Origin of the sequence: Paenibacillus sp. FSL H7-0442 (genome assembly GCF_038593105.1) — a bacterium.
GTDB lineage: Bacteria > Bacillota > Bacilli > Paenibacillales > Paenibacillaceae > Paenibacillus > Paenibacillus polymyxa_D.
Window position 1 is genome coordinate 1385858 of record NZ_CP151963.1, and the last position, 57671, is coordinate 1443528.

Sequence of the window (57671 nt, forward strand, 5' to 3'; positions counted from 1 at the left end):
CCGCTTTACCGTACAGGTAGAGGCAGAGAAGCGTAACAACAGCCACGTAGGTCCGCTGTATGTCTCGCTGCTACTGCCGGGACAATTGCTCACACAGGTGCCTATGGAGCCAAGGGATTTGCGAGTGGACGTGCTGTTTACTCTGGATGGACGCTTAGATTGTGATTATGCAAAATTGACAAATGATGAATGAAGTAAAGTTGGGTATGTGAAAGGAGCTGTGAGGGAGTCGTGGATTCCTTTACTCATTTTAACGAACAGGGACGTGCTCGTATGGTAGATATTTCGGGTAAAACGTCTACGGTTCGTACAGCAGTTGCCGTGACTCAGATTACGATGAATCCGGCTACATTGACGGCTGTAAAAGAAGGAAGAATCGGCAAGGGTGATGTTCTTGCTGTGGCCCAGGTCGCAGGGATTCAAGGCGCGAAAAAAACGTCAGACTGGATACCGATGTGTCATCCACTGGCTCTGACAGGCGTGAACATTACTTTTTCCGATAATGGACATGATGTGCTTCATATTGAAGTTGAAGTGAAGACCGAAGGTAAGACAGGTGTAGAAATGGAAGCTTTGACAGCGGCTTCAGCCGCAGCGTTAACCGTGTATGATATGTGCAAGGCGCTGCAAAAAGATATGATCATCGGCCCTACCATGCTGCAATCCAAAACAGGTGGCAAGCATGGGGATTTTCAACGGGAGGACCACCGGGAACCTTGACATAGATAAACATTGTCGCCGAGAGGGTACTGTGATGTGATGCAGGATGCAGCGTGGCTGTTTCTGATTTTCAGAAGAGAAAGTATTCTTTCATGATAGGAGAAGGGTGATCTTATGGTGTGGAAAACGGCGATCCTAACAGCCAGTGATAAAGGGGCAAGGGGAGAGCGTGAGGATACAAGCGCACAGGTCATCCGGGAACTCATCGAAGAAGAACTGGGCGGAGAGATTGTGGAATACCGGATCGTTCCCGATGAACCGGATGAAATTATTGCAGCTTTAATCGAAATGACCGATTATTTTCATGCAGACCTGGTACTAACTACGGGCGGGACTGAGCTGGCCATTCGTGATGTGACACCCGAGGCGACTCGGCGGGTCGTGGAACGGGAAGTGCCGGGTATGGCAGAGGCCATGAGAATGATCGTGATGCAGAAAAATCCAGCGGCTATGCTATTCCGTGGAATCGTGGGAATACGCGGACGAACACTGATCGTCAATTTGCCAGGAACGCCCAAAGGCGTGCATGAAAATTTGGCGGCGATAATGGACCAGCTTCCAGAAGCGTTGCTTATGGTGACAGGTCAGTTCCGGTAGAAGGCAGCACATCGTGTGTGGTATGATACCTATAAGAATTTATAAGGCCGTAAAACGGACAAAGATTCTTATTTTGTTCGTCAACATAAGGAGGATTACTACACATGCCCAATATTGGAGCACCGGGTTATATTTTGTTAATTATTCTGGCGCTGCTGCTATTTGGTCCGAACAAGCTGCCTGAGCTGGGTCGAGCTGTAGGGCGTACATTCCGTGAGTTTAAAAACGGGGCACGCGATATTTTATCAGAAGATGAACGGACTGAGCGTAAAGACAGCAAAGATAGTGTGGTCAAAGCATCACAAACGACGTCTTCAGAAGTTCAACCTCAGCCTCAGTCTGAGGATAAACGCTTGTCATAGATTTAGTGATCGATTCTTGATCTTGTACTAAACAAAAGCCTCTTCTTCAGTGAAGGGCTTTATTTTTTAGGAGGCGCTGCTGCGTTCCGTTCAGAAAGGAGGAGTGGATTTGACCCCATCAGAGCATGAAATGCCGTTAATGGAACATCTGGGTGAGCTTCGCCGCAGAATAATTTATGTGCTAATTGTATTTGTATTGGCACTGGCTGGTGGTCTGTTCGCGGCGGGTTCTGTCTATGACTGGCTTATTCGCTCCGGTTCGGCGCAAGCTTTTCAGTTAAACGCGTTTTCCTTTTGGGACGGGATTGGTATCTACATGAAGATTGCCATGATCATCGGGATTGCGGTGGCGCTACCGTTTGCATGCTACCAACTGTGGAAATTTGTCAGCCCGGGATTAAGGCCGCAAGAACGAAGTGCGACTTTGCGGTATGTGCCTTATGTGCTGCTTTTATTCATCATTGGGACAGCTTTTGCTTATTTCATTATTTTCCCGATGGCGATTCAGTTTACATCGTCTGTCACCAAAAGTATGGGATTACAGGAAACGTACGGGATCGCACAATATTTCACCTTTATGTTTAATATTGTACTGCCTGTAGCGCTACTGTTTGAGCTCCCCCTGCTTATCATGTTTCTGACGGGGATTCATGTTTTAACACCAATGCGGCTTCGCAAATGGCGGAAGATTTCTTATTTTCTGCTGGTGTTTGTCGCGGTTGTCATTACCCCGCCGGATTTTATTTCCGATTTTTTGGTGGCGATTCCGTTGCTGGTGTTATATGAAGTGAGCGTGTACTTGTCTTCGGTCGTGTACCGCAAGCAACTGCGTGCACAGGAGGAACGTGAGGCTCAATTGCGTGTAGCTTCAGAATAATAAGGCAGGACTTGAATGGCTCAGTAAATAATTTATTCGGGTCGCGCTTCATGGCAACTTGCAGATGATGAATAGCATTTGTATATCATGACTATGTACAGAGCATGAACAGTAGCGGCTTAGTCCCCTGAAAAATAACCATTAGCCTTGAGTTAACGGTTATTTTTCAGATAGATGGATATAATCGGGAAGGGCTGTCCATAAAAATTCCCATAAAAAATACATTAGGGACTTGAAATTCAATCCCAAGTTGAGTATCATAAAGTTGGTTGTTAGCACTGACGACTGTCGAGTGCTAATACATACAACATAACAACCAAATTACAGGATAAAACACTTAATAAGGAGGCTATTTTTTCATGATCAAACCTTTGGGTGAACGCGTATTGGTGGAAGCAATTGAGCAAGAGACAACGACTTCCTTCGGGATCGTACTTCCTGACTCTGCCAAGGAAAAGCCGCAAGAAGGCAAAATTATCGCGGTTGGCGCAGGCGCATTGAAAGACGGTGCCCGTATTCCTCTGGAAGTAAAAGAAGGCGACCGTGTCATTTTCTCTAAATACGCTGGAACGGAAATCAAATATGAAGGTAAAGAATATTTGATTATGAAAGAAAGCGATATTCACGCGATCATCGGTTAACCGGAACCCGGACAAGACCTGAATATAGGAATTGAAACAAATCATTCATAATCCATAGGGAGGTTTATCACAAATGGCTAAAGATATTAAATTCAGTGAAGACGCTCGTCGCTCTATGCTGCGCGGGGTTGACGCATTGGCTAACGCTGTTAAAGTAACACTCGGACCGAAAGGCCGTAACGTTGTACTGGAGAAAAAATTCGGTAGCCCGCTCATCACTAATGACGGTGTAACGATTGCAAAAGAAATCGAGCTGGAAGACGCGTTCGAAAACATGGGCGCTCAACTGGTTAAAGAAGTAGCGACCAAAACGAACGATGTAGCTGGTGATGGTACGACTACTGCTACTGTTTTGGCTCAAGCCCTCATCACAGAAGGCCTGAAAAACGTAACTGCTGGCGCAAGCCCAATCGGTATCCGTAAAGGGATCGACAAAGCGGTTAAAGCGGCTGTTGCTGAACTGCAAGCCATCTCCAAACCAATCGAAAGCAAACAATCCATTGCTCAAGTAGCTGGTATTTCCGCTGCTGATGACGAAGTAGGCGAACTGATCGCTGAAGCTATGGAAAAAGTGGGCAAAGACGGTGTAATCACGGTTGAAGAATCCCGCGGGTTTGCAACAGAGCTGGAAGTGGTTGAAGGTATGCAATTTGACCGTGGCTACATTTCCCCGTACATGATTACAGATACGGACAAAATGGAAGCTGTACTGGACAATCCGTATATCCTGATCACAGACAAAAAAATCACAAACACACAAGAAATCCTGCCATTGCTTGAAAAAATCGTACAACAAGGCAAGCCACTCGTTCTGATCGCTGAAGACATCGAAGGCGAAGCGCTGGCTATGCTCGTTGTTAACAAACTGCGTGGTACATTCAACGCTGTAGCTGTTAAAGCTCCAGGCTTTGGTGACCGTCGTAAAGCAATGTTGCAAGATATCGCTGCCCTGACAGGCGGTCAAGTGATCACGGAAGAACTGGGTCTGGACCTGAAAACAGCTTCCGTAGACCAACTGGGTACAGCACGTCAAGTGCGTATCACAAAAGAAAATACGATTGTGGTTGACGGTGCTGGAAACAAAGCCGACATCGACGCTCGTGTTAGCCAAATCCGTACGCAACTGGAAGAAACCACTTCCGAGTTCGACAAAGAGAAACTGCAAGAGCGTCTGGCTAAATTGTCCGGCGGCGTAGCAGTCATCAAAGTCGGTGCGGCTACTGAAACAGAATTGAAAGAACGCAAACTGCGCATCGAAGATGCTCTGAACGCAACCCGTGCTGCGGTTGAAGAAGGTATCGTATCCGGTGGTGGTGTAGCGCTCCTGAACGTATACAAAGCAGTTGCAGCTGTTGAACTGCAAGGCGACGAGCAAACAGGCGTGAACATCGTGTTGCGCGCTCTGGAAGCTCCAATCCGTACCATTGCTGCTAACGCAGGTGAAGAAGGCTCTGTAATCGTTGAGCGTCTGAAACGCGAAGAAGTTGGCGTAGGCTTTAACGCAGCTACTGGCGACTGGGTAAACATGATCGACGCTGGTATCGTGGACCCTGCGAAAGTAACTCGTTATGCATTGCAAAACGCTGCTTCCGTAGCAGCAATGTTCCTGACTACCGAAGCGGTTATCGCTGACAAGCCAGAACCAGAAAAGGCTGCAATGCCTGACATGGGCGGCATGGGTGGAATGGGCGGCATGATGTAATTAGGGCCTCAAAACCCTGTAATACCGCTATTTAAAGGGCTCCCGAGAGGGAGCCCTTTTCTATAAAATCACATAAAAATCACATTCTCTGCAACGAGTCAGATTTGAAGGATGTCTGAGAAGTGATTTTTAATCTTCGCATTGGCATTTTTCTTCATTTTCTCCGTAACGTGCGTATAGACTTTCAATGTCGTTTTTGCGTCATCATGACCAACTCGCTTCATGATCGTTTTGAGATCAACTTCAGCTTCAGTCAGCATCGATATGTGAGTGTGCCGAAAAATGTGAGGAGTAGCTTTCTTTGTAATTGAGGTTTTCTTGAGAATACGTTCCATACGGATTAATATATTTTTTTGAATGAGTGGGTAGCCGTTCTTGTGAGCAAAAACAAAGTTGTTTTCATGATAATCATCAAATAATTTCTTGTATTCAAGTCTGAGAGCTTGTTGTTTAACAATGTGGCTTTGTAACAAATTCATAACGTTATCAATTATATTAAATTTACGAATAGATCCTGTAGATTTGGGTGGAGTTAGAGTGTATTTACGCATATTATTATCAGGATTGTAAAGTGTCTTGGTTATTCGTAACTTATTTAATTCAAAGTTAAAGTCCATATCTTTTAAAGCACAGAGTTCCACAGATCGTATCCCTGAAAAGGCAAGCAAGTGAAAGATTTCAATGTCATCAGCTTGTTCAAGATGAAGGATGCTATATTCAACGAATATTTCTAAATACTTATTAACTGTAAATTGACGTTTTGCTTCGCTAATAATGCATTGTTATTAATTTGATACGATATGCTGATCATTTTGATGCGCATCTTCATTAAAGTAATGTTCAAACTGTTTTTGCATTTTATCGGCTACCAAGTGAGTGTGGCGTGAATGCACAATTGCTGTAATGACAAAATAAAGGGAAACTATTGTAAGAAAAAAATAAATTATATTCATCGAAAAACTCCTCTCCGGAAGGTAGATGATCGAAGATGGTATGGTTCCATTTGACTTTATGTGAGCCGTATTTTTATTCTATAAAACTTACTGGTCACTTTTTCTTACCATTCAACTTGATCAAAACGCATGTCTTTATAGTAAAACTCTCTATCATGATCCGTAATCTCCCGAAGAACTCTGCATGGATTTCCAACAGCTATTACATTCGCCGGGATATCCTTAGTTACCACACTACCAGCACCAATTACACTTCCTTTGCCAATCGTGACTCCTGGAACAACAATCGCTCCGCTCCCGATCCATGCCCCATTCTCAATGGCCACTGGTAATGCAAACATCCCGCCTTCTTTGCGCTTTTCTGGATGTACAGGATGATTCGTTACAGCAATCGTTACATTCGGGCCAAACATGACATCATTACCAATCGTAACTTTATAGTCGTCAACCACGGTTAGATTGAAATTGATATATACATTATTTCCTACGGTCGTATTTGAACCATAAGACATGCGAATGGGCGGCTCCATCCATACATTTTCTCCAATGCTTCCAAAAAGTTGTTTCATTAACGTTTTGCGCATTTCAACATCATCTGGATGCAAATTATTAATTTCATAGCATATTGCCTTACCACGCTGGCGTGCTTTTGCCAACTCTGCAGCCTCTTTCGGATAATTAGCATCGTGATCTGTAAATAATTGTTTGCTGGTCATTCTTTCTTGGATATTCATGCCACATTCTCCTTTATACATGCTTATATTTATTAGAGTAAATTGCAAAACCTTATTTATGATCAGGTTTATGCAAAGTTTCTAGTGATGTTGTTAAGCCATTTAAACTGTCGATATCGAATAAAAGCAATGGGAAGTTTAATCATCTCGTCTAGGCTGATGACGATATATAAGAAAATGGGGGGGACTTGCCAAACAAAAGCACATAGGTAACTAAGCGGTAGAATAATAAGCCACATGACGACAGTATCGCACCAAAATCCAAATTTAGAATCCCCACCAGCCGTGAATATACCCGCTATAGTTGTGGAGTTAAACGATTTGGCTATACAATAATACGCACTAATGTAAAGCATCCCATCTAGGTAACTTTGAGCAGTTGGATTCAAATTGACGATAGAGTATACCAATGGTTTAATGAACAGAATCGTGCAGCCTGCAATGACTCCAAATATCAAAGCATAAAAGCACATTTGGTTGCCCGCATGCTTTGCTTTCTCGATTTCACCCTGTCCCAAATACTTCCCAACAAGTACAGAGCCCCCAGTAGCGATGCCTCCACAGAGAACCACTGCTAGATTTTTAACTACAGACGCTATGGAATTTGCGGCTACCAGATCGGAGTTCACATGTCCAATAATTGCAGCAGTAGCGGTAAGAGCTCCTCCCCAAACCATATAATTCCCCTGTACAGGCAGAGTATATTTTAGGAAATCTTTTAATAAATTACGTTGAATGCCGTCACGTACAGGCAAACGAAAACGAATGGATCCCTTGGTTATGGAATGAATCACACAACACGCTAGTTCAACAATCCGTCCTAAAACCGTGGCAAGAGCTACGGCTGAAATGGCCAGTTCGGGCCTTGATGGGAATAAAATAAAAATGCAAATGGCATTGAAGAAAATGTTCAAAATCAAACATAAGGAACTAATCAACGCACTAAGTTTTGCATTTTCCATACTTCTAATCACACTGAGATACATCTGCGATATTCCCATCACAAGATAAGAAAAGGAATTCATTTGTAAAAACCTTGAGCCGAATCGAATCAGTTCTGCATCATTGGTGAATAAACGCATAAGTGTACCCGGAAGAAAGAAGGAAGATAAAAAAAACAAAATGGAGACACAAAAGGAGAACATGCAAGCGATACTAAGAATGCGCTGTATGGTTGAAGTATCCTTTTTCCCCCAGTATTGCGCAGTGAGGATACTTGCCCCCGCTGACATTCCCATATAAAACAATGTTAATGCAAAAGTAATTTGCCCTGCGAGTGATACAGCTGACATTGCGGATTGACTAATCATGCCCAGCATAACTACATCAACGGATATCACAGTTGCTGATATTAAATTTTGTAATGCAATGGGAATGACGAGCGTCATTAACTCCCGATTAAAATCACGATTAGATCCTTTGAGTTGTATGCGGTTTCTCACCTATCTCCTGTCCTCCCCCACTGATCTACACAATATAAGGATAGGATAATATCATTGTTGTTTCCATTAATATTGGCTATAATTTTATAAAAATCGTATATTTACAAAGGGGGGGCTCTTTGATGACAAATTTAGAGGTGTTTTCTGATTTATCAGAACGTTTGAATTATAATCTTCCTGATTTACCGCTTTATGTCCGAAAGGGAAGCCTTCATCAATTTAACAATTATGCAGCAGTAGCGCATTGGCATTTGGACATAGAGTTTATCTACATATTACAAGGATCGATGGATTTCTCTGTGAATGGAAGTATCACTCGATTGCATCAAGGGGATGGACTTTTTGTGAATAGCCAACGTTTGCATTTCGGCTATTCTCTTGCAGACCATAAAGATTGTTTATTCCTTGTCGTCGTCATTCATCCCTCTATCCTTGGTGAGAAGCCTTCATTTATTCAAACATACTGGGGGGAAAAGTTTAGTTTAATGATGGCTGATTTTGTTGTACTTACAGATCAGGTTGATTGGCAGCAAAGAATATTACTGTCCATTCAAGAAATCTATCAGGAAATGCATAAGGACCATACTCCTCCAAATCCGCTTCGTCTGGCATCACAAGCTTTATCTTTGTGTGCAACAATAGGGGATCATTTGCAACCCATTTCTGGGCAACCTGGAGTATTGACGCATGTTCAAGAAATGACGCGTTTCATTCATCAAAACTATGATCAAAAAATAACTCTTGAGGAGATCGCTTACGCAGGAGCCGTTTGCAGAAGCCGTTGCTGTACATTATTTAACAAGTATGTGGGCCAGACACCCAACAATTATGTCACTCAATATCGTCTTCAAAAAAGTTGCGAAATGTTAAAAGAAACACGAAGATCCATAAGTGAAATTGCACTTGCCTGCGGTTTTCAAAGTGCTAGTTATTTTTCATCCATTTTTCGTAAACAGATGGGTGTAGTTCCGCAAAATTATCGAAAACAAGTTTCGAATAACGATTCAACTTGAATGGAAGTAATACAAACCGATTTGAAATAATCTGGATTACAACAGTCTTCCAATCAAATATTATTTTTTCAAAAGCGTATTATAGAAATTCAAACAATAAGGAGTACGGACTTTACGTAGAGGAACAACCTGTTTTTTTCACGGAGAGCGCTAACATGCCAGCGTCTTTTTAGATATTTTGGGGCAACATATCCCGCAAAAATTTCATTCTTTATTGATACATGTGATGAGTCTGCTCATAAATCATTTCTTTTTCGGTACATAATAACCATTGGAAGTGCCTGTTTCTGCAACTCAAATGATAAAAGAGCGGGGCAATCACACCATTGCCCCGCTCTTTTACATAATGCAATACCAGTTGACAGACAAGGATCACTGCAAATCCAGTATTTTTTGAATCGTGAGAAGAACACCATTTTCTTCGTTTGACTTAGTAATAAAGTTTGCTGCCTTTTTAGTATTTTCACAAGCATTACTCACTGCAAAACTGTATTTCGCGATTGCCATGAGTTCCACATCATTCTCGCCGTCACCAAATGACATTGTTTCCTCGTATGTGACGCCCAACATTTCTTGCAGTTTCTTTACTGTCTCACCTTTATGCGTATGCAATGCCGTGATATCCAGCCATCTAGCTTCTGAATCAACAATATAAATTTGTCCACCCAACGTATTCTCAACATGCGCTCTTAATGCTGTACTTCGTCCCTCCGTGTCGAAGACCGTAATTTTGATAAAACAGCTATCTATGTTTGCAAAGGAGTCTGTTTTTAATACACGTTCATAGGAGCCTTTAACAACGTTATACATATCTTCTGAAATGGAAGAATGAACGTACGCAGCATCACTAGCACATACAATAAGTGTCATATTGTTGTCGAAGTCTTGAATTTGATCAATCGCCTGTAGAGCTAGATCTCGATCAATACTAAACTCTTTAACTACTTGGCCATCTTTTTTAATTCGAGCAGCACTGTCACCCAATATCCAAACTCCCTTGCCATGTTCGTCAAACAATTTTTCAACACGTTCACATTGTTTACCTGTACATGCGACAAATGTGACTTCTTTTTGCTGCATCTCTGCATAAACTTTTTTGAAAAGTTCGACATCGTACAAACTTTTATTGTTCAGAAATGTTCCGTCTAGATCAGTGACTACAAGTTTAATCATACTTATTACCCCCCTGTTTTTTGTTGGTCTTGTTTATCCTTCTGATTGCAATGATCGACGTATTTCACTTGCATGTTCTCCACCAGAATTTGAACTTTTGCGAATATACAATTGCGCTAATGATAAAATACGAACCCATCAAAACGCACGTGGTCAATATATCCACCTAATATTCCCATCAAATTCGCCTCCTGTGAAATTCATAAAACTCTTTTTTTAAATACTTTATAATGGACATTTAAAATGTCTTTAAAAAAATTCAAAACGAGTTGGTCACATGCTTATCTATGATCTCTCGCTACAAAACAAGATTAAAATATGTAACTGGTTTCATGTCAATAAATTAATTTCAGTACATTTTTCCAAGTTGCCAAGCCACAATTATGATATGTGATCGTTAAAATGCCAGCTGTTTAGGAAGAGGTATTTTAGAGAATATAAGAAGGAAATTGTTGATGAGGCCGATATGTGGTGAATATTTCGTTATTTGAATCACAAAAAATCACATAAAAAATCCTGAAAATTAAATTGAATAAGGTTGTATAGGGATATTCAAAAAGTAATTCAATTGGGTTAGTTAGAAAAGCCTTACAACCTTTTTTCTAACTACACAACTACTACGTGGGTATATACCATTTGTGTATCCTCTTAAAAATCAGCTCGTGGAAGATCCATAGTGTACTTATATTAAGTGAACTAGTGTAAATGAAAACGGAGTACCTTGATAGTAAAAATACCCACTAGGTAGATACTACATAGTGGGTCTATTAAGATTAGACCAAAGACTTCACCTATATGTCTACATGGAAAGGGGAGGGGATAGGAAGCTTAGATTAAACAGTCTCTTTCAATATATTACGAAAAAAATCACTTTTGTATGGCTTTTTCTTCGGTTAGGGTTTTCATGAGTTGTGAAATGCAGCTTTGTGCTACGCCAAGTAATTTTGCATATTCAATTTGAGTTGAATTAGGTAGTTTTTGTATTAATTGTTCTAGCTGATTTGACCGCCGTCGACCGTTCGGCAGGAATGGGGGCAAAGATCATGCTGATGCCTTGTGCGGTGCTTGTGTTAGTCACCATCATTATATGGTTTGGCACCCGTCGCACCGGTCCTGGACTGACACCACAGAACATCGCTTCAGTCAAGACGGACACAATAAAATTAGACGATTGATGAAGCTAATTGAATAAGTCCGTTAACAAAGAGGGTACTGCACTCCAGATTTCCTGGGAACAGTACCTTCTTTGCGGCCTGTATATTATTGAATCCCATTCGATTGTAGCCTGTCTCGCGAAAACGTATAGTAGAAATAATGATTGTGCTAAACAGTGAACATTAGTTGAATGAAACGGTGACAGTCTAGGACTTTATTTTCTGGTCCCTAGCTGTTGCCGTTTCATTTTTAAGATCCAGTCTAAACTATTACTTTACCCAAGCGGGGTTTCGCCATCATCAACGCGCTTCCGATGTTCCTCCCCAGGTTTCACCCCATATGCGCATTTCCCGAAGTACAGGTATGTACGCCCTTCCTTTATCTGTTAGCGAATACTCAACAGTAACAGGTGAGGTAGGGAACACCTGGCGGTTGATGACTTCATGCCGCTCAAAATGACGCAGGACATCCGTTAAAGACTTGATGCTGACATTGTCTAAATATCTTCGCATCTGATTAAATCGCTGCGGACCCAGACTAAGTAAGGTGAGTACCAAAATAGCCCACTTTCCGCGAACAACCTCCAACGCCTCGCGAATGGAGATCAGACATTGTTCGTCCTCTTTGCTTATATCCACAAAATCATTCCTTACTATAGTATAGTTAGTCTAATTTATTGAGCTATATAAAAATAATGTGTCTACTTTAAAGTAGACACTTAATAATTTATAGTAACACTAAAGCTTATTTAACTGCAATGGTTGAATTTGTTTTGAAGGTCTACTACTAATTATTTAGAACATCTTGTGCCAACTTGGGGCAAGGTAATTATGGGGAGGAGAGAAGCATGTCCGTTGAACAATCGTCACAGAAGGTGGAGGCGCAGTTTTTCGATGTTATTCAAGATCGGAGATCTGTAAGGTACTATGATTCCGAAGTAAAGATCTCACGGGACGAAATGAAGGATATATTGCAGCTAGCTACACTGGCTCCTTCTGGCGCCAATCTCCAGCCGTGGAGGTTTCTCGTCATCGACTCGCAGGAGCTAAAACAAAAACTGCTTCCGATCGCCAACAGCCAGCAGCAAGTGATTGAGGCTTCAGCTGTCATTGCGATACTCGGAGATTTGGAAGGCTATAAATTGGCCGAGAAAGTTTACGGGATGGCGGTCGATGCGAGGTACATGCCTGAAGAGACAGCTAAATCATTCGTGGAGCGATACCAAAGACTGTTCGCGAGTATGCCTCCAGAAAATGTACTCCGAAAAGTATTTATTGATAGTGGACTGGTATCCATGCAGCTAATGCTTGTCGCCCGTGCAAAAGGCTATGATACGGTCCCGATGGGCGGCTTTGACCAAGTAAAATTTGTAGAAGAGTTTGATATTCCGGCGAGATACGCTCCAGTTATGCTTATCGCCATCGGTAAGGCGGTGAAGCCCGGACACCGGACGGTAAGATTACCGATTGAAGATGTCGCTTTCTTTAATGAATTGCCTAAGGATTGATATTAATCATTCATGTAATATAAAAGAAGCTAAAGGATATGAAATGCACCTCCAATTGTTAACCACTACTAACAATTGGAGGTGCATTTTTGAGTTTTTGCGGAGATCAAGAAACTTCGTAATGAGGTGGCACCTGATCCTTATTGATCATTAATGAGGATGTCCCTGGACATTTGCGCTGTGGGGCGGACCACTATTTCACTTACCCACGCCATTTGGTTGCTCAATTGCGAACGCAATAGCTTTAGCGATAGAGTAGGGGGATAACCCAATGTTCTGATAAGCTTCGAGTTTGGCTTTCATCTCTGAGTCCTTTATGGCGTCCAGGGAATCCAATTGTGTGGATCCAGGTGTGTTTGTGAATCCGGGTGAAACGATCGTTACTCGAAGCTTGTTGCTGGCATCTTGACGCAGGCCCTCTGAAATCGAACGGCAAGCTTTGTCCCCAGACTGGCCTTCGGCTCACTGAACAGTATGGTGTGGAAGACCTTTGAAAAATTTGATTACACTGTGTATAAATAAACCTTAGCTTCATATGGTCTCAATGTAATATTTTGAGTATCAACAAGTTCAGTTTCCTTTCCGACTTGTAGTTGGAAATCAGTAGTTTTCCAGATTGAGAAATAGAGCTTTCTTTTGGAAAAGGAATACTCGTAGGTTCACCAAAAAAGTTGAGAATTACCACCAGTCGTTCGTTACCCAATGCTCGCTGATAAGCAAAAACTTTCTCATGATTTTCTGCAACAATTGAGTAGTCACCATAAACAATAATGTCATGCTGCTTGCGGAGTTCAATTAGCCGACGATAATAATGAAAAATAGAATCTGGATCAGACAGCGAAGATTCTACATTAATTTGTTTGTAGTTAGGATTAACACCGATCCAGGGCTTACCAGTTGTAAATCCGGCCTGCGGTGAGTCATTCCATTGCATAGGAGTGCGGCTATTGTCGCGTCCTTTGATGTAGATAGAATTCATAATGGAGGCTTCATCTTGGCCTGCAGCCATGTATTCTTTATACATATTGAGGATTTCAATACCCTTGTATTCTTGGATTGTTTCAAAGCGCACATTTGTCATTCCGATTTCTTCGCCTTGGTAAATGTAGGATGTGCCTTGAAGCGTATGCAATAGGGTCGCCAGCATTTTGCCAGACTCTTTATGATAATTCTTATCGTCTCCAAAACGGGAAAGCATGCGAGGTTGATCATGATTATTCAGATACAGGCTATTCTAACCCTTTCCATTCAGTCGAGCTTAAAAAGAATGCTAATGAAAAAAAGTTCTGTTGGGTACACAAGCTGAGCACTTAGCAACGGTCGGTCTAGTAAGAGTTATCTCTGGATATACATATGCAAGAGTGATTCAGGCTACCGAAAATGAGAGAGGGAATCAGTGGTATACTTGGACCAGGACAAGATTGCTCAGTGGGCCAAAGGGGAGATTATGGGTCTTACGAAGATTATATGGTCCAAGGGTATTCGGACGGAACATTTAGACCGAAAGACCATATGAGTAGACAGGAAGGAGCCATGCTTTCTTTGAAAGAGAAAAAATAATGAAAGAAAATATCAAGCTCAGGCAAATACTGCCCGAGTCATTATCCTGAATCCATAAACCGTGCATAACCGTGTTAAAATTGATGTATAAGATGATCCTGATGGAAAAAAAACTCAGATCATTTTTACAGAAGAAGGAAAGCGAGAAGTTGAGTACACTTAACGCCTGGAAACAAGTGCAAGACAAGAAAACCAGCTAATGTTTGTCAAGGGGTACCACTAATATTTTAACGAAACTATACGCCAAGGACATGGCGTATTTTTCTATAAATTGAACGGTATGATCGTCTATAGGTTGAGTACTAAATTCCATATTGTTCAGGAAGTGCGGAGCGCCCGCGCACATTATAGAGCAAATGGTGCATGGGTTGTCACCAATAGCAACTTTACATCACAGGCCTATGAGTTGGCTAAATCCAATAGTGTCAGGCTAATCAGCCGGAATGAATTTGGTAGAGATGCTAGTACAAACGAAAGAAAAATGTTGTCCTCTAAGAAGACAAGTGCTTAATTCAATAACGATGCTGCCTATTGTAGAATTATTACCTTATAAAGAAAATGATTTTGAATATTATTGAAGTGATCCCACGCGAAATTGAGGATGATTCAACTGTTGAATGAAAGGGGGAATGATCCTTAGCGAATTGGCTCAAGTGCTATTATTTATAACATAATCTGAATTATTGCCTTAGTAACATACTGAAGAAATTTTACTAATAAGAGTCTAATAGAAAATGTAGGTTGTAACGAGAAAGATCAGCACTGATCTTTTTGTTTCGTTTGCTGTAGGGAGAAACTCTTTGTTGTAAAAGATCCTTATAGGTGATCCTCACAAATAACCGTGGGTAGTAGTACATAAGGTTTGTTGATTGTTTTCTTAGTTGAATTAGAATCGATTTGCTGCAATTCATGTTCCCATTGACTTATATACTCTAGAATAGAAATAAATCTTTTACTTTGAAGGGAGACCGAAACATATGAGGGGTTTGTACTATCATCCTAATCGGATCAAATATAATGGTTCACCAGTGTTAATAGACTCAGGAAAACACGATGCCATATCATTGTTTGTAAAGTTAATAGAACAAATGGCACCAGATGTACTGGAACAATTAGAACATGGCGTTTATGAAAGCTATACACAAGCTTTTCAATGGTATGCAAGTCAAAAGGAACTGACTCCCAATGAAGAGCCGTCAAATTGGAAACTAATAAAAGCAGCCCGCACAGATTACTTTCCTGAATATATGAAATTAAAAGAGAGTCTATACGGCTGGGCTACTAAGTACCACTTAACAGGAGATGGAGACTTGTACCTAAATTTGGCTCTATGGGGGATTGCTAACTATTATGATGACCGGAAAGAGGAATCAAGAAAAGAAAGACAGCTGAATATAAAAAAGCACGCTGAAGATCTTGAAGTCGGTCCGGAGGCTCTTCGCGCAATGTCAATTTACAAATGCTCTTGGCCGTATGAGGAACAGTTATCATTATCAGAGTATCTCTACTTTGAGGACGAACACGACGATATTGAATTAAGTAGAAGTGTCGGTAAACAAGAAAAAATATATCATTCATTTTTTTCGAGATATTTCCCTTTCGTGTTTTCCCCAGAAGATATATTCTGTTTGTCTGGAAACGATAAACCAAATATCCATGCTTTTGAAATGCTTAGAATGTTTGACGAAAGTAAGAGCAATATTATTGAAGCTAAAATCATGGATTCGTCTAAAACTAACTCACTTACACAACCATGGGAGGGCGGGAAGGGTTGGGATCCGCGGAAAGAAACCTGGAAAGAGTTCGAGAGACTCATAGACACATATTATGAACAATATAAAAATCTATATCGTGAACGAACAGAGCAATTCCTTCAAGAACGAGGATATGTAAAAGATAAAGAGAAGAGAAATTTAGAACATTTTAAATGGCTCGTAGATTATCAAATTAAAGGATGGACTCTAAAAGAAATTGCTGATCACTATAGTAAGGTTAGATCTGAGATAATCAACGAGGATACTATTTTCCATGGAATTAAAAATACAGCCAACTTGGTTCTTGTTCATCTAAGATCCTCAAAAAACAAACAAGACACTTGGATTTAACAATTTCAATGATGGCTGTCATTACCACCTAGTAATACAAAGAGGAATAATATATGAAAAAGAAATTATTCTTTGTATCAGCCTTATCTATTAGTTGTTGGGAGCTGTTGTGCTGTTGTCGTGCCGAGTGCGATCTTTGCAAGTGTAACTGATTCTGCCAATATATCCGCTACTGCGACCCAAGATGTTGGTACAACAAATAACTTCTCAAAAATCCAGAAACGTTTTTAATGACACATCCAACAAACAAGATCCAGTAACAAACTGAAGATCGTAAGAGGCGGAAAGGAGGAAGCAAAAGCGAATTATCAAAAATTCAAAAAACATGGCCTAATCGATGGTCTTAGCTGGTTGACTGGAGATAAAGCAGAATAGTCAAAATGGAACCATATGTATTAAGGTTAATTTATCACACTTCCAAAAACTTCAAAGTAGTAGAACCTGCCCTGGGATTTTCTGGGGCTCTTTTTGGTTGTCCTTCCTTACAAAAGCTGCCTCCTTTAAATTTGGACCTTTGCATTTTTTCATGTTTAGGATACCCGGTATCATTTTTTACAATAAGATCAGAGAATGGATCTGGTCGATACTATGAGCTGAAGAAGAACCTATGAAGTATGTGTTTATGGAAAACATCCATTTTTGTTACATAACAAAATCAATTTAGAACATAATATGCTTGCACAAAAATAATCCTTAGAGGTGATTTAATGAACAATTCAGAAAAACAATTTCAGATAAAATCCTATTCTAGCACAGAATCTCAGAGGGTATTAGAATATTGGACGCTAGAAAGAATAACATGAATGAATATAGGCAAATGAAATTTTCTGAACAGGGAACAAACCATGTTATAAAATAAGAGTTAAGTTCAGAAACGTTTATCGGCGAGAATCAATCCAGTTTTTTCACTTCATTACGCTCTAAAATGAAAGCGTTGACATGTATTTCAACCCACTATATACTTAGCTTAATTAAATGAATAGCACTAGGATTGTTACTGTTACGCAGGCAAAACCTAAGGAACAAAATGTTAAGATCCAAGGATCTTATGTATTTTGTTATACTTAGGTTTTTTTGTTTATAGAGAGAGGGAGGTTAAATACAAGTGGTTTCGGCACTCTGCTGAAGCCATTTTCTTCTATTTATGAGGTCACATCTGAGAGGAGCGATAAACTTGGAATACAAATATGAGCTGGTCCAGGCAGATAATCATTTTCCGTTAAAAATTATAGTTCATTCCTCCAATGAACCAGCATACATACCTGGGCATTGGCACGATAGCATCGAAATATCCTATGTACTTTCAGGAAGAATTGACCATATCTATATTGATGGTGCGAGCTATAGCTCCAAAGAAGGAGATATTGTGCTCATTAATTCGAATGCTATTCATTCCTTTTCTGTGGCTAAGGGAAAAGGAAGAGAGGCCATAACCGTTCTGATTCCTTCTGAATTTATTAGAGCAAATGTCAACGGCAGTAACCCCATTTCATTTGACTGTATATCCATTTTCGAAACTAACGAGCAGAGATTACAGCATTTTGCGGAGCTGCGTGATTTGCTAAACACCTTATTTGTGGCTTATCTCAATCAGCATAATGACTCTTTAGCACATATCCATTTAACATCGCTATCTTATAAACTGGTGTATCTGTTATTAATGCATTTTAAAATGGACAATGAATCTATCCCCGGCTTTAACTCTGATAAATATTTGGAGCGGCTGACGCTGATAACCAATTATATCAAAGAGAATTACGATCAAAGCTTATCCCTGGATTCCATAGCCCAGGTTTTTGGACTATCTCCCGAATATTTGTCCCGTTTTTTTGTGAAGCATGTAGGGATGACTCTATTTCAATATATCAATGCCATCCGTCTGGAGAGATCTTATCGTGTTCTTATGAATACGGATCATTCCATCATACAAATTGCGTTGGAGCACGGTTTTCCGAACGAGAAGTCTTTTGCCAGGGTATTTAAGAAGGTTTTCCAGGCAACACCGCATCAATATCGAAAAGAGAACAAGAGGTATTCTGGAGCAAGGAGTCAGTAATTGACCTGAATTAGGCTAATAAAAGACAGGATGCAAATGAAAAAGATTATTAAAATAAATAATGTAAGCGTTCTATTAATGGATCTGGGAGGTAAGACATCATGTTTAAACGGTTTCAAAAGGCTGCTATGACAACTATGTTACTCACTTTAGCTATCGGTACGACTCTTGTTTTCAGCTCCGGTGCATGGGCCAAGGATGTAAAGATACAGCCCACCTCATACCGGACGGTTGCGGAAGTTAAGGATTGGGGAGCAGCCATTACGAAGATCATTGTTAACCTGGGTAAGCCAGTCCCTAAAGATGCGATAACTAAGGATACATTTAAGGTGCATGTGGGAAGAAGCGACAATCGGTTGGTAAATCCCTTTATTGAAAATGGAAACCGGAAAGTCACCAAGGCCTATGTATCGGACAAAAGTGGCAATCCTGTAAATAAAACCGGAAGCTATGTTGTATTGGAAATGGAAATCGGTCCGACATTAACACTAAGCTCCGCTATTCATTATGATGCGGCAGGCTCCGGGTTTAATGCATGGAATGATAACAAATACACGATCACGCAGCAAAAAGCTATTAAAACCAAATCCGGAACGATTTCCGATTTGAAGATTGATACTTCCGCAGGACAGATACGGAAGTTGGTTGATCAATTTGCGACCGGTAAATCTACTTTTGATGGAGTTACTTTAACCTACGCAGACTATGCACCGGCAAAAGACAAAGTGAAAAACCCTTTGGTGATCTGGCTGCATGGTATGGGTGAGGGAGGTACCGATCCAACGATTCCGATTGCCGGAAATAAAGCAGCAAATTTTGCCTCTAAGGATATCCAATCCTATTTTGGCGGGGCTTATGTGCTGGCACCTCAGACCCCAACCTACTGGATGGATGGCTTTACAAGCTTTGGGGACGGAACCTCCAAGTATGAGCAAGCATTGATGTCCTTAATTAAGGATTACGTGGCCCAAAACAAAGACATTGATACAGATCGAATCTACATTGGTGGAGACTCCAACGGTGGTTACATGACTATGCTGATGATCCGTGACTATAAAGATTATTTTGCAGCAGCTGTGGTTGCATGTGAAGCCTTGAAGGATAGTTTTATAACCGATGAACAGATTAACGAAATGAAGGACCTGCCGATCTGGTTTGTGGCTGCCAAAACCGACACCGTGGTTCCGCCCAACGATTATACGGTTCCGACTTACAACCGTTTAGTGAATGCTGGAGCAAAGGATGTTCATATGTCGTTATTTGATAACGTAGTGGATACCTCTGGTTTGTACAAGAAGAGCGACCAAACACCGTATGAATACAACGGCCATTGGTCTTGGATTTACGTATATAACAACGAAGTATTGAAGGTGATTAACGGAAAGAAAACAACGATGATGCAATGGCTTGCCTCCAAAACATTGGACTGAAAGATAGCATGAACCAAAGCGTTGAGCTTGGACGTAGCAGTAATAGTAAATACAACTTCGCTTAACGCACATACATTTCCCAGACGAAAACTCAAGGAATCAGTATGACAGACTGTACTTGAGCAGCTCGGCAAAAGAATGATACACATAGCTAAATGCTAACATTCAAATAGAAAAGGGCTTCCCATAAGTTTGATAAACTTATGAGAAGCCTTTCCTACTCTTTGAAAACGCTTTTTAATCGAACCTTTAAATACAAAGCACACCAGAAGCAGTAATGGATTACCTCCACAATTATATGAGCCGTCTCTGGCCATTCCAATGAGGATAACGTCTTGGAACACAACATGCCCACTATAAGAATGGCTTCAAAAACTAAAATATCTACTAGCAGCATAATGGCTATACGGGATTTGGCACGTTGAAAGAGTTGAAGGACTTTGAAATTCCAACCTGTTGCGGTCAACTCCAGCGTTATGATTCCCAGGGACATGCCGGTATACCCGAAATCGGGAATGGCAACCAAGGAGTAAAGAATGATGAAATTGGCAAGTACACCTGTGCAAAGGCCGATAAAGGGAGTTTTCTTCCGATTTTGTGCCCATAAGACGCTAGTTGTGATTTCCCGCCATCCAACGAGTAATGGTAGCATAGCCAACGATTTAATAGGAATTTCGGCATTTTGTATATCAAAAACAAGTAGGGAGATATCTGGGGCATATTTAAAAATGAAAAAACCTGAGGCTAATCCCCAGACCCACGCTACCTCAATAGCGGCATAGCCTTTTTTATAGAATGAGTTGTACTTCTTATTTTGCCAGTCTGCTGTTATTTTCATAGTGAGCGTATGGGTTAACGCGCCTGTAATCACAGTAGGCATATAAGCGACGACAAGGGCGATGCCAGTAACAATACCGAACATCTCCGCTGCCTCTTTAGAAGAAACCCCGGCAACTTGTAACCGTTGGGGAATAATGATCGCATCCATAAAATCAGACGCAGGTATGAGCAAACGTGTAAGCGCAATAGCAAAGGAAGCTTGTACTACTAAAGGTAAATCTGTTCGAATTGATGGAGGGGATAAAGCTACAGAAGGGCGGTTATACATAAAAAAAGCAATAAGCACAGCAAAGGATAACAACGCGCCTGTAAAAGTTCCAAGTACCGCTCCACCAACAGCAAACTCGATGCCGGATTGGATAAATAATGGCACTAGCAACATCAAAGTACCGATCCGGGCAGTTTGCTCTATGATTTCCGAAATGGCGATCGCAGTGTACTTTTCAAGACCTTGCAAATATCCACGCAGCAGACTTAACAAGGGAACGGTCAGTATAGCTGGGGCTAGGCATCGAATCACAAAATTGATCTGCGGATAGCCGAGTAATTTAGCAAGGGGCGTTGAAAACCAATAGGTCAATAAACTGCATGCCAATCCCGTTAGAATTATGGGTATTGAAAAAATTTTGAACAACCGCCAGCCTTTTGCCGTATGTTTAGCTGTAAACATAGCCAACGCTGTTGGCAATCCCCCGGAAATAATCATCAATACTAAGCTGTAGAAGGAATAGACTAACTGGTAGAGGCCCATTCCTTCAGCTCCAACTAGCCGTATCATAAATACTTTTCCGATTAGACCTATGGCTTTCACGACGATCATCGCATTAGCTCTCACCATAGTTTGTTTTAATAAAAGAGGTAATTTCAAATCGTTTTTCACCCCATTAGAAGCTGTCCATTCTATTTCTATGACAGTATTCTTTGGGATATGAGCAAGTGTTGCGATTCAAGATGCTTAATCTTGTATATGAATCAATAAATACTTGGTGCTTCTATCCCATCCCAAGTCGAAGGGAACCCTGAAACGGTCTGCCGTATGAGAGTTAACTAAAGGATAACCACCCCCATCGAATCCGACAACAACGGAGAAGTGGTCTACATCTCCTTTTAATACGTAAGCAATCAAATCACCTGGTAGCAACTGTGGTCTGTATTGATGCTGCTGACCATTGACCGCGCGGACAACATCTGAGAAGCTCCCTTGTCCTATAATCCTCCCATAGCCGGAGCGTATCAGAAAATTTTTAAAAGCGTCCGTTTGAACCCAGGCTTGGCTTCCGCCGTTACCATACGAGTAATGCCACCCAGATTTCATAGGCAGTCCTCCACCTTCCTCCTTGTCTCCGATAACTTGGGAGGAGAAGTTGGTACAGTCGCCCCCTTTGGAGTTATAATCCAGGTATTTTGGGTTATATCGCTGACGATTTCCTGCTCCCCATGTTATTCCAGCATACTTGTTAGCATAGTCAATGGCTCGGGCTCTATTGTAATTATGGATAACCTTCTCTGATGGAACCGAGTCTTTATGAGGAATAAAACTTGAATCAAGCGGTTCAATTTTTTTTGGATTTTCTTCCAATGGATCTGAATACCATTCACGTTCCAAATACCAACGGCTATCTTTTTTTCTAAGTGTAATGCCATGACGTGTTCCAATTCCAAAATCATGCTGACCGGAGTAGCTGTCGATATACTCATAACTCAATTTTAAGGACTGAACAAGTGACACCTTTGCCGTATCGTCTAACACTTCTATACGGGATATCCGAATGGAGCTTTCTGCATTCACGAATTTCATTTTTCGATGCTTGGCCCATTCCTGAATATATTCTGCTCTGTTCATTTCATGAAGGTATGCGTAGTTGCTTCGATTGTGCTTTACTAAATAATAGTCCTCAATATGCTTTTTATCCTGATCCATCAACAACCGGGTGCGATCATTAAACAGCTCTTGAAGAAAAGGAATAACGTCATCTTGTTTTGCTGGCTCTGCTTGTACACGAAATGAAGAGAAGCTGTAAGCGGGGATCATTATTAAGATCATGCACAGCAATTGCAATTTAGCGGTCTTAAGCACATTATTCATTCTCCTTGAAAATGTTTTAATTGTTTTTGGAATTGCCCTTATCCTGAGTAAGTTTCTCACAGGCTGAATTCATGTGTGCTAATTTGGTGTAAACTACTAGCCTTCCCTCGTGTTCTTTTCTGCTTCGGCTATAGCGACCTGCACATGTAATCAAGTTCAAACGATGCTCTTCTGTAGGACCAAAAATTTTCTGAATCGGTGCTTCGGAAGTTAAGTAAAATTTTACAGACTCGACAGCAAACTGAATCTTACAGCCGCCACCGCCAGTCACATACACGAAATCCCCCTTTTTTAGTTTTTTAAGAGGATAAAAAACAGCTGGGCCCGTGTATGTATCTACATGTCCATCCATAATTGCATTACCTGCTGCCCCTGGCAATATACCGGTAGATAAATAACCTACTCGATTTGTGTTGCTTGGAACGCCCATCTGACCATTTTCTAAGAATGTAACCGGTTCTATAATTGAATGAATACGAACCTCAGGAATATCGAGCATATATGGAACGATTCCTTGAAAAGGTTTATTTTTAACCTGTAAGGGCTTCGCTATTTTAACTTGTTGAATTTCAGATTTGGCCGGGGCGTAGGTAGAGTTATGATGATGTTCAACAGAGGATGAACAGCTCGTACTTCCCAGCAAAATTAAGAATACTCCTATACGAATGATCCATGTATTGTTCATATGAAGAAAGAGAGAGGGTTAAATAAAGCTAACCCTCTCCTTTTAACCCTCCCTAATTCATTTGCTCGCTCGCGCCACCGAATCCGGTTTTTGGTAATTTTGTTGCCTTTGCTTTCAAACTTTTCGCATGAATACTTTTTTCTCCTATGATTTTGGCAGGAGCAGCTTCACGCGCATGTAGCTTGTGTATTTTCTCATGCTTGCTCTTGGCATGCATCTTGTGTTCATGTTTTGCATGAACCTTATGTTGATGCATTTTTTGCTCGTGTTTTTCTGTTGCGGGTGCAGCCGCAGAAACCATCGATCCTGCTGACAGAAATACAGCAAGGGACGCTACAGTCAATATTGCTTTTTTCATTGTAATTGCCTCCTTTAAATAGTTGTAATTGTAATTCGTAAGTATAGTTGCCGTAAAAAGAACGTATTGTGTAACCAAGAATTTCATATAAAAGGACTATATTACAAATACCTATCTCTTCAACTATTGAACTTAATTAGTCCTTTGGGTGTCACATATAGTAATTAGACTCCGTCGGCGAGTAACTGGCGGAGTCTTTTTGTTTCTATCTACTATTTATTCACTTCAATCAGTCCTTCGGGCGTCTTACGATTGGCAAGCAGCTCAGACACAGTGACGAAGGTAAACCCCCTTTTTTTTAGTTCGGGCAAAATGATTTTCAGGGCTTCGACGGTTTGTGTACTTTTATATACATAATCGTGCATAAGGACGATGTCGCCGTTACGGACATTGCGAAGGACCTTATTAGCGATACGATGTACACCGGGTTTTCGCCAATCTAAGGTATCCTGATGCCAGGACCATAAAATAATTTTGAGACCTTTCTCCTTGGAGAGCTTGACCAGCGAATCGGTATAGGAGCCGCCGGGTGGCCTAAAAAGATGGGTCCCCGCACCAGTTGCCTGTACGATGCTCGCCTGAGCTTGATCCAATTCGGACAGAGCTTTGTTGCGAGAAATATACTGAAAGGATGAGTGAAGGAAGGTATGGTTGCCAACTTCATGCCCTTCTTCTCGTTCCCGCTTGACAAGGTGAGGCAGCTTTTCTACACGACTGCCGACGACAAAAAAGGTCGCTTTAGCATCGTATTCTTTAAGCAAATCCAAAATGGCAGGCGTATTGCTTCCATCCGGTCCGTCGTCGAATGTGAGGGCAATCAACTTGCGATGGGTAGGAACTTCCCATACAATGTCGCCGCGTTCTTCATAATAGGCTCTTCCCTTTGTAGGAGTAGGGGAGGTGTAAGATGCGGCTTGTGCAGTATTTGTATAGGTTGTGGGGCACAAGCTGGCACAAAACAAGGAAACAGCGATACTTGCAGATAGTAATCGGTCATATTTCATCAGGCTTCTTCTCCGTTCTAACGTATTCTCACATTAGCTTGCCAAGAAGAAGCGTATATCATTCTTCGGTTCTGAAATTCATCAATTCCAATCACTTAAAATTGGATCTAATTGTTTCTTCAATAAGACGCAGATTACAGAGTTATGCTTAAAAAGAGTGATAGCTTGCTTGTTGATAACATCCTGTACCCATGTTAAGTTGTACATATCCATCCTTGGTTTCAATGTGCAGTTGAGGTAGGTCATTGTCCAGTTCGTGAGAGTCTTAATCTGACGAAAAATGAAGAGGTCGACGGGACAAGCCGCAAAAGCTGATCTGAGGTCAAGGAGTTGCGACTCGTTCCTGAACTTCCAACAGGAGATGAGACGGGATGCAAACAAAAGAAAAAGAGCTGCGAGCTATTAGTCTGACGTTAGAAGCGGGCGAACACATTCGATCATATATGGGGTGTACGTATGATTTGCAGCAGAGCTCCCAAAGGATATCGCTTCATGGAATGCTGGCTGTGACGTCCGAACGAATCATTTTTTATTCCTGTACTATGGGTACTCCTTGGGTCAAGTTCATTAATTATCACCATATTTCACTGGCTAAGCTGGATGAGGATTTGTCGGGTACTAGGGGAAACATCACGCTAATCAATCAGGGTGTGAACGAGGTGTTCACCCATCTGCCGAGTGGAGAGGGTATAGAGGGATTTGTAGCTGTACTAGAGCAAGAAGCAGGTATCTCTTGTGAGAACTAATGATTATGGAAAACAAATAACTAAAACCTCCAACTTCGTAATATGCCAAGGGTGGCTACTTATCGAATTTGGAGGTTTTTTTGTCTTTTAGTTAGAGAGAGATGGAACGAGCGCTAGCTCAACAGGGTTATAACCAATAAATTATATAACACAAGCGGCAAAATGACATTGTTGTAGGCATAGGAGCGATTCGGAGTCGTGGTGCCTGGGAAGGGTGAGTGATATTGCTGAGGAACTCTCAGATACAAATGATCCGCATCGATGTGCACAATCGTTCCTTCATATACTTGATGATCCATCGTTTGTACCCTAACCGTATGATTCATGTAGGGGCTTAATTGATAATGCAAATGATCGCGGATCTTTTTGAGTTCGGTCTGTAATTCCGGTCTAGCTTGATATAAAGTTTGCGGACTGACGGTGTTGTACGGCATTCGCCTCTAACCTCCATACCATGTAATGATGCATCATATGCAGAAGTCTATGTCCTTGTGCTCATACCTATAGAGAGTTGCTTTTACAAAAAGGAAAAACATTAACATTTTACTCCAGCCCACTTGACGTTCCCTTTACATCGAAACGATACACTTACTGAGGTTGGTTTGAAAAGAAAGGGGCGCTCCGTTTTGGGTGAGCTTAACAAATCTATGGGACTGGGGACGAGGAGTCAGCAACAGACTTCGTCTAAAGCCCGCATACGCACGGGTTCGCTAAAAATTCAAAGACTGCGCGAAAACGCGCTGGCGTATACCTTTTTGGCTCCATCGCTTATTTTGTTTGCTGTATTTATGTTTTATCCGATGATCAAGTCCGTTTATCTCAGCTTGCATTCTACAGATCCCGCAGGAAACGTTGCAGCATATGTAGGATTAGATAATTTCACTACACTTTTCAGCTCGGGACTGTTTCTGCAAGGGATTAAGGTGACACTCCTGTTTGCACTGTTAACCGTACCAGTAGGTATTTTATTGGCGCTGGTACTGGCTGCACTTACACACAGTAAATTGCGGGGAATGCGTATCTTCCAGTTTGCCTTTTCGCTGCCGATGGTGTTGTCGGTCGGTTCATCTGCGGTCATTTGGAAATTTCTTTTTCATCCGACACTGGGGATGCTCAACTATGTGCTTTCCCTCCTACATATCAATCCGGTTCCGTGGCTGACCAGCCCGGATTGGGCGCTGTTCTCAGTAGCCATAATGACCATCTGGATGAATCTTGGCTTCAATTACATTATCTTATCGAGCGGACTTCAAGGGATTCCAGATGACATGTATGAGAGTGCCAAAATGGACGGGGCTGGACCGCTCGTCACGTTCTGGCGTATCTCCATGCCACTGTTATCACCGACGATCTTTTTTGTGACCGTAGTTTCCATCATTGGAGCCTTCCAGTCTTTTGCTCAAATTAACATTTTGACCAAAGGCGGTCCGGTGAACAGTACGAATGTATTTGTGTATTCCATCTATCAGGAAGCTTTCGTTAATTTCCGGTTCGGAACGGGGAGCGCGCAGGCCATTGTCTTGTTTGCTGTCATTCTGCTGCTCACGATGATTCAGTTCAAATGGGTGGAAAGAAAGGTGCATTACCAATGAAACGACACCTGAATTCTACATTGCTATATGTGCTGCTTACGATTGCAGCTGCTCTCATTTTGTATCCGGTTATATATACGTTTTTTATGGCAGTCATGTCTCCCGAGGAAGCGAGCGCTTACCCACCAAGCTTTTTCCCGCATTCTTTTCATATGGCCAATTTTACTGAAGTGTTTGAAATCGTTCCGATTGCAGCCTTTATTGGAAATACATTTCTCATTTCGGGTCTTACAATGATTGGGCAACTGATTACAGCGAGCTTGGCGGCCTATGCCTTTGCCAAAATGGAATTCAAGGGAAAAAACTTCATTTTCAGCATGTTTGTTGCGACAATGATGATCCCTTGGGAAGTGACCATTATTCCAAACTACCTGACGGTACGGAGCTGGAATTGGCTTGATACATATCAAGGGTTGACGGTTCCTTTTCTGGCGACGGCATTCGGGACATTCCTGTTAAGGCAATTTTTTCTCCAGCTTCCCAAGGAACTGTTCGAGGCGGCTCGTATGGATGGGTGCGGACATATCCGTTACTTTCTGTTCCATGTGCTTCCGTTATCGCGCCCTGCGCTCGGAACACTGGCTGTGTATTCGTTCCTGAATATGTACAATTCGTACCTCTGGCCTTTACTAATCACCAATAGCGAGAATATGCGCACGGTACAGATCGGTATATCCATGCTCGAATTTCAGGAATCGACTTCATGGAATCTGGTATTTGCGGGTACGGCTCTTGTCATTTTACCGTCTCTGCTCCTGCTGATCTTTGGACTAAAACAGTTGGTTCGTGGAATGGCGGCGGGTGCACTTAAAGGCTGACCACATATGTCAAAAGAAAGCAACACCTGCGCAAGCAGCCCATATACAGAGCTTCAACACACAAGAATATCGCAAGAGAATGCCAATTCAAGAATCATTTAATCAAAGGGAGAGAAGAGAGATTATGAGATTTTTTTGTCTGAAAAGTGCATTGACCCTGCTTATTCTGACTGCCATGGTGGTTGCAGCAGGTTGTAGCAATAATACTGCTGCAGAGAAGCCGAGTAATGGTAGTGATGGAGCAGCAGCGGCTTCCCCAGTGAAGCTGACTTGGTGGCATTCGATGTCCGGTAACGGTGAAAAAGCAATCAAGCAGATCGCCGCTGATTTTAACGCCAGTCATAAGGACATTCAGGTAGAGCCGGTATATCAAGGCAAATATGATGACAGCTTGAACAAGCTGAAAGCGTCGCTTGGTTCCGACAGCGGACCGGACATCATTCAGGTATATGAAATCGGTAGTAAATTCATGATCGACTCCAAAATGATCACACCCGTACAACAATTTATTGATGCAGACAAGTTCGATCTGTCACAGCTAGAGCCGAATATTACACGATACTATACGATTGATGGTAAACTGAACGCGATGCCGTTCAATACGTCAAACCCGATTTTATATTACAACAAGGATGCATTCAAAGCCGCAGGAATTGATCCAGCTAATCCTCCGAAAACGTATGATGAGTTCGAAAAGGCTGCTAAAGCCTTGAGCAAGGATGGTAAATCCGGTGCTTCCATTGCCATCTACGGCTGGTTTATGGAACAACTGTTTGCCAATCAGAACGCAGATTATGTGAATAATGGCAATGGTCGTGATCAAGCGGCAACGGAATCCATGCTGAATTCGGATGCAGGTGTAAAAACCCTAACGTGGTGGAAGAAAATGATCGATGAAAAGGTTGTATCCAATCTGGGACGTAACTCGGACGATACGGCAAAGGCTTTTTCCGCAGGACAAATTGCAATGACGCTGGATTCCACCGCTTCGCTGCGTAATATTGTGGAGCAGGTTGGCGATAAATTTGAAGTAGGCACAGGATTCCTGCCAAGAGCCAATGAAGCTAAAGAAGGCGGCGTGGTTGTAGGCGGCGCAAGCTTGTACATCATGAACAACAAGCCCGAAGCCCAGCAGAAGGCAGCATGGGAGTTCATTAAATTCGTCGCTTCCCCAGCTGTACAGGCACAATGGAGTGTGAATACCGGGTACTTCCCGATCACGAAAGCGGCCTATGACGAAAAGGTACTTAAAGACAATATGGTAAAATATCCGCAATTCCAGACGGCGGTTGACCAATTGCATGCATCGGCACAATCCACCGCTACACAGGGCGCAGTGATGGGCGTATTCCCAGAAGCGCGTCAAATCGTCGAAGGTGCAATCGAGGCTGTGCTGAGTGGCCAGCAACAGCCCAAACAGGCATTGGATCAAGCTACCCAAGAAATCACAGGCAAAATTGCGCAATATAATCAAACCGTGAAAAAATAGTCGGCCTTCCCTTAAAATCAGATGATAATCCGTAGAATGCGCCTCCTTATCATCCGATTTTATGACATAGCGGATCGAATGAGTGACCCCCTCACTTATTCGATCCGTTTTTGCATTTTCACTTTTAGAATAAGCGTTTAGACGAATTGTCTAAAATGAAATATTTTCATTTTTCCTATTGCTGGATAACTAAAAATGGGCTTATAATAAATACATAATTTTTGTACTGGACGGTCAGTTCAAAAAAGGAGGAAGCATGAAACAACAGACAAAGGAAATTATTTTTAACGGCGCACTCAAAGCTTTTTCTGAACGAGGATTTAATGAAACAAATATGGAGGAAATTGCCAAAGTTTGTGGCATAGCCAAAGGAACCCTGTATTACAATTTTAAAAACAAGCAAGAATTGTACATTTACATTTTGAAGATGGGGATGGAGCGTTTTGTCCGGGATATCCATGAAGCAATGGCTCATACGCCTAAAGATCAGGTGGAGCTTAGGATTCGAAAGCTAATCCAAGTACATATTGAGTTTATTGTGAGAGAACCGGACTTTTGCCGTCTATTGGTCAGTAAGGGCTGGGTTTCGCAAGAGCAGCATTTTAATATTAGGCAGGTGCTGGCTGACTATTTTGATTTTATGGAGGCAGAGATCGATTCCGGCAAGTTTCATGGGAAAATTTCAAGTAAGCTGGATGCCAAAACAACAGCCAATTGCTTATTTGGGATTTACATTTTTGCACCAATGAGGTCAATGGTTTGGGGCGAAACGATGAATCTGCAAGAGGCTCGTGAAAGCATTGAAGTTTTTGTGTGTAATGCATTGGGCATGCAACATTAATATACAGATGGAGTGATGAAAACATGAAAGCTAAAAAATATACGATTTATGTCGTACTTATTATTTTAATCGCGGTTGGGATATATGCCTTAACTGCTCTTCCACGGGGTGGAAGCAGCTTGTCTGCGGATCAGTCTTCTTCCATTCCTACGGCTTATGTGGAGTCGGATACCCTCAATGCCAGCTTTAAAATGGCAGGACGGATTGACCAGATGCTCGTCAAAGAAGGCGATCAGGTGAAAAAAGGGCAGGTGTTAGCCCATCTGGAAAGTCGCGAGTTGGAAGATAAGGTGAAGCAGGCACAGGCGGCATTGCTGGCAGCCAAGAGTAATGTATCCAAAGCAAAAGCTGGAGTGTTGCAGGCTCAAGCAGGCGTAGGCCAGGCACAGGCTACTGTGAGTGCTGCTCAGGCCAAGAAAAGCCAAGGCACGACATCGGTCAGTGTGACCGCAGAGGCTTCCTCCAGCCAGATTGAACAGGCCAAAGCGGCTGCGAACGCTGCCAAGGCAAAACTGGATGCCCTCAAGAGCGGGGCAAGACCACAGGAGCTTGAGCAATTGCAAGTATCTGTGAAGGTAGCCAAGGAAACGCTGGACCTGACCGTTAAAAATCTGGAGCGTGCCAAAAAGCTTCAAGAAGCCGGTGCAGCAACCCAGGCATCTTTGGATCAAGCGACATTGGAACATCAACAGGCAGTGGCCAAGTATAATGCAGAGTCGCAAAAATTGGATATGGCACGGGAGGGAAGCCGCAAGGAGGAAATTACGGCGGCTGAAGCTCAATACCGCCAAGCCTTGGCTGCGGTGAAGGAAGCACAGGCAGGAGCGGGCAAAGTTGCTCTGCAACAGGAAGATGTCAAAGCTGCTCAGGCTTCGGTAGAACAAGCGCAATCTGCGGTGAAGGCGGCGCAATCCACAGTTGAGCAGGCTCAATCTGCGGTTGCAGGTGCCAATGCTCAGGTAGCCCAAGCGGAAGCCGCACTTCAAGAGGCTCAGACCTATTTGAGCTATACTACGCTGCGTGCGTCCGAGGATGGAATCGTAAAATCCAAGTCGCTTAGCTTAGGTGAAATGGCTAGCGCAGGGTTCCCGGTCTATACCATTGAAACTTTGACACAACGTTGGGCTAAATTCTATGTACCTGAAACGTCTCTGAATGGCCTTCAAGCAGGGGATACTGTCCAAATTAAATTGCTGTCTGGCGGTAAGGAGCTGAAGGGTAAAGTCATTCTGTTAGAATCGGCTGCTGACTTTGCCATTCAAAAACCGAGCCAAAGCTCCGGTGACAAGGATGTCCGTTCCTTCGGTGTTAAAGTAGCATTGCCGGACCTTGCTGCTTCGGTTCCAACAGGCTCCACGGTCCTGTTTACAGGCAAAGGGGCGCAGTAATATGCAGGATTCACAGGAAAGACTTCGTATCCGCGATGTGTTTCGCGAGGAATGGCTGAGCATCTTCCGGGACCGCCGCTTTATGGCTATTCTGCTGATTACGCCGATTGTGTATACGATACTATTCGGCTTCCTGTATTCACATCAGCGGATTACCGAGATGCCTGTCACCGTGTACGACGGAGATAATTCGCAGCTCAGTCGCCAGATCATTCAGGCGTTTGATTCGACCGATTCATTTTCCGTTACACGGCAAGCAAACAATCAGGATGATGTAGTCCGTCAAGTAGAGGCTGGAGAAGCTAAGGTCGGAATCGTCATTCCCGACAACTTTACCACTCGGCTTAAGCATGGGGAGAATCCACCCGTGCTCACGCTGATTGACGGCAGTAATATGATGTATTCCAATAGTGCCAGTCGGATTGCGAATCAGGTTATTAGTAGCGTGAGTGCCGGAGTATCAGTCAATTCCATGAAACAAAAGGGAATGAACGCCGATCAGGCCGCGTCGACGCTGACTACCATCCCGTTCCGATCCAGAGTGCTATTTAACCCAGTATATGATTATAAGCTTTTCATGCCGTTGGGGGTTATTTCTGCGGCTCTCCAGCAGTGTTTGCTGCTAGGTATTGCGTTGTCTTGCACGCGTGATAAGGAAGCAGGGACTTGGGGAAGATTTGGCGCATGGAGAAATACCCCTTGGCGTTTGGCTATTGCCAAACTGGCACCGTATTATGCAGCGGGAGCTTTCAATGTGCTGACTGTATTCAGTATCAGCGCTTTATGCTTCGATATTCCGTTCAGGGGACAGGTACTGCCGTTGATTTTAGTGTCGCTGGTTTTTAACTTTGCCTTGTGCGGATTAGGCTTCCTGTTCAGTCTCTTTTCCAAAACCAGAGTAGATGCGACCCAAACTCTGATGCTGATTGCTGTTCCTTCCTTTATGCTGTCAGGCTATACATGGCCATTAGAGGCAATGCCCGGCTTCTTGCGGGGGCTTGCTGAGATATTGCCACTGACGTATTACCTGGATGCTGTACGGAACATCACGCTCAAAGGACTGGATATCACATACATTTTCAAAGATATGATTGCTCTAGGCGTCATTGGTTGTGTAAGTCTGCTGGTGTCTTTCGCGATCTATCCGTTATTCTTTAGACAGCACCAGACGACAGAGCAGCATGCCGAAGTGTCCGCTCAAGAAGGATTCACGCTAAAAGGCTGAGAGCAACTCTAAATATTGGATATCACAAAAAGGCAGATCAGGAGTAAACCCTGATCTGCCTTTTGCTTGTTCGTATGGTTTAAAAGCAGAAAAAATATTATTGCGGCGGCTGAAGATCCTCGATAGAATCAATCGGCACATAGGATGGAACGACAAGCCCGGACATAACGCCAGTCATGCTGGTTCCGATGTCATCCACCTTATCCTTGTATTGAGCCCAATAATCAGCATGCGTCAATGGAAGCCAAGCGGCTGCGGTAGCATCTACACTTCCGCCAGCTACGCCAGTCCACATCGGGCCGATTTCCACTTGCAGAGCTGTTACTTTATAGCCCAATTTTTGTTCCAATACATATTTCAATACGTTCGTACTGGCAATTTCAGAATCCCAAGCAGCGTAGCTTAGCTTCAAAGGATCGCCGTTGACGGGCTGCAGACCCTTGATCCATTCCTGAACCTTGTCAGGATGTTTATCAGCCCAATTCTTGGCAGCCTGCTGTGGGGCAGTACCGTCCTGAATCGCGATCATCACTTCACCCATATCTTCAGCAGTCCACTTAAATCGGCTTAGAAATTCATAAGCCACAGGAGCATCCTGCTTCAAACCTTTGCGGGCGATTGTATGAATTTCTTCCTTATCACCGTACGCTTTTTTAGGATCTTTCAAGTATTTCAAATCATATTTGTTAAACATCCAGTGAGGTGTCCAACCTGTTACGACGATAGGCTGCTTGGCTTTGATAGCTTTATCCAGTGTAGCAGTCATAGCAGCTCCAGAGCTTTCAAGCAGCTTCCAGTCGGATAAGCCATAGTCATTCATAGCTTTAGCGGTCAGCTTCATTAGTCCGGCGCCAGGGTCGGTACCGACAATGCGGTAGCCGACCTCTTTGCCAAAGTCCCCAGTTGTGGCGGAAGCCGGAGCCGCTTCGGCTCCGTTATCCTGCAAATCAGTAATCGATTTAACATCCATGTAAGCTGGAACGACCAATCCGGTTTTAACACCGCTCATATTAGCCCCAAGATCGTCGAGCTTATCCTTGTATTTAGCCCAGTAATCCGCATGTGTTAGCGGCAGCCATGCAGCCGGTGAAGCATCTACATCACCACTAGCGACACCCGTCCACATAGGACCTGCTTCCACTTGCAGTGCGGTTACTTTGTAACCCAGTTTGTTCTCCAAAATATAACTTAGCAAATTCGTGCTGGCAATTTCAGAATCCCAAGCCACATAACTTAGCTTGAAGGTGTCACCATTGACAGGTTGCAGTCCTTGAGTCCATTCCTGAACCTTGTCGGCATGTTTCTCCGCCCAATCCTTGGCAGCTTGCTCAGGACTGGTTCCGGCTTGAATGGCGACCATCATTTCACCCATATCTTCTGGTGTCCATTTGAAACGTTTTAGAAACTCATAAGCGATAGGAGCATCCTGCTGCAAGCCTTTACGGGCAATCGTATGAATCCCCTCGGCTTCACCATAAGACTTCTTAGGGTCTTCCAAATATTTGAGATCATACTTGTTGAACATCCAGTGAGGAGTCCAACCTGTAATAATGATCGGTTTTTTCGCTTTAATGGCTTTGTCCAGTGTGGCCGTCATAGCTGCACCGGAACCTTCAACCAGCTTCCAATCAGACAAATTGTAGTCTTGAATTGCTTTGGCAGTCGATTTCATAATGCCTGCCCCGGCATCAATACCGATAATTTTGTAACCGACTTCTTCGCCAACCGGGTTGGCAGCAGCGTTACCTTTGCCAGATGCGGAATGATCTGTACCCACAAAATATTGGGATGCACCAGCGATCAAAATGACAGCTGTAACTGCAGAAGTAATCCATACTTTTTGCTTGCTGGATACGCGGCTTTTGCCTTTTTGCGTAGGTTTAAACAGGTTTTGCGTAAAACGGTCAAGCACAATAGCCAGAACGACAACAGCTAAGCCGGCTTCAAAACCTTTACCTATTTGCAGCTGTGTCACAGCACGGTACACAACAGCACCGATGCCTTCCGCACCGATCATGGAAGCAATGACAACCATAGACAGTGACAGCATAATCGTCTGGTTAATACCAGCCATTAAGGTAGGCAATGCAAGTGGAAGCTGAACTTTGAACAGCTTTTGCGCAGATGTTGAACCAAAAGCGTCTGATGCTTCGATCAGCTCACCTGATACTTGCATAATTCCCAAGTTGGTCATGCGAATGGTTGGGGGGATAGCAAAGATAACAGATGCGATAACACCCGGCACAACACCCAGGCTGAAAAAGGTAACCGCTGGGAGTAAGTACACGAACGCAGGCATCGTCTGCATAAAATCAAGTAAAGGCGTGATAATGCGTGATGCCGATTTACTGTATGCACACCAGATCCCGATGGGAATCCCGATAACAATGGATACGAGCGCAGACGTGATGACCAGTCCGAGCGTATTCATTGTTTCACTCCAATAACCAAGATTATCAATCAGCAGGAAGCCGATGACAGTAAATAGCGTAAGCTGAACCCGCCCGATCATAAAGGCGATAATCCCGATGATCACGATGAACACCAGAGGGTGTGGAAGCATGAACAGGCCTGAGAAAAAGCCTACTACAGCTTCTATAATGGAAGAAATAACATTAAACAATCCAGCCAGATGAATACCCATCCAGTCGACAATGGCTTGAATCCACTCAGCGATTGGCAGTTTCGGTATCATGGGCATTCACCTCCTTCGTAGTAGTAACATCTCCACCAAGTGCGCCGAGCAATGCTCCGCGGACGATAACGCCTAGCAGCTTCTGCTTATCATCGACCACAGCTAGCGGCACTTTGGACGAGCTTGTAATTTCAAACAAATCATTAATGACAGTTTCGGCAGCAACCTGCGGTCCGTCCGTGATCAAAATATCTTCAATCTTCAAATTATTGCGCAGTGCATGAACAGCATCCTCGGCGTTAATAACACCCAGTAGCTTTTTGGTGCGGTCAATGACGAACAAATTGGAAATCCCACGCTCTCGCATCAATTCCAGAGCCACACGCGGACCACGATCCATGGTGATGGTTTCTGGACGAAGCATGACATGAGCAGCCGTCAATACCTTGGACAGATCCACATCCTCGACGAAGCGGGCTACGTAAGAGTTAGCCGGTTGGATCATAATTTCTTCCGGTGTACCGATTTGTACGACCGCACCGTCTCGCATCAATGCAATCCGGTCACCAATCCGCAACGCTTCATCCAGATCATGGGTGATAAACACAATGGTTTTCTTCATTTTATCCTGAAGCTCCAACAGCTCATCCTGCATGTCACGGCGAATGAGCGGGTCCAATGCACTGAACGCTTCATCCATCAGGAGCACTTCAGGGTCATTAGCCAGCGCCCGTGCCAGACCGACACGCTGCTGCATACCGCCACTCAATTCATCGGGCATTTTATCGCCCCAGTTTTTAAGACCAACCAGTTCCAGCGCTTGTTGCGCTTTTTCCTGACGCTGTGCTTTTTCTACCTTTTGAATTTCAAGACCATATTCTACATTTTCTAATACAGTCCGATGTGGGAACAGAGCGAATTTTTGAAAAACCATGCTGATGGTTTTACGACGAACTTCGCGAAGTTGTTCTTTGTTCATCTTACGGAGATCTTTGCCGTGGACCAGAATTTCACCGGAGGTAGGCTCAATCAAGCGATTTAGCATTCGCACCAAAGTGGACTTGCCACTGCCCGATAGCCCCATAATTACGAAAATTTCACCTTGCTTAATTTCCATGTTGGCCTTATTGACACCAACAGTAATCTGTTTTTCTTTGGCCAACTTTTCCTTGCCCCAGCCTTGCTCCAGGAGCGGAACACCTTGCTCTGCGTGAGGACCAAAGAGTTTGCTGACATTTTTGACTTCCAAAATCGTCATACATACACCTCTTCTTTCTATACTTTGCTTGGTATTAACCCCATGTTGCATTAAGGATTGAGTATAAAAATCATAATTCTGAACATCCTGAACGGTTAATGACAAAATTAATTGTAACAGAAGCATTGCTTACATTTCAAACAAAAAAACTGTTCATAAAGTACGTACAGAAAAAACTGTACAAAGTTTCCTTAGATATGCTCCTTCGTTCTATAGAATGCTCAAACATTCGGAACTTTACAACCGATAGTGCTTTTTTTAAAATAGACAATGAAATATAACCATAAGAAAAAGATTTATGTATATCCATAATTTAAAAAGTTTACTATCATTAGCAATTTTGCGAATTATGATTTTGAACGACCCATGCTGTTGTAATATAGACAGAAGCTTTGCTTTTGAAACATTTCATTTATTGTTGAAAGATTTCATATATTGCGTCAAAGCTAATCTTTTACGGGTAAATCGTTCATACTAGGTTGTGCAAAATGCTCTAAAATTAGGAGGTTGCAAGCATGAGCTTGTACCAGTTAGGTGATGAGCAGCAGGCTTCGCTGCAAAAAATTCGCAAACGTGTCATAGAAGCTATAGGTAAAAACATGGACCTGTATGGGATTACTTTGTCTGCGGGGCATTTATACGGTTTGCTTTTTTTTGCGGATAAACCAATGACGCTGGACGAGATGGGCCGTGAAATGGAAATGAGCAAAACGAGCATGAGTACAGGAGTTCGCACATTATTGGATCTGAAAATGGTAAATAAGGTATGGAGCAAAGGCTCACGCAAGGATTTGTATGAAGTTGAATATGACTGGCATCAAACATTTACTGACTTCTTCGCTATTAAATGGAGAAAAGCGGTAGAAACAAATTTACTGGTACTGCGCAAAGCCATTGATGAGCTGGACAAATTGATGAATCAGGGTGAAGAGTACGAGGAATTTAAGGCGATTCTTCAGCAAGATCGTTTGAAGATGAAGCAGGCCGTCGCTTATTACAAGTGGCTAGACCGACTAATTGACTCTATGGAAAGCGAAGAAATTTACAAGCTGATTCCAAAAGAAGAAGTTCGGGATTAATCGCTATTTCCCTATCTTGTTTATAAAAATGCCGGAGCGCAAAAGTGCTTCCGGTATTTTTTGGTTTGGCCGTGTGCAAAGGGTATAATAGAGATATGTAAAGATTGATATTATACCGTTGTGTTGAACTTACGAAATAAAGGGGGCTTCATGATGGAGAGTATTATAGTACATACTCGTCTAGGTCAATTGCGTGGGGAATCAGGAAATGGATATCATGTATGGAAAGGTATCCCATATGCACAGCCTCCTATTGGAAAACTACGTTTTCACGCGCCCCAGTCTTTGGAGTCTTGGGAGGGTGTGCGGGCTGCGACGAGTTTTGGGCCAATCTGTCCGCAACCTATGCCATCCGCTGAAAGTATGACTGGAAATCTGGTGGAACCGCCTAAGCAGTCAGAGGATTGCTTATACCTGAACGTTTGGACACCTGCTTCGAAGACTCCTGAGAAGGGACGTCCAGTGATGGTGTGGATTCATGGCGGTGCCTTTGTCACGGGGTCCGGGATTATACCTTTATATGACGGGGAACGCATGGCGAAGAATGGCGATGTTGTGGTTGTTACGATCAATTATCGATTGGGGCCGTTAGGGTTTTTGCATCTGACTCCAAAGGGAGATGGCCTGACCTCTAATGCGGGACTACTGGATCAGATCGCTGCGCTGGAATGGGTTAGGGATCACATCTCTGCCTTTGGTGGCAATCCGGACGAAGTGACGGTGTTCGGTGAATCAGCAGGCGCGATGAGTATTGCCGCTTTATTGGCGATGCCAGCAGCTAAAGGACTGTTCCAGCGTGCGATTTTGCAGAGCGGTGCGTCGCAGGTATTGCCAACTTCACAGGCCGAGCAAGTGACGGCTGTGTATCTACAGCAGCTGGGTGTGGACACTCAGCATCCAGAGAGGTTGTTTAGCCTGCCGACAGATGCGCTGATGCTAGCGATGGCGAAGACGCATGAAGTCATCGGACCAGGGATGGCGATGATCTATCAACCCGTTGTGGACGGTGTGACCTTGCCAGATGTACCCCTGTCTGCAATCGCGCAAGGTTCAGCAAAGCAGGTTTCCGTTTTGATTGGAACGAACTTGCATGAGGGGGGCTATTTCATCCGAAAAGAATCCCATCTAATGAACAAGTCGACAGCGAGACAGGCATTGGAAATGATGACGGGCATGTCAGACATCGGCGACCTGATAGAACCTTTTCCGGTTACGATTGAGGGACAGGCGCAAATGTTGACCGATCTATTTTTTTGGCGTCCTGCGTTGGCTCTTGCTGTTGCACAGTCGGCGCATGCGCCTGTATGGATGTATCGTTTTGATTGGACATTGCCGGGGCATCCTACCTTTGGACAAGCGGTTCACGGTGCAGAGATTGCGTTTGTTTTCGATAATCTGGAGCTGCTAGATAAGCTTGGATTAGAGATTCAACCTTCGATGCAGAAGCTGGCTCAAGATATGCAGCAGGCATGGGTTGCTTTTGCACGTGATGGGAAGCCAGTGCTGTCCGAGGGGGCTTGGCCGATGTACGACAGAGAAGAGCGGACTACAGCTATTTTCCATCAGAATATTAAGGTGGAGCACGACCCTGAAGGAGATAGACGCCGTCATTTAACCGGTCAGATGACCCTATAAGTAACAAGAGAGAGAGCATATCAAGAACTCAAATGTAAAAAGCCTTCGCCCGTAATTTGTATACGGACGAAGGCTTTTGTTAGTAGTAAGTTAAATCTTAAATCGCTTAACCAGCTGTTGCAAATCCTGCGCCATGTTGGACAACTCCTGTGACGAAGAGGCAATTTCCTCCATAGCTGCCATTTGTTCCTGAGCAGCAGCAGATGTTGTCTGCGAGCTGTCCGCCGAATTGCGAGACAGGCTTGCCAAATGGGTAACAGTGGCGGAGACTTCCTCTGTACTGGCTGAGATTTGTTCAGCAGCAGCGGACACACTTTGAATTTGTTCCACGATATGAGAAGTAGAGCGCTCAATATTCGTAAATGCACCTTCTGCATCTTGGCTAATACGCATACCTTCACCTACCTGGTTACGAACATTACCGTTCATGGTAGCGGTAGAGCGTTGAATCAAATCGAGCATCTGAGTAATAATCTGACTGATGGAATCCGCGCTTTCCTTGGATTGCTCAGACAGCTTGCGTACCTCTATAGCGACTACGGCAAATCCACGCCCGGCTTCGCCAGCTCTGGAAGCTTCAATAGACGCGTTCAGAGACAACAAATTGGTTTGCTTGGCAATGGCGGCAATAGCCGTATTCATCTGCTTCGCATCGTCCGAGAGCTGGGATAGCTCATCCATTAAGCTAGCCGTTTGGCTGACAGCCTCCAGAATACGGTCCATTTGGGTCCGTACACTACTGATCATTTGGCTGCCTTGAGCCACATCATGCTCGGTTTGTCCTGCTGAATCCACGATGGAGCTTGCCGATTCGGCAATGGTGCTGACACCCTTCGCCATTTCTTCAACGGCATTAGCGGTCTGCTCGGATGCCTCGGCGCTGGTGGCTGCATTTTCCGCGGATTCCATAACCGTTTCCGCTACATGTTGTACGGACTCCGTCGTTTGCTCTGTGCTTTCCTTGATTATCAGGGAAGAGGAAGCAAGTCGGGAGGAGGTTTGGTTGACCTCTGAGACCATCGTATGCAAGGAATGCGTCATCTGGTCAAAATTCTGTGCCAGTTCGCCGAACTCATCCTTGCTGGATAGATTAACACGTTCGGTCAGATTTCCGTCACGGACGATGCGTGTTCCTGCTTGCAGCTTGCGCAGCGGAATTAAGAATGAGCGGACCATAAGCACAATGATGATCGCCGCGGCAAGTATGGAAATAACAATCACAATCAGGCTTTGTTTCAGAATTGGTTGGGCTGCATCACTATAATCCTCCAGATCCGACAGTGCGACAATGCTCCAACCGGTGAGAGGGTCCTTAAGTGTAAAGGCCAGCATATCTCGATTCATAAATTGAATTTGCGACATGGAAGGATTATCATTTTCGACGGTTGTCGCCACTTCGGGAAGTCCTTCTATGGCGTCAGCCGCTTTTTTGCCTGTCTTGTTGAAAGCTGTTCCAGTCCCAGATACAACTTTATGTTCAGAATCAACAATAATGAGTCCTCCGCGCTCACCAATCTTAACAGACTGCAGACTTTCACTCATTTTGTCCAGGTTCAAAGCCAGGGCAACAGCTCCTTCACCGTCCTCCAGCGTTCCCGATATATTAACGACTAAATTCCCTGTCGTGACGCTGGCAACTGGAACACCGACGAATACTTTACCCTTTTCCAGCATCGCGTTTTTGTACCATTTTCTCTCCCTGGGATCATAATCGGACTCCTGTTTTTTCGGCGAACGTATGTATTGCCCCTTCTCATTGCCGAGAAGCGCTGCATCTAGCTCGGGGTGAGCCTTGACGATAACATCTAACTTTTTCTGAAGGGTCTCTTGGTTGGTACCAATGGAATCAGAATTGATTTCAGTGGTAAGCACGTCCAGGTCTTTCATAATAGGCGCTACATACTGATTGACATTGCTCCGGATCAGATACAGATTCGTGTATACGGAACCGCCCATTTGCTGACTGAGTTGTGTCGTAGCCCCCTGATAAGAAAAGTACCCGATAAGTACGCTCGGAATCAATAACACAGCTAAAAAAGATATTATTAATCTTGTCCTCATTAAATAAAACTGCTTGAGAAACCTGTTCCACCACGGAACTGTTTGTTTTGTTTTAGTCATAGTTCTTGCTCCTCTGTGTCTGATGATCACTACATTGTTTTATTCGACATAAACCGACGAATTTTATAGATGTAATCATTGGGAAACGAGAAATAGTAGCATATTTTAGACACTTTTTTTGAAAAACAGGTCTAAAGAACTATGATTAATATTAATGCGAACACATAAAAAGCCAAATCGGAGATGCAAAAGCATCTTCACAATTTGGCTTGGGTGAGTCATGAAGGGGACATTGAACTGTTAATTTTTTTGCTGACGTGAAATCATAAAGAGCGTAATCCAGATGAGCATAAAACCAGTCAATTGCGCTACAGTAACGATTTGCTGAAATGCGATCCAATTAATCACGACCCCCACCATGGGAAAGCTCAATTCTGCCATCGTAGCATAAGACGCTTTGGTCGTACTTAAGCCTTTGTAATACAGCAATAAGCTAAGAAGACCCGGAAGCAATGCCTGCAATAGCAAGTTGATAATCACAGCTGCGCCTGCCCATGTACCGGCAGGCATATTCCATGGCGCATGCTCTACAGAGGTGAGGACAATCAGCAGAGGGAGCGCCACCATGAAGCGGAGGGAGGTTACCGTTTCATATTTCATTGAACGAAGCAAGTAGCTTCCCATGACTGTCGAACCGCCCCACAGAACCGCTGCACCCAGTGCAAGTAGACTACCGACCTGGGCAAAATCACGAACATGCCCGAAGGGGAGCGACCAACCGAAGGTCAGAAGATACGTCCCGAACAGAGCGACGACAATTAATAATCCAAAATGACGCGGCAGCATTTCCTTCAATATAACGCGGGCCAGAATAATAGCGACCAATGGTTGAAGCTTCTGGAGTAAGAGTACAGCATTCAGATCACCGTTGCTGAGCGCCATGGTAAAAATCACGCTGGCCAGAGCCGAGCCGCCCCACGAGACGAACAAAATAGCGAAAACTTGACGAAGCCGTACCGCTTTGAGTTCCTCACGATGTTTCCACAGCATCGGTGTCAGAGCAAGGAAAAGCAGCATATGCTCCATTAGTACAATTTGTGTTGAAGTAAATGATTTTAGCAAAATAATACGAAACAGCGGATCAGCGCCCCACAAGGCTGCTCCTATTGCGACCAGCCAAAAACCGCTTTTCATGTGGGAGCTATGATCAAAACCTTTGGATGTTAGTACAGTAGAAGATTGACTCATACTCAATTAGCTCCTTGCGAATACAGGACCGGTGGCACAAAAACCCCCGTCTATGGCGAAAGGCCATGCAAGACGGGGGTTGATCAAATAAACTTGCCGCTTTATGCAAGTTAAATGAAGTTACTGCTACTGCAAAACCCATAACGCAGCATTCATCCACTTCGCGGCATGTTGATATTTCGATCTTCTTCCATCCGGACTTTACCGTCGGCTTTGGCATCTCACCAAATCAGTCCGTATCCTGTTGCCAGATACAGAGTCGCGGGCTTAGCTCCATGAGCCATACCGCCGGTTGGGAATCTCACCCTACCCCGAAGATCCTTATTCCGTTTTTTAATTTCTCCTATAGGATATACCTGTTTTAGAATGAAGTCCAGTGAAAAATGTGTGTATATCTAACAATGATTTTCATCTATTTTTCGAAAGCGTTTTACTAAGTTACATACTATGAAGTAATATCCTTATACTCAATGCGTCGAATCGCTGCATAAGCCACAAGCATTCCCAGTATAGAGAAGCCTATTTGCACGGGGGCTATGGAGCTAAGTGTAGCGCCGTTATTATTGGAGAAAAGCAATGCTACAATCAGGATTGAGGTCACAATGGTGGTGGGTACAGAGTATCTTCGCATCCCCATATACAGCGGAACCAGTCCCATAAAGCTGGCAGCAACGGCATTGATCAGCGTCCGTGCTGATTGTTGACCCAGTATCGAAAGAGTAAGGTTATCGGGTACAATCAAGACAAGCTGGTTGAGCAGATGAATAGCAGCCGTAATGATTATTTCCGAAATAATAATAGATAAGAAGGTAAACAGCAGCACAACCAAGAGCTTGGCGATCATCAGCTTCTGACGGTGAATCGGATACATGAACAGGATCGTAATCGATTTGGACTTAAATTCCCCTACGATAAAGCGGCACAGAAGAACAGAGGCAAACACAATAAATGTGGCTCTGACCAGCATGTCCATGAGATCGAGAAGCTGAGTGTACTGTGTAAATTCGGGTATTCCTGTACTTTGGCTGTCCAGCGCGATGATACAGAGCAACCCAAGAATGCATGCATTGGCGATCAGTGCTGAACGGATATAACCCGCCAGATGAAATTTTTTCAGCTCCAATTGCATCAATTTAAGCATGGAGATCACCTCCGTTTAACAGCCGCAAAAAGTAGTCTTCTAGCGTACTGCTTTTCTGATGAATGGAATCCACTTCTATATCATTTAAAATGAGCGTCTTCGTAATTTGTTTCTGCGGTACATTTGAGTCGTAAATACGTATATTCTGTTCATTGAGCACCCTTATATTATTCAGATTCAGATGATGGGAGAGGACGTAGGCCGCCTTTTTACAATCGTTGGTCGTAAATTCGATGTATTCCGTATTGGTTTCTCGCACCTGTTCCATCGACACTTCCTCAATCAGCCTTCCGTGATTAATCACGCCTACCGTATCCGCAATCTGCTCTATTTCCGCTAAAATATGACTGGACACGAGCAGAGTCATCCCATATTCCTTGCATAGCATGTGGAATAGTTGGCGGATTTCCTTGATTCCCACGGGGTCCAAACCATTAATCGGTTCATCCAAAATGAGTAGCTCTGGCTTAGTCGCAATAGCGCGGGCAATCCCGAGACGCTGTTTCATTCCCAGTGAAAAGTCTTTTACCGACTTGTCACCCGCATTCTGCAAGTTTACTAATTCCAGGGCATCTCGGACAGCCTGCTTATTATAGTAGCCCATGTATTCACAATGAAGTTCCAGATTTTGCTGCGCCGTCAGCCTGTCATAAAAAATCGGGTATTCAATAATCGAACCCATCCGTCCGAGCAGATGATACGACTTTGGCGTTAATTTCTCACCGAATAATTCAATTTCACCCGATGTCGGCTTGAGTAAATTCGTAATCATTTTCATCATCGTCGTCTTGCCTGCCCCGTTAGGGCCGAGAAAGCCATAGGTTTCTCCCTTGCGCACATTCATGCTGACTCCCGCTACAATTTCGTTACCCTTCAGGGCTTTGGTCAACTGATGTGTACGTATTACGTAAGTCATGGGTGTTCTCCCTTCGTATACTGCTGATAATTCAAGGATAAAGGGCGAAATGTTCATTTTTCTTTCGTGATTCTTACAAATTTATTAAGTTGAGTATGTTGAGTTCGATTAATAGTTGATTTTCTTCAATGTAAAAGAGAAGACTGTCCGCTCATAAGGTCTACTGGTCAATTGAATTTCTCCGTTCATCGTTTCAACCAGACGTTTGGCAATCGTAAGGCCCAGTCCGCTGCCTTGTACCGCCTTATTGCGGGAGTCCTCCAGTGTGTACATACGTTCAAAAACTTTATCTTGCTCAGATTCCTGTATGCCTTTGCCACGATCCCATACCTCTATACGCACTGTATCCTGCTGTTCTGACAGCGTCAGGCCTAGCGTCCGTCCATCTGCCCCGTAGCGAATGGCGTTCGAGATCAGATTATTCAGCACCCGCCCAATCGCTCCTTCGTTCCCCAAGGCATGAATGGGGTACTCCGGGATCTCAATATGCACAGTAAACCCCTGTGCAGTCAGCAGGTCATAAAACTCTAAAATGCTGCGTCTGCACAGTTCTCCCACTTCCAGTCGTGTCAACGGAATATCCGTATCATTAGCTTCCAGTTTCGCCAAATTAAAAAAGCTTCCGATCAACTCAATCGCTTCGCTTGTCTTTTGATGAATTTTGGATAGCAGCTTTATACGTTCTTCCGGCAAAATAGTCGGATCGCCATCCAGCATCTCGGCATATCCAAGCACAACCGTAAGCGGGGTCTTGAGATCGTGTGAAATGTTCGAAATCATTTTGCGCATAGCAATTTGGCTACGGTTGTAATCTGCAGACACTCTGAGATTCAAGTCCAGCAGTCGATTAATTTCCGTCATGAGTCGTTGCAGTTCAACGTCACCTGTGACATATAGCAGCTTTTCCGCATGATTCACCGTCACTATTCGCTCTAGTAGGGCTCGGATATCCCTTATTTTGCGCTTATTGGCCATACGCTCCCGCCAAAGCCATACTATAACGACTGACATGATGAGACCGACAATCCATTCAGAAATGTTTTCGATGTTCATATCAGCCATTCTCCCATTTGTAGCCAATGCCCCATAGCGTTTTAATGTGGACAGGATGAGAGGGATCTTCTTCAATTTTCTCACGCAGGCGGCGAATATGGACGTTAATCACGTTCTCGTCGCCCATATAATCGTCCTTCCAAATAAATCCGTATAATTGTGCTTTTGTAAATACCCGGTTTGGATTGGCTACAAACAGCTTCAAAATATCGGATTCTTTGGCTGTTAGCTGAATTTCGTTTTCATTGCGTATGACTGTAAAATGATCAAAATCAATGCACAGACTGCCGTAGGTCAAAACTTGTGCTTGCGGCTGTTCCTCCTGCTGTTGCTGACGGGCATATGTAGTAGATCTTCGGATCGCGGACTGAATACGAGCGGTCATTTCCAGCATTGAAAAAGGTTTGGCAATATAATCGTCTGCCCCAAAGCCCAGTCCAAGCGCTTTATCCACGTCGCTGTCCTTGGCTGACATAATCAGAATCGGGACGGCGCTATGGGTACGAATTCGTCGAATCACCTCCATACCGTCCACCTTCGGCATCATCAAATCCACCAGTACCAGATCATAGGTATGACGTTCAAAGGCAAGAAGCCCCTCTTCCCCGTCATAGGCAGTGGTTAGGCTGTATCCTTCCTTAGTGAGTGCTTTAAGTAGCATTTCGGCAATGGATAGATCGTCTTCAATAAGTAAAATATGCTGTGGCATAGGTGTGGAACACCCCTAATTTTTAGATTAAGCTCGTGTGACGAACTGTACCTGAATTATATAGAGCAGTGGAGGGGATTTCCATAAAAAATATCCAAAGAAAAAATGGAAACTCCCTGGATCGTCCCAGGGAGTTACGTAATCAGCTGTGTCTGGCAATATATCTTTCCTCTATTATACTGAAAGAGTTTATAATCCGGTGTTTGGAATACGATGTTATGATATACGTGACATGCTTTATACAAGAAATCAGGTATGTCGAATCACGCTGCGGTACAGGAGCGTCAATAAAGGAGAGCAACGATGTTTGTCATACGAGGAACACAAAAACTGCTGAAGGAATGGGAGACTGAACCACTTCAAGTTGATATTTATCCGCCTTTAAATAGTTGGCATGCCAGCTTATTTTTACTGAATCGAAGAAAAAATATAGTGTTTATGCATGATATATCCCGCTTAAGCATCACGCTGTTTGGGATTAAAAAATCGCAGTACAAAAACTTGCCGACTCTTTTTATACAAGCCTTGAAGGAATTAATGATCAGCGAAGGGTTTGATGAGCAGATCGTGAAGGCATACACACAGGAAGGCGAGCAGATGCTGGCAACTACGACGAATAGACATAGTGTGTTGGTAACCTTAGATGAGATTATATTTATTATGAAGGAACTGGATATGGAGCATGGGTGCGAACTGGAAAAAAACCAGTGGAATAACCGGATTGTTTTCAAAACTGTTGAATACAAGTACCCTGTTGATGTTTTTAAAGAAGTGCTGGAAAAGCATTATAAACTAGAGCGTATTTGAGAAATTTATGATTTTACGAAATGAGTTCCATTTATTCCCTCTGTCCTATATAATCTAATATAGTTCTAAAAGACTATATAAAGAGAGGTAAGGGGTAAATGAAGATTAAATTAAGAAATAAAACTGGAATGATCAAGGAACGCAAAGTAGGTTTTTCATGGACTACGCTCTTTTTCGGTTTTTTCCCTGCGTTGTTTAGAGGGGATTGGAAGTGGGCTGTTATTATTTTTCTGGTATCGATCCTTACGAGTGGGGCGTCCAACTTTGTATTTTGCTTCATTTATAATCGCTTACATATTAATGATCTGCTGTCCCAAGGCTATGGCCCTGCTACTAAGAAATCCCAATCTATCCTGATTTCTAAGGGATTTATTGCTGAAAATTACGCTGCTAACTTTGCAGGTTAATTTGAGAGCTGTTTGTTAAACGAGACGTATCAAAAGGGCATCCACCAAAGTCCATACGGGCGGGGGAGGCTCTTTTTTAATAACTCACATGATAGCAACGCTTGCGATGAAATGAATCATAGCGCAATAAGCGGCACACTTTGGTAAAATAAAACGATACAGGGTTTGACACCATCGGTCAGACTTATAAAACGGGGGGTACATAACGAAAGATGAAGAGGATTATTGATATAGCCAAAGAAGCAGGAATTGAAGAAGAACATCTAGAGACGTATGGAAAATATAAAGCAAAGCTGAACCCGTCCCTGTGGGAGCAGTTAAAGGATCGTCCGAATGGAAAGCTGGTGCTGGTTACGGCGATGAACCCCACGCCAGCGGGAGAAGGCAAAACGCTGACCACCATTGGACTGTCGCAGGCGCTGAATGCGCTGGGGCATAAAACCGTTGCTGCGTTACGTGAGCCGTCCCTTGGCCCTTGCTTCGGCATGAAAGGAGGAGCAACTGGGGGAGGACAAGCCCAGATTGTTCCAGCAGAAGACATTAACCTCCATTTTACAGGTGATATTCACGCGATTTCGGCAGCGCATAATTTGCTGGCAGCGATGATCGATAACCATTTATTTCATGGAAATGCTTTGCGGTTGAAACCCGAGCGGATTGTGTGGAAACGCGCTGTCGATATGAACGACCGGAGTTTACGAAACATTGTAACCGGATTGGGGTCAGGTAATGGAGCAGTGAGAGAAAGTGGTTTTCTGATTACCTCGGCTTCAGAAGTGATGGCCGTATTATGTTTAAGTGAAGATATGGACGATCTTAAAGTGCGATTGGGTCGGATGGTGATTGGTTATAACGAAGATGGCGAAACGGTAACAGCTGAGGAACTACATGCGGTGGAAGGTATGGCTGTGCTGCTTCGGGAAGCATTGAAACCCAATCTGGTGCAGACGTTGGAGGGAACTCCAGTTATTGTGCACGGCGGACCTTTTGCGAATATTGCGCATGGATGCAGTAGTTTGATCGGTACGAAGCTAGCCCTGAAGTTGGGAGAGGTGGTTGTCACGGAGGCTGGGTTCGGGGCTGAGCTGGGGGCAGAAAAGTTTTTTGACATCAAGTGCCGTCAATCCGGTTTGCAGCCAGATGCGGCTCTGTTGGTCGTAACCGCCAAAGCGCTGAAATATAACGGCGGTGTAGCTAAAAATGAGCTGGACGCAGAAAATCTGGAGCAATTGCAACTTGGATTAGCCAACATGAATCGGCATGTACGGAATTTGCAAAAGTTTGGCGTGCCAGTACTGGTAGCGGTCAACCATTTTGTAACAGATAGCGAAGCCGAGCTGGAACTGATTTTCTCGGAATGCCTCAAGCTGGGAGTACCCGTAGAGTTGTCACAGGTGTGGGCACAGGGAAGCCAAGGGGGAGAAAAGCTGGCCCAAAGCCTGCTCAACCTGCTCCAGGAGGACAAAGCCCATTTTGCACCATTGTATGAGCATACCCTTGGTTTGCAAGCGAAGATTAGTGTTATTGCGAAGGAGATTTACGGTGCGGCAGAGGTAGCTTACACTCCTGCGGCCAAACGGGCGTTGGCCGGTATGGAGCAGCTTGGTTTTGGACAACTGCCTGTATGCATGGCCAAAACGCCGTATTCTTTCTCAGATCAACCTTCTCTGCTAGGTGCACCGGAAGGCTTTACCATTCACGTGTCCAGCGTTGCTTTGTCTGCAGGGGCAGGCTTTGTGGTCGTGGAAACAGGCAATACTATGACGATGCCAGGATTGCCCAAATCGCCAGCAGCTGAGCATATGTCGCTGGAGGCAGATGGAAGCATTCAAGGTCTAATGTAGTATCTTTAGAAAATGGCAGCTTCTCAGGATGAAGTACCAAGCAGTTTGGGCAGTGCAGTAAGCAGCTTTTGTCGGGTTATGGCATCGCTCCAGTTCCAGCGTTCAGCTTCTACGAAATATACCCGACCTTGACGTACAGCAGGGAGGCTGCGCCAGAGAGGGCTGCTGATCATGCGTTCCAGCGTACGTTTGGATTCTGGGGCTGTCGGGACAAGCATAAAAATGCGGTCCCCGGCGTAATCAGGCAATTCGTTCGGATCTATTTCCGCGAAGCCGTGTCCCTCGTCGAGCACCTTTTGGATCGGCTCAACGGGCTGAAAGCCCTGGGGGTGGTAGAGGGCCGATGAGAATCCGGACATACCCATGACAAAGAGCCGATCACCATGATCGAAGATGAAGACGGAGGCCGTTTCTCCGGCTGTGATTTGCGTACCGAGCTGCTGCCACATTGCCAGATTACGGGCTTTGAAGGTAGACAACCAGCGTTCGGCCTCCCGCTCCTTACCGAGCCAGGCGCCAAGTGTACGCATCCGTTCCTCCAGCGTGGCGAAGGAGTTGAAGGTGACGGTGGGGGCGATGCTGGCAATGCGCTTATATTCCTGTTCGTCCGAATTGGCGATGATAATTAGATCAGGATCAAGAGCACTGGTCAAGCGGGTATCCAGTGGAAGGCCTACATCGGCGACATTCACAAGACGATGTTTATAGACGCTGTATTCACTGAGTTGCAGACTTCCGCCGATGGCTTTGGCCCCTAATGCCAATAGATCGCCCATCGTTTCTCCATGATAGATGATGCGGCTTGCTCGGCGCGGAATATGAATATGGTGGCCCGTCCAATCCTTGACGCGCACAGAACCGGAGACAGAAAGTGCGTACTTGCCAGGGGGAATCCCGGTCATTTGCCTAAACCGTCGATTAAAATAATATTCGTCAGAGAAACCAACCTGACGGGCTATTTCACGTAAAGGCCGTTTGCAATCCAGCAGCAGCCGCTTGGCATGATTCAAGCGCAGCTCAGTGAGGTAATGCAGCGGCTTTTTGCCTGTAATTTTACGAAACATTTGCGAGTATTGCCATATGGAAACGTTCGCCTGCTCGGCAAGCTGCTTGACGGTAATGGGCTTTTCATAGTTGTTTTCCATATATGAGAGAGTGCCTTCTACCGATGCTGGCAATGCCGGATTAGAGGTATTGTTTTGATCAATATCGGTGTGATCTTCCTGCCACAGCAAAAACAACTCTTGAAACATGATTTGCTGCCGTAATACGGATGTTTGGTTATGCGGCTGTACCGTTTGTTGGGTACTATAAAATAACTCTTCAATCAACTGAATAAGTTTGGAGGAAGAAGAGGAGACGATGTATTCGCGCGGTTCCGGCAGGACAGCTCCATGATATATGGACGGCATGCGCGCTGCGTGTTCAGCCAAGGCCATGTCCGCTTGTGGTTCCGACGTCAAAGCGATGACCTCAAACGTGATTTTGTAGTATTCAGGTACAGTTCCATTCAGGGGAGCGATTTGATAGGATTCACCTGGAGCTAGCCAATACCCATGACCTGTATGGAATAGATACTGCTCTGGGCCAATGTCCACCATCCCTGTCCCACTGATGAACATAAGAAGACAGTGATATGAACTGGGACGTGATAATAATTCATCGGTAGGCTCACCAATCAACGCAATTTCTTTAAAATGAAAAAGCAGTGAGCTGAACGGAGGAGGATATACGGACGACGAAGACTGGTTCACAGTATTGCTCCTTTTATTGAGAATGGTTATCATGTATATATGAGTATACCTCCTTTAGGTTCAACAAAAAAGAAGCCTATCAACAAGTGTCGATAAGCTTCTCCAATTTTATCTGATGAGCTTGGGCAATTCCTTCAGCAGCCATTCTCGAGTGGAAGCATCACTTTCAGTTTTGCCAATATCCTGAGTGTACACACGACCCTGTTTGACAGCAGGGAGCTGGAGCCACAGCTTGCTTTTCATTAACTGTTCGGTGGATTGTTCGGCTTCTGAACTTGGTGTTCTTAGTATGAAAATCCGATCTCCAGCGTATTGTCCGATCACTTCCTGAGATATTTGTACAAATCCTTTGTCTTCATCCAGTGCTTTCTGGATAGGAGGGGTAGGTTTGAAACCATTCTTTTCATACAGTATTTGTGACAGTCCTGTCCGTCCCATTGCGAATAAACGGTCACCTGGATAGTAGGTAAAGACTGAAGCAGTTTCCCCCGCCTTAACACCTTCTGCGTGAAGTTTGGTCCACATCTCCGCTTCCTTTATTTTATATTGGGCAAGCCAATCTTCAGCGTCCTTTTTCTTGTTCACAATGTCTCCGAGATGCAGCAAACGTTCGTCTAACGGGGCAAAGGTATCGAACATAATTGTAGGTGCAATTTTTGTTAACGCTGCGTATTGCTTTTCATCTGTATCGGCGGTAATGATCAGGTCAGGCTGTAGTTCCAAGGCTTTTTCCAAATTAATCGGGAACCCCAGATCAGCCACGTTCTGAACCTGCTTTTCGTAAACCTTGCCTTCAATCATAGAAGTTGATGTACCTACAGCTTGTACGCCTAAAACCAATAAATCCCCATAGTTTTCTCCAAAGTAAACAATGCGCCGAGGAGTCGTGGGAATATTCACTGTATGTCCCTTATAGTCTGTGTATTCACGAGTTGTGGCAGCTTCCGATGTTTTTGTAGATGCTATCGTGTTGCTGTTTGCACTCTGATTGTCAGATGCGCCACATCCCAGCAGCAATGCCCCCATAAGAAAGAATAGGCAGATGAGAGCAGTGTATGGTCGAGTAGATTTTTTGTTGATTGTCGAGCTCTTGTTGGTCATAGTAACCTCCGTATAATAGAATGATTCAGAATTTTGCAAATGAGAATTATTATCATAAAAGCTATGATAAGCGCTGAACCCTCAATACTCAATGGACAAACTTGGTCAATGAATCCGATTTTGTACAAAATAAGTCTCATGTGTTCTTAGCTCATTTCATTCTTCAAATTTTATTGATTTGTCATTTTTTATGGTATAGAATAGCATTTTTATACATTTGAAAGGGGTTTTGAAATGGCATTGTTTATTACATATGTTTTACTAGGTTTCTCTATAGCACTACCTGTAGGTACAATTACGGTTGAAATGACGAAGCAAGGGCTAAAGAATGGATTCATGCATGGTTGGATTGTGGGCCTTGGGGGGATGACCATCGATTTGTTATTAATTACTGGCTTGTATTTTGGTCTGGCCTCAGTCTTGTCATTACCTGTGGTACAAGTGATTATGTGGTTCGTTGGAGCCCTTTTTTTGTGCTACGTGGGGTACGACAGCATTAAAAATGCAGATCATGATATTGCGCTAGAAGGAGAGAAAAAGACGAAATCATTATTTTCTTCCTATAAAAATGGGCTGCTTGTAGCTGTTTCACCAGGAAATTTAGTGTTCTGGGTGAGTGTTTTTGGAACTGTGCTGGCAAGCTCATTTGATCGGTCAAATACAAGTCAATTCTTGATTGTTGGCTTAGGTATTTTGTTTGGTATTCTTATCCATGATTTAGGCTTGATGACCCTCGTAGCCACAACACGGAAAGCCATGAATCGAACCGCTATCAAGTGGGTTACGATCGGTGCAGGCGTGGTTTTGATCGGTTTTTCGATTTATTTTCTGTATGAATTTATGATCACTCTCCAAAAGATTTTATAGCATTACGCAAGGATACGTTCAAGCTTGTCATGCCAGTCTGCATAAATCGAACAAGTCCTTCATAGACATGTACTAATTCATTTAAAACATGTGCTGAAGGGGTTGATGACATGCGCCGGATTTCATGGATGCTCGCCATGGTCATGTGTGTAACGCTGCTGCTGGCCGGGTGCGGCAAGAAGAGCGCGGACGATGTGGTTAAAGATTTGAGTGACGTGGTGAGCGACCTGAACAGCTACCACGGTACAGCTTTGATGACGCTGCATACCGGCGACACGCCGCAGGAATACAAGGTGGATATTTCCTACCGCAAGCCGTCCTATTACCGAATTGCCATGACGAACGAGAAAAAGGATGTTACGCAAATTGTGCTTCGTAATGATGAGGGTGTATTTGTGCTAACACCCAGCCTGAACAAAAGCTTCCGTTTCAAAAGCGACTGGCCAAACAATCAGGGTCAAGTATATTTATATGAAACGTTGGTTCGCAGCATTATCGGCGATGCCTCCCGTCAGTTGGCTACCGACGATAAATCCTATGTGTTTGATGTGGCAGCGAATTACAACAGCCATGCGCTGGTGAGACAAAAGATATGGCTGTCCAAAAATGACTATGCACCCACTCAGGTACAGGTGTCTGATGCGAATGCCAAGGTAGTTGTTGATCTGAAATTCGATCAATTTGTTTTTGATACGAAGTTTGACAAGGACTCTTTTGATATGGAGCGGAATATGGCTTCAGGTAAGACGAGTACAGGTAGCGCAGGGGCGCCATCTTCCGGAGCAGTAGATCCCAGCAGTCAGCTTGATCCTTCCGGTGCGATGGATGGGACGACTGGCGTGACGACTGGCGAACCCGGACAAGAGCAGGGGACCGCAGGGGATGCAGTCCAGCAACCGTCAGGGCAAGCCAAGGTGGACGGTACTGCCACAAACGATACGTCCAAACCGGACAAAGCAGCCAACGCAGCCAACGCAGAGAGGCAGCAACAAACCCCGGGCACATCGGATGCTGCAAACGGAACGTCAGCGGGAACAGATGCGGCAGAAGCTGTGATGGGTGAGTTCGGCTTGATCGAACCGTCCTACACGCCAGCCGGAGTACAGATCAAGGATACGCCGGAGCTGGAGGATAATGGTACACATGCCGTGATGCTACGGTATAGTGGAACATATAATTATACCATTGTGGAGGCACGTCCAAAAGATCGGGCGGTCGCACTGGCCGCAGGCGAACTGGTTGATATTGGAGGAAGCTTCGCCGTGCTGACCGGAAGCGAACAGCAGACGATGACCTGGATGAATGACGGAATCGAGTTCAGAATCACCAGTGCTGACCTGCCTGTGAGCGAAATGATACAAATTGCCGCTTCTATACAGGATCAATCGGGTAAATAAAATTTTATAGACGGATGCAGACGGTCTAGAGTGTAAAAATGCTCTGCTGCCGCCCGTATCCGTCTTTTGTTCATTCGCAGTCTAAGATGTGCATCGCTTGTATATCCTGCTTATTGTAGAGATGGTAGAGGAGGCTGGTAAAGCCCCCCTGCCATTGACAGCCACGTTTTTGAACATTACCATTAACCTTTGGAAGCAAGCACTTTTGCCACACTCCGAATGGTAAAAGGTTATGTTACAGGCTAACAATTGAAGAAGGTGACTGGATTTGCAAGCACAATACAGATCGACCCGGGCCGAAATCAACCTGGATCACCTTGGCGCCAACTATGAAGCTTTTCGCAAGGCATTGCCAGCGGATAAGCTGATACTGGTCTGTGTCAAGGCGAATGCCTACGGACACGGTGCCGTGGAAATTTCAAAGGAATTGGAACGCCTTGGTGCGGATTATTTGAGCGTCGCTTTTCTGGATGAAGCGTTGGAGCTTCGTCATGCGGGGGTTCAGCTACCGATTCTTGTACTCGGCTATACCCCACCGGAAGCTGTACAAACGGCTTGGGAGCATGATATCTCATTGACTGTGTTCAGTGAAGAAGTGCTGGAGGGTATCCGCAGACTGGACTGCCAAGGAAATGAACGCAAGCTGAAGGTGCACATCAAAATAGACAGCGGCATGGGAAGACTGGGTTTGCTGCCTGGAGAAGAGGCTATGGCTTTTGTCCGGCAGGCTCACGAATTAGAGCAGGTGCTGCTGGAAGGCATGTACACCCATTTTGCCCGCGCGGATGAAGAAGACAAAAGCTATACACTGCTACAATATGATCGGTTTCGGGGCGTGGCGGAAGCGCTAAGGGAACAAGGTATCACCATTCCCATTATACATACGGCCAATAGCGCCGCTACCATTGATACCCCTTCTCTTTCCCCCAATATGGTGCGGATTGGTATCAGTATATACGGTCTGTATCCGTCTGATGAGGTTAACCGGCAAGCCATTGAACTGCTGCCTGTATTGTCATTGAAGACGGCGGTGGTTTATACCAAGACGCTTCCTCCCGGCTGGGGAGTTAGCTATGGCACCCGGTATGTGACTTCCAGTGAAGAACGGATCGGTACACTGCCAATCGGCTATGCGGATGGATACTCCCGCATGCTGAGTGGGAAGATCGAAGTATTGATACGCGGTCGCCGCGTCCCGGTACTCGGCACGATTTGCATGGACCAGTGTATGGTATCCTTACAATCTTTCGCAGAAGATGCGGAAGAAATCCAAACCGGCGAAGAGGTTGTTCTCATCGGTCAGCAGTCCGGCGAAACTATCGCGGCGGATGAGCTGGCATCCAAGCTTGGTACGATCCACTATGAGGTGATCTGCATGATCGCAGACAGGGTACCGCGTGTATACACACGAGGTCATGTTCCTGTTATTCGAGTGAACTCGCTTCTTCCAACCCACTGGAATTAATTTCATAACGCAAATTACCGAATAAAAGCAGGAGTTTTCGCAGAACGTCCCGAAATATGTATAAAGGAAAGAAAAGAGCGCTATAACTGTCAAAAGACGCATCAGGCTCCGCTGACACTTGTATTTCGGGGATCAAACGCCTGTACGAAAACGAACTGCGTAGTTTATAATGGAATGCAGCATAGATGATATACGAATATCATATACATTCTTGTATTCCGTTTGAATAAATTACCGGGAATAACGTTATAATGGTACAATGGCGACAAGGTTTTGGGGGTGGAAGAGAAGTTGGCCAATTTGCAGAACACCAAAAGAATAATGATCAGTTTGCCAGATCATCTCTTACAGGAAGTGGACGGGATCGTAGCTATGGAAAATTCCAACCGCAGTGAATTTATCAGGCAGGCCATGAAGCTGTATGTAGGCGAACGTAAAAAACGTTACATTCGTGAAGCTATGCAGCGTGGATACATGGAAATGGCTAAAATTAACTTGACCATGGCATCCGAAGCCTTTCACGCGGAGGAAGATGCAAACAGCACCTTGGGCCGTACAGTTAGCGGGGTGTAATCCATATTGATCGTAAAGCGCGGCGACGTTTTTTTTGCAGACCTTTCACCCGTAGTCGGTTCCGAGCAAGGTGGCGTCAGACCTGTGCTGATCATTCAAAATGATATCGGCAACCGGTTTAGTCCTACCGTGATCGTGGCAGCTATCACCGCTCAGATTCAGAAGGCAAAGCTGCCTACACACGTGGAAATCGACGCGGCGACGCATGGCTTTGATCGTGATTCTGTTGTTCTTCTGGAGCAAATTCGGACGATCGACAAGCAAAGGCTTACCGACAAAATCACCCACTTAGATGAAGAAACTATGCGCAAAGTGAGCGATTCGCTACAAATCAGTCTCGGTTTGATTGATTTTTAGCGTGATGGAACGACGAGTGAAACGGGAAAAGGGCAGCGCTTGGGCGCTGTCCTTTTGCGTGTCTGATGAAAAATGCAGGTAGGGCTTGCTCTAACGGCACCTGCTGGCGCTTTGAATCATTTTTTGTGATAATGAAAGACATGCTGTATGACAAGAGTTGTGAGGAAGAAGGGATAGGTTTGTCTAACGAGGAAACGAAGACGGAAATCCGGCAGGAGCCGAACGAAGCAGAACGCCAAGAGCGGATTGTCAAACAAGTGGCGAG

53 protein-coding genes and 1 riboswitch (2 of these 54 running past the window's edge) are annotated in these 57671 nt (G+C 44.0%); of the genes, 31 read left to right on the top strand and 22 right to left on the bottom strand.

From position 1 onward, the window contains the following. The 7 genes from MHH57_RS06260 to groL all read left to right on the top strand — a co-directional run. A protein-coding gene (locus tag MHH57_RS06260) for a 5-formyltetrahydrofolate cyclo-ligase (RefSeq protein ID WP_029516246.1) crosses the window boundary here: on the top strand, positions 1-193 show its final stretch. It extends 461 nt beyond the left edge of the window; 193 of the gene's 654 nt are visible here — the last part of the coding sequence; the start codon falls outside the window, past its left edge; its stop codon occupies positions 191-193. A gap of 38 nt (positions 194-231) precedes the next feature. Then, positions 232-720, top strand: a complete 489-nt coding sequence (gene moaC / locus MHH57_RS06265) for a cyclic pyranopterin monophosphate synthase MoaC (RefSeq protein ID WP_029516247.1) — start codon at positions 232-234, stop codon at positions 718-720. A 114-nt stretch (positions 721-834) separates the two neighbouring features. Next, positions 835-1317 (top strand): MogA/MoaB family molybdenum cofactor biosynthesis protein, encoded by a 483-nt coding sequence (locus tag MHH57_RS06270; RefSeq protein WP_013309212.1) that lies wholly within the window; start codon positions 835-837, stop codon positions 1315-1317. Between the two features lie 104 nt (positions 1318-1421). Next, positions 1422-1679: a twin-arginine translocase TatA/TatE family subunit gene (locus MHH57_RS06275; protein ID WP_039269589.1), complete on the top strand. Its 258-nt coding sequence runs from the start codon at positions 1422-1424 to the stop codon at positions 1677-1679. A 109-nt stretch (positions 1680-1788) separates the two neighbouring features. Beyond that, on the top strand, positions 1789-2556 hold the full coding sequence (gene tatC, locus MHH57_RS06280; RefSeq protein WP_069011109.1) for a twin-arginine translocase subunit TatC: 768 nt from the start codon (positions 1789-1791) through the stop codon (positions 2554-2556). Positions 2557-2915: 359 nt separating this feature from the next. Further along, complete coding sequence (gene groES / locus MHH57_RS06285) at positions 2916-3197, top strand: co-chaperone GroES (RefSeq protein ID WP_007429271.1); 282 nt, start codon at positions 2916-2918, stop codon at positions 3195-3197. 73 nt (positions 3198-3270) lie between these two features. After that, positions 3271-4899 (top strand): chaperonin GroEL, encoded by a 1629-nt coding sequence (groL, locus tag MHH57_RS06290; RefSeq protein ID WP_013309215.1) that lies wholly within the window; start codon positions 3271-3273, stop codon positions 4897-4899. 98 nt (positions 4900-4997) lie between these two features. Here the strand turns inward: groL and MHH57_RS06295 are convergent, their stop codons facing one another. From MHH57_RS06295 to MHH57_RS06305, 3 genes are all read right to left on the bottom strand, one after another. Next, on the bottom strand, positions 4998-5675 hold the full coding sequence (locus MHH57_RS06295; RefSeq protein ID WP_342435164.1) for a site-specific integrase: 678 nt from the start codon (positions 5673-5675) through the stop codon (positions 4998-5000). Between the two features lie 281 nt (positions 5676-5956). Next, positions 5957-6586 carry a maltose acetyltransferase domain-containing protein gene (locus MHH57_RS06300; protein WP_342434957.1) on the bottom strand — a complete coding sequence of 210 codons (630 nt, stop codon included), beginning with the start codon at positions 6584-6586 and terminating at the stop codon, positions 5957-5959. A gap of 68 nt (positions 6587-6654) precedes the next feature. Beyond that, positions 6655-8028, bottom strand: a complete 1374-nt coding sequence (locus MHH57_RS06305) for an MATE family efflux transporter (protein ID WP_342434958.1) — start codon at positions 8026-8028, stop codon at positions 6655-6657. Between the two features lie 122 nt (positions 8029-8150). Between MHH57_RS06305 and MHH57_RS06310 the strand changes: the two genes are divergently transcribed. Further along, positions 8151-9041 carry an AraC family transcriptional regulator gene (locus MHH57_RS06310; RefSeq protein ID WP_340931626.1) on the top strand — a complete coding sequence of 297 codons (891 nt, stop codon included), beginning with the start codon at positions 8151-8153 and terminating at the stop codon, positions 9039-9041. A gap of 372 nt (positions 9042-9413) precedes the next feature. Here MHH57_RS06310 and MHH57_RS06315 read toward each other — a convergent pair whose 3' ends face one another. Together MHH57_RS06315 and MHH57_RS06320 are read right to left on the bottom strand one after the other, a co-directional pair. After that, positions 9414-10214: a Cof-type HAD-IIB family hydrolase gene (locus tag MHH57_RS06315; protein ID WP_029516304.1), complete on the bottom strand. Its 801-nt coding sequence runs from the start codon at positions 10212-10214 to the stop codon at positions 9414-9416. A gap of 1454 nt (positions 10215-11668) precedes the next feature. Continuing rightward, on the bottom strand, positions 11669-12007 hold the full coding sequence (locus MHH57_RS06320; RefSeq protein ID WP_307348518.1) for a helix-turn-helix domain-containing protein: 339 nt from the start codon (positions 12005-12007) through the stop codon (positions 11669-11671). Positions 12008-12216: 209 nt separating this feature from the next. On the opposite strand from MHH57_RS06320, the gene MHH57_RS06325 reads away from it, so the two are divergent. After that, complete coding sequence (locus MHH57_RS06325; protein WP_342434959.1) at positions 12217-12876, top strand: nitroreductase family protein; 660 nt, start codon at positions 12217-12219, stop codon at positions 12874-12876. Between the two features lie 541 nt (positions 12877-13417). Here the strand turns inward: MHH57_RS06325 and MHH57_RS06330 are convergent. Further along, on the bottom strand, positions 13418-14074 hold the full coding sequence (locus MHH57_RS06330) for an alpha-amylase family glycosyl hydrolase (RefSeq protein ID WP_342434960.1): 657 nt from the start codon (positions 14072-14074) through the stop codon (positions 13418-13420). A 642-nt stretch (positions 14075-14716) separates the two neighbouring features. Here MHH57_RS06330 and MHH57_RS06335 point away from each other — a divergent pair. The 4 genes from MHH57_RS06335 to MHH57_RS06350 all read left to right on the top strand — a co-directional run bounded on the left by MHH57_RS06335 (position 14717) and on the right by MHH57_RS06350 (position 20027). Continuing rightward, positions 14717-14947: a restriction endonuclease gene (locus MHH57_RS06335; protein WP_080658594.1), complete on the top strand. Its 231-nt coding sequence runs from the start codon at positions 14717-14719 to the stop codon at positions 14945-14947. Between the two features lie 466 nt (positions 14948-15413). Continuing rightward, entirely contained in the window at positions 15414-16541 is a 1128-nt protein-coding gene (locus tag MHH57_RS06340; RefSeq protein ID WP_029516308.1) for a hypothetical protein, read from the top strand. Between the two features lie 1174 nt (positions 16542-17715). Next, the gene (locus tag MHH57_RS06345; protein WP_029516309.1) at positions 17716-18597 is read left to right on the top strand and encodes an AraC family transcriptional regulator; all 882 of its coding nucleotides are present in this window, start codon (positions 17716-17718) and stop codon (positions 18595-18597) included. A 101-nt stretch (positions 18598-18698) separates the two neighbouring features. Beyond that, positions 18699-20027 carry a prolyl oligopeptidase family serine peptidase gene (locus MHH57_RS06350; RefSeq protein WP_341071788.1) on the top strand — a complete coding sequence of 443 codons (1329 nt, stop codon included), beginning with the start codon at positions 18699-18701 and terminating at the stop codon, positions 20025-20027. 217 nt (positions 20028-20244) lie between these two features. Here MHH57_RS06350 and MHH57_RS06355 read toward each other — a convergent pair whose 3' ends face one another. From MHH57_RS06355 to MHH57_RS06375, 5 genes are all read right to left on the bottom strand, one after another. After that, the gene (locus MHH57_RS06355; protein ID WP_342434961.1) at positions 20245-21747 is read right to left on the bottom strand and encodes an oligosaccharide flippase family protein; all 1503 of its coding nucleotides are present in this window, start codon (positions 21745-21747) and stop codon (positions 20245-20247) included. 75 nt (positions 21748-21822) lie between these two features. Next, positions 21823-22944: an amidase domain-containing protein gene (locus tag MHH57_RS06360; RefSeq protein WP_341039046.1), complete on the bottom strand. Its 1122-nt coding sequence runs from the start codon at positions 22942-22944 to the stop codon at positions 21823-21825. A gap of 25 nt (positions 22945-22969) precedes the next feature. Beyond that, a complete protein-coding gene (locus MHH57_RS06365; protein WP_318626949.1) occupies positions 22970-23638 on the bottom strand; it encodes a class F sortase in 669 nt (222 codons plus the stop codon). 52 nt (positions 23639-23690) lie between these two features. Then, positions 23691-23996, bottom strand: coding sequence for a hypothetical protein (locus MHH57_RS06370; RefSeq protein ID WP_318626948.1), 306 nt, complete (start codon positions 23994-23996; stop codon positions 23691-23693). A 212-nt stretch (positions 23997-24208) separates the two neighbouring features. Then, entirely contained in the window at positions 24209-25000 is a 792-nt protein-coding gene (locus tag MHH57_RS06375) for a polysaccharide deacetylase family protein (RefSeq protein WP_318626946.1), read from the bottom strand. 371 nt (positions 25001-25371) lie between these two features. Here MHH57_RS06375 and MHH57_RS06380 point away from each other — a divergent pair, with 371 nt between their 5' ends. Continuing rightward, positions 25372-25746 carry a PH domain-containing protein gene (locus tag MHH57_RS06380; RefSeq protein ID WP_318626945.1) on the top strand — a complete coding sequence of 125 codons (375 nt, stop codon included), beginning with the start codon at positions 25372-25374 and terminating at the stop codon, positions 25744-25746. Between the two features lie 113 nt (positions 25747-25859). Here the strand turns inward: MHH57_RS06380 and MHH57_RS06385 are convergent, their stop codons facing one another. Continuing rightward, positions 25860-26180 (bottom strand): hypothetical protein, encoded by a 321-nt coding sequence (locus MHH57_RS06385; RefSeq protein ID WP_318626944.1) that lies wholly within the window; start codon positions 26178-26180, stop codon positions 25860-25862. Between the two features lie 192 nt (positions 26181-26372). Here MHH57_RS06385 and MHH57_RS06390 point away from each other — a divergent pair, with 192 nt between their 5' ends. The 6 genes from MHH57_RS06390 (at position 26373) to MHH57_RS06415 (ending at position 33099) form a co-directional block, all read left to right on the top strand. Next, positions 26373-27338: a sugar ABC transporter permease gene (locus MHH57_RS06390; protein ID WP_340931632.1), complete on the top strand. Its 966-nt coding sequence runs from the start codon at positions 26373-26375 to the stop codon at positions 27336-27338. Further along, positions 27335-28156, top strand: coding sequence for a carbohydrate ABC transporter permease (locus MHH57_RS06395; RefSeq protein ID WP_029516315.1), 822 nt, complete (start codon positions 27335-27337; stop codon positions 28154-28156). Before MHH57_RS06390 ends, MHH57_RS06395 begins: the two co-directional genes overlap by 4 nt. A gap of 124 nt (positions 28157-28280) precedes the next feature. After that, positions 28281-29645: an ABC transporter substrate-binding protein gene (locus MHH57_RS06400; RefSeq protein ID WP_341071792.1), complete on the top strand. Its 1365-nt coding sequence runs from the start codon at positions 28281-28283 to the stop codon at positions 29643-29645. A 256-nt stretch (positions 29646-29901) separates the two neighbouring features. Next, the gene (locus MHH57_RS06405) at positions 29902-30486 is read left to right on the top strand and encodes a TetR/AcrR family transcriptional regulator (RefSeq protein WP_029516317.1); all 585 of its coding nucleotides are present in this window, start codon (positions 29902-29904) and stop codon (positions 30484-30486) included. Positions 30487-30509: 23 nt separating this feature from the next. Further along, positions 30510-31874 (top strand): efflux RND transporter periplasmic adaptor subunit, encoded by a 1365-nt coding sequence (locus MHH57_RS06410; RefSeq protein WP_069011116.1) that lies wholly within the window; start codon positions 30510-30512, stop codon positions 31872-31874. A gap of 1 nt (position 31875) precedes the next feature. Then, on the top strand, positions 31876-33099 hold the full coding sequence (locus MHH57_RS06415; protein WP_341071793.1) for an ABC transporter permease: 1224 nt from the start codon (positions 31876-31878) through the stop codon (positions 33097-33099). Positions 33100-33196: 97 nt separating this feature from the next. On the opposite strand, the gene MHH57_RS06420 is transcribed toward MHH57_RS06415, so the two are convergent. Beyond that, on the bottom strand, positions 33197-35794 hold the full coding sequence (locus tag MHH57_RS06420) for a glycine betaine ABC transporter substrate-binding protein (RefSeq protein WP_039269601.1): 2598 nt from the start codon (positions 35792-35794) through the stop codon (positions 33197-33199). Further along, the gene (locus tag MHH57_RS06425; RefSeq protein WP_029516322.1) at positions 35769-36992 is read right to left on the bottom strand and encodes a glycine betaine/L-proline ABC transporter ATP-binding protein; all 1224 of its coding nucleotides are present in this window, start codon (positions 36990-36992) and stop codon (positions 35769-35771) included. The genes MHH57_RS06420 and MHH57_RS06425 overlap by 26 nt, the downstream gene beginning before the upstream one ends. A gap of 515 nt (positions 36993-37507) precedes the next feature. On the opposite strand from MHH57_RS06425, the gene MHH57_RS06430 reads away from it, so the two are divergent. After that, positions 37508-38071 (top strand): transcriptional regulator, encoded by a 564-nt coding sequence (locus MHH57_RS06430; RefSeq protein WP_029516323.1) that lies wholly within the window; start codon positions 37508-37510, stop codon positions 38069-38071. Positions 38072-38224: 153 nt separating this feature from the next. Next, positions 38225-39706 carry a carboxylesterase/lipase family protein gene (locus MHH57_RS06435; protein ID WP_342434962.1) on the top strand — a complete coding sequence of 494 codons (1482 nt, stop codon included), beginning with the start codon at positions 38225-38227 and terminating at the stop codon, positions 39704-39706. 90 nt (positions 39707-39796) lie between these two features. On the opposite strand, the gene MHH57_RS06440 is transcribed toward MHH57_RS06435, so the two are convergent. The 6 genes from MHH57_RS06440 to MHH57_RS06465 form a co-directional block, all read right to left on the bottom strand. Next, entirely contained in the window at positions 39797-41827 is a 2031-nt protein-coding gene (locus tag MHH57_RS06440; protein WP_342434963.1) for a methyl-accepting chemotaxis protein, read from the bottom strand. A 240-nt stretch (positions 41828-42067) separates the two neighbouring features. Then, complete coding sequence (locus MHH57_RS06445; protein ID WP_165144889.1) at positions 42068-43015, bottom strand: DMT family transporter; 948 nt, start codon at positions 43013-43015, stop codon at positions 42068-42070. A 178-nt stretch (positions 43016-43193) separates the two neighbouring features. Then, positions 43194-43338: riboswitch (FMN riboswitch) on the bottom strand. Between the two features lie 122 nt (positions 43339-43460). Then, complete coding sequence (locus MHH57_RS06450; RefSeq protein WP_029516327.1) at positions 43461-44156, bottom strand: hypothetical protein; 696 nt, start codon at positions 44154-44156, stop codon at positions 43461-43463. Continuing rightward, positions 44149-45072, bottom strand: a complete 924-nt coding sequence (locus MHH57_RS06455) for an ABC transporter ATP-binding protein (protein ID WP_342434964.1) — start codon at positions 45070-45072, stop codon at positions 44149-44151. The genes MHH57_RS06450 and MHH57_RS06455 overlap by 8 nt, the downstream gene beginning before the upstream one ends. Before the next feature lie 108 nt (positions 45073-45180). Continuing rightward, positions 45181-46125 carry a sensor histidine kinase gene (locus tag MHH57_RS06460; protein ID WP_049816929.1) on the bottom strand — a complete coding sequence of 315 codons (945 nt, stop codon included), beginning with the start codon at positions 46123-46125 and terminating at the stop codon, positions 45181-45183. 1 nt (position 46126) lies between these two features. After that, positions 46127-46834: a response regulator transcription factor gene (locus tag MHH57_RS06465; RefSeq protein ID WP_029516330.1), complete on the bottom strand. Its 708-nt coding sequence runs from the start codon at positions 46832-46834 to the stop codon at positions 46127-46129. 303 nt (positions 46835-47137) lie between these two features. Here MHH57_RS06465 and MHH57_RS06470 point away from each other — a divergent pair, with 303 nt between their 5' ends. From MHH57_RS06470 to MHH57_RS06480, 3 genes are all read left to right on the top strand, one after another. Beyond that, positions 47138-47641: a hypothetical protein gene (locus MHH57_RS06470; RefSeq protein ID WP_029516337.1), complete on the top strand. Its 504-nt coding sequence runs from the start codon at positions 47138-47140 to the stop codon at positions 47639-47641. A gap of 98 nt (positions 47642-47739) precedes the next feature. Further along, positions 47740-48048, top strand: a complete 309-nt coding sequence (locus MHH57_RS06475) for a hypothetical protein (RefSeq protein ID WP_029516338.1) — start codon at positions 47740-47742, stop codon at positions 48046-48048. 212 nt (positions 48049-48260) lie between these two features. Continuing rightward, positions 48261-49892: a formate--tetrahydrofolate ligase gene (locus tag MHH57_RS06480; RefSeq protein WP_165144898.1), complete on the top strand. Its 1632-nt coding sequence runs from the start codon at positions 48261-48263 to the stop codon at positions 49890-49892. Positions 49893-49915: 23 nt separating this feature from the next. Here MHH57_RS06480 and MHH57_RS06485 read toward each other — a convergent pair whose 3' ends face one another. Beyond that, positions 49916-51646, bottom strand: coding sequence for an ABC transporter substrate-binding protein (locus tag MHH57_RS06485; RefSeq protein ID WP_342434965.1), 1731 nt, complete (start codon positions 51644-51646; stop codon positions 49916-49918). A gap of 108 nt (positions 51647-51754) precedes the next feature. Further along, positions 51755-52747, bottom strand: a complete 993-nt coding sequence (locus MHH57_RS06490) for an ABC transporter substrate-binding protein (protein WP_342434966.1) — start codon at positions 52745-52747, stop codon at positions 51755-51757. Positions 52748-52981: 234 nt separating this feature from the next. Between MHH57_RS06490 and MHH57_RS06495 the strand changes: the two genes are divergently transcribed. The 6 genes from MHH57_RS06495 to MHH57_RS06520 all read left to right on the top strand — a co-directional run. Continuing rightward, entirely contained in the window at positions 52982-53614 is a 633-nt protein-coding gene (locus tag MHH57_RS06495) for a LysE family transporter (protein WP_039269618.1), read from the top strand. A gap of 110 nt (positions 53615-53724) precedes the next feature. Next, positions 53725-55011 carry an outer membrane lipoprotein-sorting protein gene (locus tag MHH57_RS06500; protein WP_209949622.1) on the top strand — a complete coding sequence of 429 codons (1287 nt, stop codon included), beginning with the start codon at positions 53725-53727 and terminating at the stop codon, positions 55009-55011. Between the two features lie 268 nt (positions 55012-55279). Further along, positions 55280-56476, top strand: a complete 1197-nt coding sequence (gene alr, locus MHH57_RS06505; RefSeq protein WP_039269622.1) for an alanine racemase — start codon at positions 55280-55282, stop codon at positions 56474-56476. A gap of 291 nt (positions 56477-56767) precedes the next feature. Next, entirely contained in the window at positions 56768-57049 is a 282-nt protein-coding gene (locus MHH57_RS06510) for a ribbon-helix-helix protein, CopG family (protein ID WP_007429334.1), read from the top strand. A gap of 6 nt (positions 57050-57055) precedes the next feature. Then, complete coding sequence (locus MHH57_RS06515) at positions 57056-57406, top strand: type II toxin-antitoxin system PemK/MazF family toxin (RefSeq protein ID WP_007429335.1); 351 nt, start codon at positions 57056-57058, stop codon at positions 57404-57406. Between the two features lie 179 nt (positions 57407-57585). Continuing rightward, on the top strand, positions 57586-57671 hold the 5' portion of the coding sequence (locus MHH57_RS06520; RefSeq protein WP_039269623.1) for a Tex family protein. The gene runs 2137 nt beyond the window's last position; the window shows 86 of its 2223 coding nt (coding positions 1-86); the start codon lies at positions 57586-57588; its stop codon lies off the right edge, out of view.

Bases quoted from the DNA above. Each gene is read 5' to 3' on its own strand.
- MHH57_RS06270 (WP_013309212.1), top strand. From the start codon at position 835: ATGGTGTGGAAAACGGCGATCCTAACAGCCAGTGATAAAGGGGCAAGG.
- MHH57_RS06275 (WP_039269589.1), top strand. From the start codon at position 1,422: ATGCCCAATATTGGAGCACCGGGTTATATTTTGTTAATTATTCTGGCG.
- groES (WP_007429271.1), top strand. From the start codon at position 2,916: ATGATCAAACCTTTGGGTGAACGCGTATTGGTGGAAGCAATTGAGCAA.
- groL (WP_013309215.1), top strand. From the start codon at position 3,271: ATGGCTAAAGATATTAAATTCAGTGAAGACGCTCGTCGCTCTATGCTG.
- MHH57_RS06300 (WP_342434957.1), bottom strand. From the start codon at position 6,586: ATGAATATCCAAGAAAGAATGACCAGCAAACAATTATTTACAGATCAC.
- MHH57_RS06310 (WP_340931626.1), top strand. From the start codon at position 8,151: ATGACAAATTTAGAGGTGTTTTCTGATTTATCAGAACGTTTGAATTAT.
- MHH57_RS06315 (WP_029516304.1), bottom strand. From the start codon at position 10,214: ATGATTAAACTTGTAGTCACTGATCTAGACGGAACATTTCTGAACAAT.
- MHH57_RS06325 (WP_342434959.1), top strand. From the start codon at position 12,217: ATGTCCGTTGAACAATCGTCACAGAAGGTGGAGGCGCAGTTTTTCGAT.
- MHH57_RS06330 (WP_342434960.1), bottom strand. From the start codon at position 14,074: ATGCTTTCCCGTTTTGGAGACGATAAGAATTATCATAAAGAGTCTGGC.
- MHH57_RS06335 (WP_080658594.1), top strand. From the start codon at position 14,717: ATGATCGTCTATAGGTTGAGTACTAAATTCCATATTGTTCAGGAAGTG.
- MHH57_RS06340 (WP_029516308.1), top strand. From the start codon at position 15,414: ATGAGGGGTTTGTACTATCATCCTAATCGGATCAAATATAATGGTTCA.
- MHH57_RS06350 (WP_341071788.1), top strand. From the start codon at position 18,699: ATGTTTAAACGGTTTCAAAAGGCTGCTATGACAACTATGTTACTCACT.
- MHH57_RS06365 (WP_318626949.1), bottom strand. From the start codon at position 23,638: ATGAACAATACATGGATCATTCGTATAGGAGTATTCTTAATTTTGCTG.
- MHH57_RS06370 (WP_318626948.1), bottom strand. From the start codon at position 23,996: ATGAAAAAAGCAATATTGACTGTAGCGTCCCTTGCTGTATTTCTGTCA.
- MHH57_RS06375 (WP_318626946.1), bottom strand. From the start codon at position 25,000: ATGAAATATGACCGATTACTATCTGCAAGTATCGCTGTTTCCTTGTTT.
- MHH57_RS06380 (WP_318626945.1), top strand. From the start codon at position 25,372: ATGCAAACAAAAGAAAAAGAGCTGCGAGCTATTAGTCTGACGTTAGAA.
- MHH57_RS06385 (WP_318626944.1), bottom strand. From the start codon at position 26,180: ATGCCGTACAACACCGTCAGTCCGCAAACTTTATATCAAGCTAGACCG.
- MHH57_RS06395 (WP_029516315.1), top strand. From the start codon at position 27,335: ATGAAACGACACCTGAATTCTACATTGCTATATGTGCTGCTTACGATT.
- MHH57_RS06400 (WP_341071792.1), top strand. From the start codon at position 28,281: ATGAGATTTTTTTGTCTGAAAAGTGCATTGACCCTGCTTATTCTGACT.
- MHH57_RS06405 (WP_029516317.1), top strand. From the start codon at position 29,902: ATGAAACAACAGACAAAGGAAATTATTTTTAACGGCGCACTCAAAGCT.
- MHH57_RS06410 (WP_069011116.1), top strand. From the start codon at position 30,510: ATGAAAGCTAAAAAATATACGATTTATGTCGTACTTATTATTTTAATC.
- MHH57_RS06415 (WP_341071793.1), top strand. From the start codon at position 31,876: ATGCAGGATTCACAGGAAAGACTTCGTATCCGCGATGTGTTTCGCGAG.
- MHH57_RS06420 (WP_039269601.1), bottom strand. From the start codon at position 35,794: ATGATACCGAAACTGCCAATCGCTGAGTGGATTCAAGCCATTGTCGAC.
- MHH57_RS06425 (WP_029516322.1), bottom strand. From the start codon at position 36,992: ATGACGATTTTGGAAGTCAAAAATGTCAGCAAACTCTTTGGTCCTCAC.
- MHH57_RS06430 (WP_029516323.1), top strand. From the start codon at position 37,508: ATGAGCTTGTACCAGTTAGGTGATGAGCAGCAGGCTTCGCTGCAAAAA.
- MHH57_RS06435 (WP_342434962.1), top strand. From the start codon at position 38,225: ATGGAGAGTATTATAGTACATACTCGTCTAGGTCAATTGCGTGGGGAA.
- MHH57_RS06440 (WP_342434963.1), bottom strand. From the start codon at position 41,827: ATGACTAAAACAAAACAAACAGTTCCGTGGTGGAACAGGTTTCTCAAG.
- MHH57_RS06445 (WP_165144889.1), bottom strand. From the start codon at position 43,015: ATGAGTCAATCTTCTACTGTACTAACATCCAAAGGTTTTGATCATAGC.
- MHH57_RS06450 (WP_029516327.1), bottom strand. From the start codon at position 44,156: ATGCTTAAATTGATGCAATTGGAGCTGAAAAAATTTCATCTGGCGGGT.
- MHH57_RS06455 (WP_342434964.1), bottom strand. From the start codon at position 45,072: ATGACTTACGTAATACGTACACATCAGTTGACCAAAGCCCTGAAGGGT.
- MHH57_RS06460 (WP_049816929.1), bottom strand. From the start codon at position 46,125: ATGAACATCGAAAACATTTCTGAATGGATTGTCGGTCTCATCATGTCA.
- MHH57_RS06465 (WP_029516330.1), bottom strand. From the start codon at position 46,834: ATGCCACAGCATATTTTACTTATTGAAGACGATCTATCCATTGCCGAA.
- MHH57_RS06470 (WP_029516337.1), top strand. From the start codon at position 47,138: ATGTTTGTCATACGAGGAACACAAAAACTGCTGAAGGAATGGGAGACT.
- MHH57_RS06475 (WP_029516338.1), top strand. From the start codon at position 47,740: ATGAAGATTAAATTAAGAAATAAAACTGGAATGATCAAGGAACGCAAA.
- MHH57_RS06480 (WP_165144898.1), top strand. From the start codon at position 48,261: ATGAAGAGGATTATTGATATAGCCAAAGAAGCAGGAATTGAAGAAGAA.
- MHH57_RS06490 (WP_342434966.1), bottom strand. From the start codon at position 52,747: ATGACCAACAAGAGCTCGACAATCAACAAAAAATCTACTCGACCATAC.
- MHH57_RS06495 (WP_039269618.1), top strand. From the start codon at position 52,982: ATGGCATTGTTTATTACATATGTTTTACTAGGTTTCTCTATAGCACTA.
- MHH57_RS06500 (WP_209949622.1), top strand. From the start codon at position 53,725: ATGCGCCGGATTTCATGGATGCTCGCCATGGTCATGTGTGTAACGCTG.